Origin of the sequence: Desulfosporosinus sp. SYSU MS00001 (assembly GCF_049943955.1) — a bacterium.
Classification (GTDB): Bacteria; Bacillota; Desulfitobacteriia; order Desulfitobacteriales; family Desulfitobacteriaceae; genus Desulfosporosinus.
Map to the genome: position 1 here is coordinate 1 of NZ_JBNFTW010000005.1, position 57,671 is coordinate 57,671.

Below are 57,671 nucleotides of genomic sequence, written 5' to 3' on the forward strand. Positions count from 1 at the left end.
GGTGAGGTAACCCGTAAGGGAGCTAGCCGTCGAAGGTGGGGCCGATAATTGGGGTGAAGTCGTAACAAGGTAGCCGTATCGGAAGGTGCGGCTGGATCACCTCCTTTCTAAGGAGAACGGTTTAAAGCTTCGGCTTTAAACGACCATCCTATGGGTCGATGCTCTTGTCAAGCGATTGACGAATCACGTTGGACGAGAGATCAAAACGAGTCGAAAGACTCAGCCGAGGGATCGGCAGCTCATTGGCAGAACTGTTGTTTAGTTTTGAGAGACCAAAGTAAAATATCATTTAATAAATGTAAAATTGTTCATCTTTAAAAGCAGAGGGGATTAGCCCCTCTGCTTAAATATTAATACCATCCGTAGGAATATGGGGAGTAAGCATAGGGGTACGCCGATGGGTAATAGCGAGGTCTAGCCATTGTTGCTCCTAAACCTAATCCCAGAGCAAAGGGAAGAAATCCGAAACCAAACATAAGATCAACTCCTTTTTATGGTTAATAAGGCTAACATCTTAGTCGATGATAGCCTTTTAATAGTATTTCTAGAAGATTACACCTAAAGCGATTAGAATCAGAATTGCAATTGCTATTATTCCTACACCCACGCCTGCGCTAAAACTATAAGCAGCGACAGGGGGATGACAACATGCTCCACTCATTCCGCCATAACCCATTCCGTACATTTTAACCCCTCCAATAAATTAGAATACGATTCCGAGTGCGATAAGAAGTAGTATAATTACAACAATGATAGCAATCCCAGCACCAAAACCTGTGCCATAAGCACCGGCAACACCTGTACCTAATGCCATTGATATTTCCTCCTCTACCATATCTGTTACATAATATGTAATAAATGGATACTTTGAAATTTGTCTTGCGAAGGAAAATTTAGTCGATAAAGTTACAGAGCATGGCTCCCTTATTGTCAGGAATTAAATTGCAATTGGTGATTTGAGGAATAGTTATTAAAGGGGCAGTTGCATGATGGATATTTATACGTTTTTATAAATAAAACCCTGCATATCAGTGATGATTTAACCACCATTTATGCAGGGTTATATTTAATAAGGAGCGCTTAAGTATTTTGCCAAGTTCGCATCATCTAAAGAGTTTGGTCGACAGATTCGATAGTTATTTCCAATACTGCCCTAACCCAGGGGAATTTAGTTTTCATCATCTCAAATTCCGAACCTTCTTTTACAAAACCGGCGGTTCCCTTAATTAAAAAGCCTGTTCCTTTATACATTTTGCCTTGCACTTCGCGATTAGCGATAGTAAGTTTAACCTTATTATTTCTGGCTATATTTTTCTCGGTTTCGTTCATTCCGCCAACCGGGATAAGAAATTTACTATCGGGTGTTATGTTAATGTAGCTGTTCCATGTGTTGACCACGTGGGGCTCATTTATCCCTTGAGTTACGATAGCGACTGCTCCATCGGAAGGGTGAGTTAGCACTTCTTTAAGCTTTTCAATAGGCATTTAGAGAACCTCCTTAAAATTAAGTATTAATCTAAGAAATATTGATGTTACAATTTTCTGTTATACTTTTAGACAGGGGCCGTGTCCGGTTGCCACAAAATTGGGATTTAATTGTTTTAATGTTTGTTGTAATTTCATACAGCGTTCCTGGTCAGGTACTTGTTCCTTACTGATATCGTCGATTTCCGTCTTCCAGTTGGATTCTAGAACAGCATCGCTTGCTTCCCCGAAGCGAAACATCAGGTCGCTGCTGAAAAAGATACCGCGTCTTTTTTCCAAGACCAACAGGCCCTCCCAAAGATGAATTTCAGAAGGGTAACAAAAGAACTCTAATTCGTAATTTTCCGTTGTCAGTTTCTCGCCAGGTTTTTTGGTAATACACTCTTTAGTAAGTCCGAATCCGGTTAGCTGACGGGCTGTCACTTCAGAGCATATTGCTATAGCTTTGGGAAAATGTTCGAGTAGATATGACAATCCGCCGCATTCATCTGCTTCAAAATGAGAAACAAAGATATAGTTTAGGTTATTATCCCCGAGAATGGTTTTCAGCTTAGGCACCAGTTGAGTTGCTTGTTGAACGTTGCCCGTATGAAACAAAATTGGCTCACTTGTAAATAGAAGATATTGGTGAAAAGTAAGGTTAATTGGCGGAATGTACGTGCTAAATTGGAGTAAATCTTGATAAATCATAGACACACTTATGACTCCTTTCTCTGTTATGGCTTAGTTTGAAGATAGTAATTCCCTAAAACCTCAAATTAATTAGGAAATTTACAAAACCGATATTCTTCAGTCAATCTCAATGTGTATGGTATCGAGACACTTTGTGTCTTAGCCTTGGTTGATAACATAATTTACAGCATTACAGGAACTTATGTTTTGAATTTATATTAATATGCGCTATTGCATTTCATAAGTGAAGAAATATATGAAATAACTCGACAAATCTTATGTTATAATAATGAACAAAGCAAAAGGGGGTGTGTTTTTTGACAAAAGATTTATATAATATTGATGCTTATTTAGAAAGAATTAAGTACGAGGGGAAAGTTGATGTATCCTATGAGACTCTCTATGCACTACACACGTCCCACACATTAAATGTGCCTTTCGAAAATCTTGATGTTTATAATAGGACGCCAATCTTGCTTGATCCGGGATCTCTGTATGAGAAAATTGTAAAGAATAAGAGAGGGGGCTATTGCTTTGAAATGAATGGCTTGTTCTCTTTTATTCTTAAAGAACTGGGCTTTAAGGTGACTGACCTATTGGCAAGAGGAACAACAGACGGGAAGACTTATTTTGCTAAATTACACCAAATGATGATGGTGGAAATCGATAATAAGAGATGGTTGGTGGATGTTGGTTATGGGAAAAATGGAATTACTGCACCTCTTTTATTGCAAGAAGGAGTAGACCAGCGGCAGTTTACCCACACTTACCGATTGCTTAAGGACCCAAAATTCGGTTTCGTATTGCAATACAAGGTTGAGGATAGATATCAATATTTATATGCTTTTACATTAGATGAATGTTACCCTATGGATTTTCAAATGTCTAACCATTTTACTGCAACTTATCCAGATTCATTGTTTTTAAAAATGAAATTTTGTACAATGCCTACAAAGGAAGGTAGAATTACATTAACCGATGACCATTTTAAGGTTATTGCAAACGGGAAGGTTTTCGAGCGACATATAGAAAATGATAGTGAGTTTAATGAACTGTTAAATAAACATTTCAAGCTTAATTTGAATTTGATTAAATAGAACAGGTACAATGTGAATTATTATAGTTACTGTCTACCTATGAGAGGATTTATTAGTAGATAAGGAAAAAGTGAAAGTTCAGCTGACAACAGGTCCAGTTGCACTTTCATCTACAATAAAATGTCGATAGGGAAATCCGTATATTAGGTTGTCACAGAAGCAAGTAAACACGAGTTAATTGAGTCTAGGAACTATCTGGCTGAGTTGGTCGTTGAGATTGGTGATGTAAAGGTTGATGACAATGTTTGAATTTTACGATGTAAAATACAAGGAGGTACTAGATCTTCCTAAGCTTGAAATAGAGCAGGAGGAAATTACTACTCTTGTAGGTGCAAGCGGCAGTGGAAAAACGACAATTTTAAGGATGCTAAATAAGTTAATTTCTCCCACTCAGGGCAGGATTATTTTTAATGGAACCGATTTGAGCCAGATAAATTCTGTTGCCCATCGTAGAACTGTTAGTATGCTTTCCCAAATCCCTGCTATATTTGAAGGGAGCATCAGAGATAACTTAAATGTAGGATTAAGATTTCAGGAAAGGGAATTACCAAGTGATAAAGAATTAAATCACATCTTAGAACAAGTGAAATTAAGCAAGTCTCTGGAAAGTTCTGCCGGCACCCTTTCAGGAGGAGAAAAACAAAGGCTTGCATTAGGTCGAATACTTCTCCTTAATTCGAAAGTGTATCTTCTTGACGAGCCATCATCAGCACTGGATGATGAAACTGAGGAAATGATTATTCAAATGCTGACTGAGCATGTAAAGAGAGAAAAGAAAACAATTGTAATGGTTACGCATTCGAAAGCAATTGCTGAGAAGTATTCCGACACTATCATCGAGATATCGAAAGGTAGATGCTTAACCCGGAGGTGCAACGATGAATGGCATAATTGATTTAACTGTTTTGCAGGTTGTGTTTGCATATCTTTTTGTAATTATTGTTCTTGTGATTATAAGAATACGAGGGATAAATAGAGAAAAAGAAATCGTAATTTCTTCATTTAGAATGACTTTACAGTTAATTTTGACCGGTTATGTTCTGGTGTATGTATTTCGCTATCCTAATCCGTTCATTACCGGAGGTATTATTATGTTGATGGAATCATTTTCGATCTACACTATTTTCAAAAAATTTAAAGGTAAATTATCCGCTTCGCTGAAGAAAGTTGTAGTAATCTCAATGAGTATAGGGACTTTATCTTGCCTTCTGTATTTTTTATTGGTAATAGTACGGATCACTCCTTGGTACAATCCGCAATATTTTGTGCCAATAGCTGGAATGCTCGTTGGCAATTCGATGACGGGAATATCTCTTGGGATTAGATCCCTAATTGAAGGGATGACAACACAAAAAGCATTGGTGGAAGAAGCATTAATACTTGGAGCAACACCTCAGGTTGCAACTAGAAACATAATTAACAGTACTTTTGATGCTGCTATTTTGCCAACAATTCAATCCATGGTAGGAATGGGAATAGTCTTCTTACCGGGGATGATGACAGGTCAAATCCTTTCCGGTACATCTCCGACAACTGCAATAGCTTACCAAATAGCGATAATGTTTGGAATCCTTGGTGCTGTGGCTCTTACTGTCATCATAATGTTACAGTTAGGTTACCGTACGTTCTTCAATAAGGAAGATCAATTATATGAAGTGTAGGTTATCATATCCTTCATCCAATTAAACACTGGATGAAGGATATTTTTTATATAATTTTTATATAAAGAGTAAGTAAAATAAAGGTGATAGTACCATAAAAAGAGAATATTATTTATGTAATAGAGTTTTGATAATGGAGTAAATCTCCAAAATCACCTTTGAAGTCGCCTAATATTGTAGGAGATTATCAGAGGGTATTTTGTTGATTCCAAAGTTCGCGAACAAAGCTCATTTGAAACTTGGATAGTTCTCAAAGAATTAGTGAAACAAATTTCACATGAGGTATTGGGGGTATCGAATTGGTACTAAATTTTACATTTGCTCTCTTGACAATTGGCTTAGCAACGATATTTAATACTAGAGGATTAGTGGATGGCCCACCGCCAACAGTCTTGAATTTCATCTTAACAATACTTTTCTTAGTACTATGGTTCTTGTTCGGTATTTTTAGAGGGCGGGAAAGGAAAAAGAGCTTTTTAATATTTGCAATCATATTTTGGGCTGTAGCATTAGGAACAACTTTTATTGTCATGCACATAGGGCCCAATCCTTTAGTGATGGTTAATTTTGCAATTATGGCTCCTGTAAACGGATTTATGTTTTTGAAATTTATGAGGAGCCAATTATTTTTTGCGACCATGTTTTTACCTTTAATAGTTACTTGCCTTGGTTATATAGTCGGGCTAAAGATAATCTCCCCCCAAAATAAGCTCTAGATTTTTACAGAAGAAGAAAAGAATAATGATTAGGAAATGTCATCGGCCATATCAATTTTAATCGGGTAGGAGGCTAACTATTATTTTGTAAGCATCCTACCCAATTATTTTGGTATGCACCTATAAATGGGACCCCATTGTATAGTACTTTCTTCCTGCTTTTAAGTTTTTCAAATTTAGATTCTTTAAAAAGTGTCTTGACAAAAGAAGTGGCATTGAAATTACTGCTAATTTATATTTCACTGTGCGGGCGGTTTTTGCAGTTCTAGGTAACGGTATATCTCTTGAAGGAGTTTGTTGAAAAGTTAGAGAATCTTGATAAGGACTTAATGATAAGCGCAGTAGTTTAAAGTTAGGCAGTTTTCCTTTAAATAAAATTTGAGTTATGATTGATTTACTAATTATAAAATTAAATGCTAGGGATACAAATAATCCGCATAATGTATAACCTATCCATCCAGCTGAGGGAAAAATTTTTAGTGTTAAGTTTCCTATAGGTCTATGCATATACATAATAACTAATGAGTTTACACCGCAATAATTCAAAAAACTTCTAAGACGTCCTTTAACTAAATTATTGCTTAAAGCTATTATAAAGATAGTAAAACATAGAGGAATTATTAAATCCCAAACAATTGATTTATAGTAAGAATCCTTCATATTCATGTAGAAATATATTCTACAGGCGAAGTTTATAAAAATTAACAATAGGCAAGCGGCTCCGCTAATAAACATAGCGGATTTTGTAACTAAATATCTTATTATAGTTTTAGCATAAAAACCTATAGCGTAATATGCTAAAGCCAAAGGAACAACATCTATATCCAATGGTAACCAATATTGCTTATTTATATCAACAATGGAATTAGGTATAACCATTATTGAATATATATGGACAGCAATATATCCTAGAGAGATGATTGATATTACATAAGGTGTTTTAAAGTTATTGCGCAATTTACTGAATAGAAATTTGCTTATTAACAATACGGGAATAAACCAAAATACGCCCCATACTGCCTTTCCACCATAAATATAGTAGATAAATGAAGATAAAAATTTTCCTATCGAAGCAGTTCCTGGATACATTAAAAAGTTAAATAATATATCTACTGCAGAGAAACTAAAATACGGTATATAAAACTTCAAGAATTGCTTGCGAAAATCAATTCTATCTCGATATAGTAATCCGCTGATTATAAAAAAGGCAGGCATGTGGAACCAATACATATACTGTGCATAAGGCCAAGGGCTATGGGTTAATATGACAGATATTATCAATAGACCTTTTGCAATATCTAAATATTCCATTCTCTTATCCATATATACCCCTTATTATTTGTATTTTCTTAATCAAATCGATTTTTATATTCGATTTGGTGCATGATGAAGTGAATAACCTTAAAAATCACTACTTGATCCTTGCTTAATATGCTGATTTCAAAGAATATTTCTAAATAATTTTAGCTAGTTTGGCATAACATGTTCCTCCTTCAGAATTTACTAAAAGAATAATACTTGTAACTGAAAATAAACTTAAAGAGAGCTGAAACTTTAATGAAAAAGTTAATTCCAGATTTAGACATGCTGCCCAATACTATAAAACAGAGAGCGATTTTTTTGAAAATACAAAAGATGAACATTATTCGTCAAAACTTGCAATAACAAAAAAGGATAACAAAAAGCGTCAGAACAATTCGTTCCGACGCTTCTGGATTCCATTCACTAAATTACTTGAATTTTCCTATGCCAATATTTATATGGCAAGATTCCACAACCGAAGAATTATCTTTCAAGAATATTTGAAAGATCTTATGATCGGTTGTTTTCATGAAGACGGTGACATATGCTATTATAGTTTTCCCAAGTATACTTCATCAATCAAAGCAGTCAGGGATGACTACCATAAAAGGTGTTGATCTGGATTTTCAACAACCTGTTTTAGTGCAGTAATTATATAGACAATAATGATAAAGACCGTAATCGAAAGTAAAGGAGAAAAATAAGCAAAAGGTTGGGCTCCCATAGTCGTACCATGAGCCCACAAATCCCATAGTGACATAAAAATCTCTCCTTCACAAAGGTTATTGAAATAATCTTAGGGTTATTGATTAAACTGGTTTTGGTTATCCCTTATAAGCTGCTCACATTTAGCTTGCTCAAATTTATAAATTGCACCATTCAAAAATAGTCCGAATGATAGAATCATAACAGCAATCTGTAATGGAAAAGGTGTATACAGGTCGAGAAATCGTATAAGACTGACGACATTATCATTGGGCTCCAGGGACTGCTTTATACTCAATTCTACATGGCGAAAGTCAATGGTAAGAAAACCTATAGATGTATGATGATCGTAAACAGGAAAGTAAATGGACATTCTTGGAGTAAGGCTAAAGGGGTTAAGTTGACCACGCTGAGAGCAACGAGATTCAGTGGCCAATTCTTCTCTAATGACCTTTTCTAACTCAATCGGTTCATACGAAAGATTGCTGGCGGCCATATCCATTTTCCTTTGCCTTTGCCCGTTTTGTCCGCCAATTACCTCAAAGACTCTAAAAGCAGCATCTATAATAACAAAAGCAAGGGAGGCATAGGTAGTCAATAGGGTAAGGGAATACGGCAGTCTCATTTCAATTATTTTAAAGAGCAAATATATTGTTTCGTTAGGCTCCATTTGTTGACGCCAAAAAATTTGTACGATTCGAAGATCGCGTATAGCTAATCCAATGGCGCAGTAAGGACGGACAAAAAACCAAAACATTACGGTATCAGTACAAAGTCTAAATGGATTTAATTTACCAGCAAACCATTTTCGTCCTTGGTCCAGCAATAATGAGTAATACTTTTGAAAAATTATTGGGTTTTTACACAATATCCCTCTAAAATATGGGCTAAATCTTCCCAAATATTGTTCGAGAATTAGATTGTTTTCTGGAGGCATAAATCTTCACTCCAACTAAAACTGCTCAATTATTCGTTCCCCTGCTTTTTCAATAGCTCCTTCGGAATAGCCAACAGTATTCAGAATGAGCCAAGTCCAAAAAAGCGAATTTATGATTGCAATAAAGGTAGGGACTGGTAACCATATGCCCCAGAATTTTGTGTTTCTTTGAGTGGAAGAAGTATTGTTCCAAGCATTCTCTATCCTATTTGAATTCATAAACATTTAAAATGTCCTCATAAAGGTGAGATACTATCGAATTGATTCATAGTTTCGGAAAATAACAGCGCCCAGGATCATTGAGACAATAAAGGAACCTACTAGCCATACTATCCAATAGCTTTGAATTAACCAAAATTCGCAATTATTCCATATCACAAGGGCCTCCCCCCAAACTACTATATTGTATTCCATAATATAGTATCTGTGTTTATTTAAGGAAACTGATCGCATGATTAAGGAGAACCGGGGGATTCGAAACATAGTGAACGCTATTTCCTAAGGAATAGTGACCATCAAACGAATTGAAAGTGAGGCCTCAAAGAGAAACCCCTAATATAGGGATGTAAAATGAGACAAAGTGAGGGATGCATTTATTCGGGTAGTTTTGTTTTACCGAATAGCGCTTCATTTTAGCAGGATATAACGGCTGCGTGCAGAATGCTAATTGACCGATAATTGTTGACTAGAGGAGATGTAGTATTTATTGAACTGGAAACGTACACTTATAATTTTATGGGTTACCAATTTTCTAGTAACGGCTGGTATGAGTTTAGTGATTCCGTTCCTTCCATTATATATTGAAAAGCTCGGAGTACATCAATTACAGGATATCGAGCGCTGGTCAGGGTTGGTCTTCTCAGCTCAGTTTGTAACCTCTGTAATTTGTCAACCTATTTGGGGAAGATTTGCCGATAAGCACGGACGTAAAATCATGCTATTACGTGCTGGCCTTGGTATGGGAGTCGTAACAGCATTAATGGGCGCAGTTGTGAATGTATGGCAATTGCTTTTCCTCCGATTATTCAATGGAATCTTTTCTGGATTCATCTCCATGTCTGTTTCATTGCAAGCCTCAATAACACCTAATGAGAATTCTGGTCAGGCACTTGGCATGCTCCAAACTGGAGCAATTGCAGGAAATCTTATCGGTCCTTTAATCGGCGGTGTACTAGCAGAAACTATTGGTTTTCGTTCTGTATTCTTTTTAACGGGTGGATTTCTTATAGCAGCCGGTATTATTGTTTTGATATTTGTACACGAAAACCATCAGCCAAGAATGCACACAAATACTAATCAAAAAAGTGCTTTAATACAATTAAAATCACTTTTACCGGTCTTTATAGCCTCGACATTCACGCAAGTTGGTATGATGAGTATCGAGCCAATCGTTTCTATCTATGCCGAAACATTATATTCAGGGGCGCATTTGGCCTTAATAGCTGGTTTAGTTGTAGCAATGAGCGGTATTGCAAATCTAATTGGTGCACCTACTTTAGGAAGATTGGGTGACAATATCGGTCAACGAAAGGTTTTAATCATTGCGTTATGTTCAGCAGCATGTATGTATTTTCCCCAAGCCTTGGCTACTAATATTGGTGTTTTGCTTATAGGTCGATTCCTATTAGGATTATTTATCGGAGGTATGATACCGTCGTTAAATGTACTGGTTAAAAAGAAAGCGCCTCAAGAACTTCAGGCAACTGCGTTCGGGTTCAATTCGGCTTCCACATTCTTAGGTAATCTAATAGGCCCACTTGTCGGAAGTACAGTAGCAGCCACTTATGGTATTAAAAATGTTTTTTATGTTACGATGGTGATTCTATTGGTAAATGCAGTGATGATCTATTTCAATCGAAATTTAGATGTTCAACCTAGAACAGTTACCGGATAAATTAACTGGAAACTTGTTCTTGATCCTTTCCTATTCGATCGAGTGAGTTGCGATTCTGTAAGTCGTTGAAATAGCCTTTTGGCGTTTTCAGTATGGATTTAGTTTGTAACTGGATACCTTACGATTTATGAGTGCGTCCCCAGTGGCGAGTTGTAGACTCTCTGCTGTGGGGCGTTGCTTTATACTTTCATTTGTTTAAATTGCTGTAATTAGAATAGCTTTTTACAAACACTTGGCTTCTGAAGGATCATTGATTATAAATCAAAAAATGCTTAGAGAGGTTAGTTAATTAATTAAGCAAAATGATACCTAAATTCAACATAATATTAATTAGAAAGCAATTCTATTGTGATATTCTTCGGTTAAAAACCAGTTTTGTAAGAAAGATTGAGCTAAAAATTATAGTCTATAGGAAATTATTAAATTTTAGGTGTGACTTATTTACCTAAACATAAAACCATATTAAATATTTATGACTCTAGTTATAAATATTTCACTAAAAACAAATTGTTATGAATAACATTGTATTTATTTCAAAAACAAATAACTTGAATCAAATTTTCATTTAAGAATATTTATAAAACTCTTAGATAATGGTATTTGACATTAATAAATGCGATTACGATAATATTGTCTTGTTATGGACATTATCGAAACTCAATGATAATCTTTAATTGTGAGAATAAGTACATAAAAGGAGGCTTAAATTCAAAAAAGTTACAATGTTTAGAAAGACCCTTAAAGGGATGCTAAGAAATTTGACTGGAAAATTTGGAAGGGAGGATTTTAGTAAAGATCGTCATCCACATTAATTGGAGTTTAGGCGAGCACAATTATTGTGTTTGTCAAATTTCGTTGATTTAAAGGTGGTATTCATATGTACCTTACAAAAATTAATTATTTCTCCTTTATTGAGAGTATCAAGAGTTATAATATTGAAAATCTTCGCAAGGATTTTATGGCAGCTTTGACTGGGGTAGTCGTAGCAATTCCTCAATGCATGGCCTACGCCTTGATTGCAGGGCTAAACCCGGTTTATGGTCTTTATACAGCGATTGTATCCGCAATTTTCGGTGCAACGTTTGGAAGTTCTAAACATCTAATAACTGGGCCAACTAATTCATCGGCCTTACTGGTAGCGAGTGTCATGAAAAACTATATGGGGCTCGACAATGCCTATCAAATGGTTTTCCTTTTGACATTTTTAGTGGGTACTTTAAAGATGCTTTTTGGGGTTTTAAAACTTGGCAGATTAATTAGTTATGTTTCCCACTCAGTAATTATTGGTTTTACAACAGGGGCAGGTTGTTTAATAGCTCTCGGACAACTTAGTACTCTTCTAAGTATTCCTGTTAAAAATTCAGCTCAAATGGCGACGACAGAAAAATTGTATTATGTATTAACCCATCTGCAACAAACAAATTTATATGCTCTTGGAATGGGTTTAATAACGATAATTGTTATAGTAGTTTGCAAAAAAATTAATAAGAATCTACCTGGTGCCCTCATTGGGATTATTATTCCAATTATTTTCATCGTTATTTTTTCGTTAGATAAACTTGGAGTCCAACTTACTGGAAATATACCTACTTCCTTACCTCCGTTTAAAATGGTTAACTTTGATCTCAGCTTTATTCAGAATAATATTAGCGGAGCTTTATCTATTGCCATCATTGGTTGTGTTGAAGCAATTTCTAGTGCTAAATCAATTGCCACATTATCACGCCAAAAGATCGATCCTAACCAAGAGTTTATAGGTCAAGGGATTGCAAACGTAGCTTCTTCATTTTTTCAAGGATTCCCGGGGTCTGGTTCTTTTACTAGAACAGCTCTCAATTATCATAGCGGTGCCGTTTCAAGACTTGCTGGTGTTCTCCAAGGCGGAATAATGGCTATTGTTCTCCTGTTTTTCGCTCCTTTTGCCAAATACATTCCTACAGCTTGTTTAGCCGGCGTTATGATGGTCACAGCTTATAATCTTGTAAATAAAGATGAGATTAAGAAGGTCGTAAGTCTTGGTAAATTAAAGTCAGATTCTTTAGCGATGTGGGTAACCTGTTTTGCAACCATCTTATTACCTAACCTTTCCTATGCAATCTATACTGGTATTGCACTTACAATTATGCTTCATTTAAAAGACACCAATAAAGCACCCATAAGAATTTTTATTCCTTTGGAAGCAGAAGACCCTAAAATTGTCGAAAAAGAAGTTGAGGTTGTAAGAGATAACGTTGAAATTCTAATTGTTGAATTAGAGGGTAACCTTTATTTTGGATTGGCGGATAACCTCGAACAAAAGCTTGTTAGTTTGATTAATAAATCAAAGGTATTTATTTTAAGGATGAAGCATGTATGTAACATTGACGTAACCGCACTAAATGCCCTCAAAGTTTTCACTCGATCGGTTAAAGAAGCTGGGGGGAGCGTCATTGTTTGTGGTTTAAATTCTGATCTTGATTCCATTCTCGTTAGTTCGAATTTTGATTTCGATATTGATTCTAACAATAAATTCCTGTCTGAAAATGAAACGTTTGCATTTTCGTCTAAGGATCTGGAAAGAGCCAGGGACGTTTTAAAATGTGATTCGGAAAATAAATCATCAAAATCCTGTGAATTATTGGCTAGCTCCTTTCAATTTTAGTCTTATGGTTCACAAATTTATATATAAAGTGATAAAGGAATTACTTAAGGCCTGTAGGTAGAAGCTATAGGTCTTTTTTTATTGCACCCAGTAATGAGTGAAAAATTGGCAATAAATGAAAATGTGTTCTACTGTCTATCTAGACCAATAGAATATTATAGAAATGATCTTTATTTTAATAAACGGTTATAAAAGTATTTTATGATCGCGTAAATGAAAGGAGGTAAGGAAAACCAAACGTATTTCCATCAAATACTTAAGTTTAAGTTTAGGAGGGAAAAAATGAACCAAGAAAACACTTTGACTAAGTCTTCGCTGTTGAAGACCGAGGACTGGTGGGCTGTGTGGCTGGGAGGATTGGTATTTTTCCTCGGCTTAGGTCAACTCTTTGGAGGCGATTTGTTAGGCTGGGCTGTTAAAACGAATGTCTGGCTCAGCATAACTAAATCAATGGCACCCCTATCCAAAACATATGCGTTTTTGCCTGGATGGGCTTCCTTGTTGCTGACATTTCTTTTCTTTCTGGTTACAACTTCTATCGGAGCCGCGTGTATGGGTTGGAACTTAAAACGATTTGTCGTGGGATTTACTATTATTTTCGCATTGGCCTACGGCTCTTTTATTCTTGGAAGTTATGGTTACCTTGCGGCGACCAAAGACCAATACGCAAAGCTAAATATTAATTGGTCAGTGGGACTTACCCCAGAAGGGGGGTTTATAATCGCACTTATAGTTGGTCTTTTAATCGGTAATTTTTGGACAGGATTAGCTAAATTTCTTGAAGAAGCAGCACGACCTGAGTTATATATCAAAACTGGAATTGTTATTTTAGGAGCAACCTTGGGAATTAAAGCTCTTGGTTCTGTCAATCTAGCCTCCACAGTGATTATTCGGGGGCTCTGCGCTATTGTTGAAGCATACCTCATCTACTGGCCTGTCGTTTATTTCATTTCTCGGAAATGGTTTAAAATGACACCAGAATGGGCTGCTCCCCTTGCGTCCGGTATTTCTATCTGCGGTGTTGCAGCAGCTATCGCTACTGGCGGGGCAATTAGATCCCGACCTCAGATCCCAATTATTCTCTCTTCAGTAATCATCGTTTTCGTGGCTGTTGAACTTTTGTTTTTACCTTGGCTTGCCCAAAGTATTTTGTATAATCAACCGATGGTTGCTGGATCTTGGATGGGCCTGGCTGTCAAAAGCGATGGTGGCGCAGTCGCCAGCGGTGCAATCACAGAAGGGTTAATCAGAGCTAAAGCACTGGCCGTAAACGGAGTAAAGTGGGAACCAGGCTGGATCCTGACGGTTACGACAGTTACCAAAGTTTTTATTGACATCTTTATAGGGATTTGGGCCTTTATCCTTGCCGTGGTCTGGTCAGTTTTTGGGATTAACAAAAAAGGTCAAGAAAAAGGTTCCAAGGTAACAAAAGGAGAAATATGGGAACGTTTCCCGAAATTTGTGCTTGGTTATGCTGCTACTTTTCTAATCCTTCTTTTGATAGGTTTGGCAGCTCCACACTTAACCAAAGCTGCTACAGCTGCAGCTGATCAGGCTAATGGTCTGAGAGGAATTTATTTTACACTTACCTTTTTCTCAATCGGTTTAATCACTAATGTACGCAAGCTATGGGCCGAAGGCATGGGCAGAATCGTGACGGTATATGCTGTTTGTCTATTTGGCTTTATCCTTTGGGTTGGACTCTTAATATCCTGGATTTTTTACCATGGAATCATGCCGCCAATTGTAACAGGCTAGAATTCATTATCCTAATAGGGAGGTGCAATATTAATGGCAGAAGTCGGCTCAAATATTGGACAACAGCCAAATGCGAAGACAGAAATGCAGGCGGAGGAATGGTTTGACTTGCTACCAATTGAAAAAAAGCTTATCGGATATTCACTAGGCCTGGGAATTTTTTTGCTGATTGTTTTCGTTTTAGGGTTTAAAGTACTTTAGAGTTTTTTTCAGCAAGAGATCGATCCAATTGGTAAGGGTCTAAATTGTGCCCGTCAATTAATTTCTCAAATTGAGAAGGAGAAAATCTCAAAAGAAGAATCTCAAGAGAAGAATGAAAGCATCTAATTCTGTTGTATGAATATAATACTATGAAAATTAAGGAAAAGGACTGAATTTGGAATTCGGTCCTTTCCTTATCGCCTTGATAGTTTTTTTAAAATAATTATACGTGTTTAATTAATACCAGCATAATAAATTATATTTCGATAGTTTAGACATTTGCCAGCTTGAAATAAATATTTAATTATTGTAAAGGATTGATCTTAGTTGCGTCGAATAAACAACAATATCGAACTAATAGATTCTTTATTTTAGGGATAAATGTAAGAAAATGTAATCATATTAATTAGCTGTTTGCCAGATAAGGCTAAATTAACAAATACTTAGAAACACTAATTTAAAAATAAATGATTTAGGACTTTTGTTACATTAATTAGCAGGAAGTAGTGAAAATATGTTTTTAAAAGGATCTCGAGTTCACTGGTCACATTGGGTTGTTATTTTTATTTGTTTCCTTATACCTGTAGTAACAGACTATATGCAACTCGTTCCCGGTGACTTGATGTGGATGCTCTACATAATACCCGCGATAATCTTGGCTTACTATTATGGCTTAAAAGGTGGGTTTATTACAGCTCTTTTTAGTGTAAGTATTCAGCTTACGTATAAATTGTCAGAGAGGTATTTCAATATTATGGGACTCAACGATGGTAATAACGGTATTGTTTTAGTAACGTTATCTCTGGGTTTATTCGCTACGGCGGTTGGAATGGGGATATTGGCGGATCGTCTAAAATTAAAACACAACGAATTGGAAATCGCATTAAACACCATGAAATCGATGGCATATCATGATGAATTGAGTAGTCTTCCGAATCGACGTAAGTTCATTGATAAATTATCAGAGTTAATTAACGATAATCCTTATCCAACGATGATTGCAATTATGTTTATAGATCTTGATCGCTTTAAGATGGTCAATGATACTTTCGGACATGCAGCTGGTGACTTATTGATCATAGAAGTAGCCAAACAGTTAGCAAAGTGTGTTAGAGATGAAAGTCTAGTGGCGAGAATGGGTGGCGATGAATTTACTATTTTGATCGATAAGGTGACGTCTGTAGACGAGGTAGAAGAGATTGCCCAAACTATTATTGAATGCTTTGAAAAGCCCCTTAATATCCAGGGAAGGGAAATCCAAGTCAATCTTAGTATTGGTATTGTCCTTTACCCACATAATGGCCTGAGTATGGAAGTTTTGCTGGAACATGCAGACGCAGCTATGTACTTAGCTAAGCAAAGAGAAGGAAGTCACTATCGATTTTACTCCAAAGAGATCGATACAAGGATTTTTCGTAAGCTGGAAATAAAAAATCAGTTAGAGTTTGCTCTCGGACGAGACGAATTTACGTTAAGTTATCAACCTCAGGTTATTGCAAAGACGCAGCAAATTGTTGGCGTCGAGGCATTAATTCGCTGGAAAAATAATAAGCTCGGTTTGATAACACCAACAGAGTTTATTCCTATAGCCGAAGAAGCGGGTATGATTATACCCATTGGCGAATGGGTGCTGGAAACGGCATGTCGAGATGCTAAGTCATGGTTTAACAAGGGGTTACCACAGCTGAGATTATCAGTTAATATTTCACCGATTCAATTAATTCACGATCAATTTGAAGAGATGGTAAATCGTGTCTTGAAGCAGACTGGCTTCCCCCAGGAGAATCTTGAATTAGAGATCACAGAAAATGTTGGTTTGTATGGACTTGATAAATCAGTAGCCACGTTACAACGACTTCGGGCCATGGGGATTGGCTTGGCTATTGATGATTTCGGTACAGGATATTCTTCTTTGAGCTATCTTGTCGATTTACCAATCGATACTATCAAAATTGATCGCGTGTTTGTCCAAAACCTTAATACAAATTCAAAATTAATGACGTTAGCAGAAGCGATTATTAAAATTTCTAAGGTTATGAATTTCCAAACTATTGGAGAAGGCGTGGAGACCTTGGAAGAATTAAAAGGACTGGATACTCTTGAGTGTGATCAAATTCAGGGTTACTTTTTTAGTAAGCCAGTTTCAACCGAGATCATGATGGAACTCCTTAAAAATGGTATTAGTGTCGAAACTGACCTGAAAAGTGAGGGTATTGGAGCTTAAAGTTTAAGATTAATTAAGCTCTGATGTTATTTCGGTTGCTTCAAATGCCTGATTAATTGTGTCAAGTATCTCTTGTTTTGCAAGCTCGAAAGAATCAAAATAGCCAAGAGGCTTTTCTAAAGATGTGTCAATCCAAGCTAAGAATCCATATTCTGTGAGTGTTACCAGCCAAGAGCTAGTGTCCTTAAACACCACTCGGCTTGATGTTTGCATTTCATGATAAGTACTGAAGCCATTTTTATGAGCAAATTGCTTTCTAGTCATTAGTCTTCCTCACTTTAGTATATTTTAGAATAGATATTAATGAAGAGGGATTCGACATATTTCGATAGATTCCTCTTCGTTAATATCGATATTTAGGTAATTTTGTGGTTCTATGCCTAATATTAAAGTTTTTTGTCTTCAAGTTCTTTAAAAATATAATGCTTATTAAAAGCTAACTAACATGATGTAGGTAACTATAATTCAATTGAACTACCACTCTATAGTTGCAATAATTGTCCAGTAAACAGCCTTAACTAAGTAGCAGAAGGAAAAAACGTTCGTAAATGTTAGCTTCTAGAGCGATGGATTTAATCGCTGTTTATAGATAAACGTAAAATTATTTCTCAAGTAAGGAAGGAGAACAGTACATGAGTTTGAAGGAAGAAATTAAAACAAGCGCCTTAAACCTAGGAGCTGATCTTGTAGGAGTGGCTTCTGTAGAACGTTTTGACGGAGCACCGTCGGGTTTTCATCCAACCGACATTATGCCGGAAACGAAATCAGTCGTGGTTATAGCTAAAAAGATCTCCGACCAACTTGTAAGCGGAAATCTTGGTACGGCATATACCAATACCTTCCAAGCGATACTCAGAAGGTTAGATTACATCGCAAGTGACGTAGCAGTTTTTGTGGAGAAATTGGGCGGTAAGGCGATACCTATACCGGCTGACGATCCTTATAATTATTGGGATGAAGAAAATCATCGGGGGATGGGGGATTTGTCCCATAAACATGCTGCTCAGGCGGCAGGCTTGGGTATCCTGGGGAAAAACTCTCTTCTTATTACTCCGCAATACGGAAACAGGGTCCATTTGGTTTCCGTGCTCACGGATTTGGATTTAGAGTCTGACCCACTCATCCAGAAGGAATTGTGTCCCCAAAGTTGTCGACTATGTCTTGATGCCTGTCCCGCTAGTGCTATAAAAGAAGAGCAAAAAGTTATTCAAAAGCTTTGTCGGAGTATTGTCGGAAAGACTCTGCCCAAAGGGTATTGGGTGTATGCCTGCTGGGAATGCAGGAGAGTTTGTCCAGTAGGGAAAAACAGACAGCAAACTATATAGAATAAGAACAGCCGCTATTTAGGCTTATGTTTTGATGAAAAGTGGTTAGACATGCCGAAAGAACATATTAAAGAATTAGACGTACTAAGAATGATTGGCTTTGTATTCGTCGTGGCCCAGCACGTTTTTGGAGCATATGCCTGGCGGGAAGGGGCAGCTTTTTCTGAATCACTAATTCTAAATTTATTTTATGTTATTGCTCAACCCGCTGTACCAATGTTTGTTTTGGTTACTGCGATCAGTCTATTCTATAATCATACTGAAAGAATAAATATACTAACGTTTTATAAAAAGCGCATACTTTATATTTTTTTGCCTTATGTAATCTGGTCAATCGTAAATATTATGGATGCTAAATTGTATGGGCAGGCTTCTTTTGACAATTTCATCGGGCAATTGGCTGCCGGAACCGGAAGGTATCATCTATGGTATATGTCGATGATTTTAAGAATTTATTTATTCTTTCCCTTAATATTGTGGTTGTCCAAGCATATACAAAAATTACCCAAATTTTATAAAGTGGCTTTCTTATTGATTTGTTTTGTGTTATATATAATTCTTCTAAAAAACAATAGGGTTACTTTATTAATTGGAAAAAGATTATTTGATACACCAACATATAATGAACAAATGTTTATAGATCGAACTCCCTTATTATGGTCAATTTATTTCGTAGTTGGAGCCTATATCATTTTTGGGTATTCTCATTTACTAGCATTGCTTCAACGTTATCGAAAACTTATATTACTCACTTATATTCCGTTGTTGCTCTATATTTATTACATTCAAATAAACCCTCATTTTTCCGGACATAAATATATAACGATCGGATATCTGTACTGTTTTCTTAAAGTTTCATATATGATTTTGTCAATTTTGATGTTGTACAGTTTAGCATCTTACGTCATTAGCCAAAAACCAAAGCTTTATCGTCTATTTAAAGAAACTTCTCCGTATTCTTATTCGGCTTATTTAGCTCATGTTATTGTACTTCAAGCTGTAGCAATGGAATTAGACAAGGTATATCCCATAAAAAGTTTCCTGGTATTAAGCCTACTAATTTATATATTAACTATTATTTTAACTGTAAAGTTGGTTCAACTATTAAGTCTGTTTCCATTTTCAAAATATTTTCTTGGTACAAGCTATAACTATTACCGGAGTATCTTTACGAAAGGGATGAAGTCTTCTTCGAGGAATACCCCCGGTACGTATTAAGGGGCCGATGCATAATGAATATCTATTCGTTTATATAAATAAAACCCTGCATATCAGTGGAGGATTTAAACCACTATTTATGCAGGATTTTGTTTAATGGGCGGCGTTTATGCATTTGCTACAGCCCTAATATTATTTTGCAGCAGCGTTCTGTTTGCCCTGCGTTTCGCTGGTTACAGCAGTTTCACTAATAGCTAGGACTGTCGAGGATATTTTACCGCTTCTGATATATTCAAGCATCATGGGAGTAATATACGGAACTAGTAGCGGCAACATGTTAGGCATTAAGGCATCCATCGTTTTTGGCAGCAGATCAGGCATTAATTCTTCCATATCATCAGGCAGTGGACCGATGCGGCGCGAAACTTCAGCCAGCATATCCGGCATGATCTTAGGCATGATTCCTGGAACCAGTTTAGGCATCAGCAAAGGCATCATTTTTCCCATTAAGGTTAAGCCGCCAGGGATAAACTTCATTATCTTCATCATCGGTACCATACCGCCAGGCATGTTGGCAAACATTTGCGGGAATAGAGCCCCCATGATTTTTGCCATGTTTTTGGGATCCATCAAAAGAATAAATTTCTCAAAGTAACTCCACATTTCCAGAGAGAATTCTGTTTTATCTTCTGTTTCAAATCCTAAACCTTGGGCAATAAAGCGTGCTAAATCTGTTATCGGAATATCGAAGTTATTGGCTTTAGCTGCTGTTCTCAATTGAACCTGACAGCAAGGGCAAAGGGCAAGCAAGGCATCTGCCTTAACATCAATGGCTTCCTGAATTCTCATACCCCCGAGTTTTGGAGCGACAGGTGTTTCGCCAATTAGAGTCAGTACAGAACCGCAACATAAACCGGTTTCGCGGTTATGCTCCATTTCGACTAATTCTACGCCCGGGATAGCGGCGATAAGTTCGCGAGGCGGTTCATAAATTCCTTGGGCACGCCCTGCATGACAAGAGTCATGGAAGGCAATTTTAGCGTTTATTTCGTGGTCAAACTTCAAATCTCCTTTGGCTAAGGCCTCAGCGGCAATTTCTGTATAGTGCTTGACTTTAAAAGGATAGTCAATTCCCTTTCTCCGAGCCAAGTCGGCGTAAAGTTCTTTCCAAACTAAGCCACATGCTGGGCAAGAGGTAACGATTGTTTTAGCACCGCGTTTTTTCGCTTCGTTAACGTTGTGCTCGAAAATCTCTTCAAAGACATCCCATTTACCGGCTACCTTCATAGGTATACCGCAGCAAGCCTCATCAGTGCCCAGATAGGTAAAATCGATACCGGCTTTATCCAGAATACGCACAGTCGATACCGCAACATCACTGTTGACTAAAGATGCCGTACAGCCGGCAAAGTACATAACCTCGGCTTTTTCCTTAATCTTTGGCTTAATGTCCTCTGGGAGCCAGTCAGCTCTTTTCTCCTGCTTGCCGGCCCATATATTTTTTTCTCCGCGCAGGGATGCAGCCATCATTTCAAAGGGCGGGAAGGTCATTCGCTTTTCTTCACGAACTAACTGCCCCCGCATGGTCATCCAGTTATGCTCTACGGGGATATTTAGTTGACAACGGGTATTACAGACTTCACAAGTGGTACAAAGGAGAAACTTATTGACCATTTCTTGGTCGAATTTCTCTCGGCCTGCAATAACCTCTCTTAAATAGGCATATTTGCCCCGAGGAGAATGGGACTCCCAGCCGCGGCCCATAAATTGTTCACAAGTTGAAACACAATAACCGCAACGGGCGCAAGCAGTGGCAAAGAAGGCTACACTTCCTGGAACGCCATTTTTTTCTTTGGTTCTTTCAGAGAGATCGCCCGTTGGAGCTGTAGCCGCATTAGCAATCGGCCGAATAAGTGGTTCAAATAACGAAGCCAAATTCATAATATAATTTATGAGGCCTGAGCCTATCACCTTATTGGGGTTCAACAAATTATGGGGATCGACTTTTGCCTTATAGGCAGTCAGTTTTTGATAACGCTCAGTACCTAAAACACTCTTAGCTTCACCTTTAAAATACAAACCGGTCGAATAGGCCGTACCCGCGTATTTCTTGGCAATATTAATAACAGAAATGGCCAGAGCATAAGCCGGGTTGAAGGCTAAGGAACGTTCATCATGAGGAATAAATCCTAAAATAGTAACTTTATCATCTTTGCCGACCATACCTTCGGCAACAAAAGGCTGTTTTATTTTCTTTTCAATATCGTTTAAAACGGCTGTTAAGTTTTTAGTGGGCACAATAACTTCAGTTGTAATAATGGAAGGACCAATCCGTTTTAAGCGCATGGGGGCAAAACGCAAATCCCATTCGTGTTCAGCAGCTTCTGACGCTAGTTCTTTCCCTTTATTAGCCTCAATAATTTTCATTAATGGAATATTGATGTCTGAACAGCGTGACTCAGGATAAGCAAGGACCATGACAAAAGCTTCCGGAAGCTGCGGCTTTACATGAGGATTAGCTTCTTCATAGGGATGACCATGTTTATGCGGAAGTTTTTTCTTCAAGCGCATGGATTCCGGGTTGAGGAAAGTGATGGACCAAATGGGTAATTTATTATAGGAGATGGCCTTTAAAGCAGCGCCTAAGGATTGAGAATCCTTGAACGCAAAAGCCCGGTGTATCTCTTTCTGCAATTCTCGGACTTTGAGGGTCACTTCACTAATAATTCCAGTAATTCCTTCGGCATCCGCAATATAATCCGCCAATTCCTGGCCGCTGAATTCCTTAATTTCACCGGAAGGCAGAACAACCCTGGCAGCCAAAACATTTTCTTTAAACTGTCCGTACTCATAGGATCCAAATCCAGAACCGCCTTGGGCCAGCCAGCCTCCAACGGTTGAAGCGGGGAGGGAGGTGGGATAAAGCCGCAAATCCAAATTACTTTTGTTAATTTGTTTTTGCAGTTGTTCCCAAATGATCCCCGGCTGAACGCGAACTATTTGTTGACTGAAATCTTCAGCGATAACCTTATTCATGCCGCTCAAGTCTACAACAACAGCTCCCTCCGCTGGTAAAGCACCCCCATAACCGGAGGTGGACGAACCTCTGGGAACAAGTTGAATATTCTCTTGCTGGGAAAGCTGAACCAACTGTACGATTTCCTCTTCACTCATTGGCCGCACGACTGCACCAGCAATGCCAACGGGGACAAAAGGCTTAATCAGAAAAGGAAGGGCCCCCACATCATACGAATAGAGTTTCCTTTCGATTCGATCAACCCGTACCCTTTCGCCAAAAATTTCTTGGAGTCGGGCAGTAACTTTTTCACTAACCACTGACATACTCTCACTCCTCGTTTGTTGTTCGGTGATTGTTGCTGGGATTGATGGCGGAATTGTGAACATTTTAACCCATACCCCCATATGGGTGGGGGGTATTAAAAGAATACTCGAAAACTATCCGCAGGTCAATAGAAATTTGTTGGAATTACAATTATTTTGTCGAAATTAGAACATATAATGAATCTGTTATTGTTTGTATCCTTAGCTCAGAAGAATACAAGCTTCATAAAGATGGCATCTTTTAAGAGGAATTATCATAAACATGTGGAATATTTAAACTCGAAAAAGGAAGATAGTATGTATAGCGTGTCCAAGAAGAAATTATCCTAAGGGAGAATCATAAAGTTTATGATAAATTTACGAAATAAGTCGAAGTTCACAACTACAAGTATAATATTAATTATGCTTGGCTTAGTATTATTGTCGATAATTTCCTATCGTCAATATAATCAAGTCAGTGAAAGTGAACTGATGCATACAATGTCAGATCACACAGCACAATCGGCCGGTTATATAAATACTTGGCTGGAAGGACGTTTAGGAGAAGTACGGGAAACTGCAGAAAGTCCGCTTCTTGGGCAGGTGTTAAAATTAAATCCGCAGCTAGACCTTACTCGAAACGACGAATCCATTCACTTGATTGATGAACTTAACCATTCTCGCTGGCACTATGTTTCTGGGGCGTACCCCAATGAATATGCCGCCCTACATATTGTTAACTTCTTACAGACTAATGAGTGGAAGGATCCCAAGAATTACAAAAAACTCCAGGCCAGATATTATAACGTTAAAGACGGAACGAATAAAACGGATCCCTGGGCAGAAGGAGCAGCGGTTGAAGCCGGAATGAGGTATTCACAAGCGGCAGGTGTTTATGACACGATATTTAAACCTGTTTATTCTCAGGCTTATAAGCGAAATATGGTGCTTATGGTAGCCTGGCGTAAAGATAACAGGGGAAACGTTTTAGCAGGGGATGCAGCAAGTTTAACTATTGAGACGATACAGCAAATCGCACAGCAGGCTGGTTACGGGAAAAAGGGATACGGCTTTTTATTAGCACAAGATGGCACATTTATTACCCATCCAAATCCTTCATGGGCTATGCAGAAAAAAACATCTACTGTTTCGGACAGAAACATGCAGCAACTTGGTAGACTTGTTTCAAGTACTTCTAAGTCCGGGATATTTCGATTCATAGACAACGGTGAGAAAAAAATTGCTTTTTATAATTCAATTCCAATTGCCGGATGGACATTAGTCACGGTTGCAGATGAAAATGAATTGTTCGCATCCGCTAATGAGTTACATGTTTTAATGCTTGTTATCATATCAAGTATCATATTAGTTACTTTTATGTTTGCTTACATTGTGTTCTTATTGTTGAATCTTAAGCAGAGTAATGCGGCTAGAGAAGCGTTGGAGGATCGTAATAAGGAATTAATTGCCACAAAGGAGACGGAACGAAAAATATTGCAAGCCGAAATCTCGGTACTTCAAGCCCAAATCCAACCTCACTTTTTGTATAATACCCTCAATTCAATTACGGCACTTTGTCGGACAGATTCCCTCAAAGCAGCAGAACTATTAGAGGAATTAAGCGATTATTTACAAGGAAAATTCCGGCTTAATAATATGGAACTCATTCCCTTAGATCAAGAACTGGAGTTGGTTAAATCGTATCTGGCTATAGAGCAGGTACGTTTTGGCAAACGGCTGGAAGTTGAATATCATGTCGAGCCTAATACTAATCCCCTTATTCCACCGCTTATTCTTCAGCCTTTAGTAGAAAATGCCGTTAAACATGGTGTTTATCCACAAAGGCAAGGCGGAATCGTTCGTATTTCCATTAAAAATGTCGATCAAATTACGGTGATTAGTGTAACCGATGATGGGGTTGGTATGGCCCCAGAAAAAGTTAAACGCCTATTAAATGATAAGGGCGCTCAAGAATTGGGAGTTGGTCTCCGGAATATACAGAAGAGGTTGCAAAAACATTATGGTTATGGCCTAGAGGTTGAAAGCATCATAAATGGAGGAACAACTATTAAAGTTAAAATACCTAACTCGGAGAGGTGACCATATTTGATTAATACCATTCTCATTGATGATGAGCAATTAGCAGTAGCTCAACTAGAGTACCTTTTGCAACAATATCCTGAAATTAACATTATGGCATCATTCACTGATCCAGTAACTGCTCTTGAAAAAATCCAAGATTATCTACCCGATTTGATATTTGTAGATATAAAGATGCCTGAAATCAGTGGATTTGATGTGGCAGAAGAGATTATGCAAAGTTCACCCGAGACCTATTTCGTGTTTGTTACGGCCTATGACCAATATGCGCTTAACGCTTTTGATTACAATGCCATTGATTATATTCTAAAACCCGTTTCCCTTAAAAGAATAGATCGGACCATTCAAAAAGTGCTGACCAATCTAAAAAGCGGTAAAGAAAGGACAGCACTGGATACTAAGCTGCCGAAAATCAGACAAATCTATGGCGATGGATTTAATAAAATAATTGCTGCTGAAGAAGCCGGAAGAATTTTTTTGTTAGCTCCCTCCGATGTGCTTATGTTTACGCCTCAAGGCCGTGGAGCTTTGATTCATACCCAACAAAAGACTTATCTTACGAAACAATCCATAAACTATTGGGAAGAGCGATTAGAATCCTCTAATTTCTTTCGCTGCCACAAAAGCTATTTAGTAAACTTTAACAAAATCGAGAAAATCCTACCTATGTTCAATCACACTTACTTACTAAAGCTTGTAGATTTTCAGGAGGAAATCCCTGTGAGCCGAAATAAAGCTAAAGAACTTAAAACGATCTTGGGCCTATGAAGAGCCCAAGATTTTTTTTGCACTTTCCTTCTTTACACAATGTGACTGATAAATTCGGAATATAACACATAATTGCAAATTGCTAGTAAAGAGTAGGTATTTAGCCCTATACTTTGATCGCGGGGTTTTGAGCGATTAGGTGCAGCCGCGTAATTCATCGAAAGGGGGCTTAGTATCACAACAAAAAATAACGAGAGAAGAGTAAGGAGAGAGGAGAAAGCAATGTCTAAGGTCATAAAATGCGGCAAACTGTTTTCAGCAATTGACGGAAGTATTCAAGAAAATGCAATTATTCTTATTCAAGATAACAGGATCATCGATGTTAAAAATATTGAAAATTTTGTTGCCGGTACGAATGATGAAATTATCGATCTCACGGATAAATTTGTTCTTCCCGGTTTGATTGATACACATGTCCACCTCGGATTCGGCGGCAATACAAGCCTTGTTGAGGTAAGTGAACCCCCGGAATTAGTAGCCATTAAAGCAATGAGAAATGCCGAACTGGATTTGCTAGCTGGCTTTACTACAGTTCGCGATGAAGGATACCCCACTATAAGCGGCTCCGAAATTGTACGTAACGCCATTGCAGCAGGACTCTACCCGGGTCCGCGCGTTTTCACCAGCGGTATGTATATTACCCAAACCGGCGGGCATCTTGAGTATCGTTATCCGGGAGAAACATTGGGTTACAGCACTTATAAGTTCGGCAATGTTGCTAACAGTCCTGACGAAGTACGTGCAGCTGCCCGTTTAATGCTAAAATACGGTGCCGATCAGATTAAGGTTGTAGTGACAGGCGGTGTTCTCAGCCCGGGCAACGAACCTGGAGAACAAAATATGAGTGTTGAGGAAATTAAAGCCGCTGTGTATGTTGCTCGCATGCATGGCAAGATCATTTCTGCCCATGCTCATGGTACAGCAGGCATTAAGGCAGCAGCTGCTGCAGAAGTTTCCGTCATTGAACATTGTACTTTAGTCGATGAGGAAACTATAAAACTAATGGCTGAAAAAGGTATTGCCATAGTTCCTACGTTTATCGTTTTAAAAGTTATTGCAGAAAAAGGTGCAGCTGCCGGGATTCCTGATTTTGCTGTTCGCAAGGCTACAGCTTTGGTAGGATCACATCTTTCCAACATTAAAAAAGCCTACGATGCAGGAGTACGTATTGTTTTTGGTACAGACTGCGGAACTCCGCTTACACCGCATGGTACTCAGGCAGGCGAATTTGAATTGATGCTTCAAGCAGGCATCTCACCAACGGATACGCTTCTCAGCGCTACGAGATACGCGGCCGAATTGCTGGGATGGAATGAGCGAATAGGAACGATTGAACCTGGGAAGTACGCTGATATCATAGCAGTTGATAAGAATCCTTTTGAGGACATATCTGTTCTACAGAATGTGGCTTGGGTGATGAAAGATGGAAAGATATATAAAGGCTAGCAATGAAACGGCATAATTAGTATGGAGGATGATCAAATGACCAAGACAAAAATATTCTACGGTTGGTGGATTGTAGCCGCCGGAGTTTTAATCATGTCGATTCTGCACCCGCTTATTACTACAAACTGGGGACTGTACGTAAAACCTGTGACTAAAAGTATGGGTTTTAGTCGAAGTGAATTCGGGATCATAAGCACTATAGTTTACGGTGTAACCGTATTTTTATCTCCATACCTTGGAAAATGGCTCGCCCAGAAAAATACACAATTAATTCAAGCTCTTAGTATTGTTGGTTTGGCGGCATCTTACGCCAGTTTTTCTTTAGGACAAAACATTATCCATTTTTATATTTGCGCCGTTTTTATGGGCGTATTTTCTATAGGAGCAATTGCTCTGCCTATTAGCATAGTCTTAACCAATTGGTTTGTGAAAAAGAGAGGTTTAGCAATAAGTATAGCCTTAGCTGGAAGCGGTGTGGGTGGAGCCATTATCAGCCCAATCATGACACGTGTTATTCAGAACTATGGCTGGAGAATATCCTATCTAATATTCGGCGCTGCTATGCTCATTATCGCTTTACCAATGGTTCTTGTTATGAAAAAGTCCCCGGAAACAATGGGCTTGAAAGCCTATGGCGCTGATGAAGCAGTTGCTGTTGTTGAAAAAGCAACCTTGCCTAAGATTGAATATAACCTGACTCTAAAGGAAGCGAGAAAAAATAATTTCTTTTGGATTTATTTATTTGGTATATTCGCCCTTTCTTTTGTAGGTTTTGGATCTCTTAGCCAGTTTGCAGCTTTCGTTGCTGACCATCATGGAGCTGTCTTTGCTGCAAGCATCCTTTCCATATTCTTAATCATAGTTACTCTTGGAAAAATTTCATTGGGTTGGATTTACGATAAGTTTGGCTCGAAAGTTGGAACCCTTTATATCTGTATTGTCTTCGCCCTTTCCTTCGTTTGTATGCTATATCCGAACTCCAAACCCCTAATGTATATCACTGCAATCTTGTATGGCCTTGGCATTTGTACCGGTACCGTCTGCCCACCGATTATTACTTCTTCAATGTTTGGCACAAAATACTATGGTGAGATTTATGGCTATGTAAATCTGTCCGTATATTTAGGGGCTGCTATTTCTGTACCTGCATTGGCGGCAATCTATGATAAAACGGGTTCGTATCAATCAGCATGGCTTCTCTGTATCGTTTTAACTCTTTTGTCACTTATCTCTTTACTTTACAGCGATATAAAATGTATGCGTTTAAAACGAAACTGATTCATTTGCCAAAGACAAATCAGAATATAACGATATAGATCAAGATAATTTTAGGTTTTAGAGCACTTGCTTGTAAGGGGCAGGTGCTTTATTCTTGTTCTATTCAAAAATACTTTCACTATACATAACTAGCCTAGCGGTTAATTACCGCTAGGCTTAATTATTTTCGGAGCACCCTAATGAACTTCATTTTTTCGTGGGGAGACTCTCACTTCCACAAGTGGGGGTGGTTCCAATACCTTGCTTCGAGTTCACTTATTTGAAACTCCTCAATAATCCCTATATAGATCTTAAACTAAACCACCGTTATCCTTTACAAATTGGATGGCTCTATCAAAATGCGATTCATCAACAATAGCCGCCACAAGTACGTCACGACCGGATACGGAATCTTGACCTCCGTCACTCATACCACTCGCGCTGACATCCGCAGAAGCTAATACTCCGGTATTCCGATCTGAGCTTGCCCCTAAAATTAATGCCGCTTGGCTAGGTTTATCACCGGTTGTAGGATCATTAACAAAATCGGCACTGCCGTTTGGATATTTACTAAAACGGTCAACTTGGATATCGGTTACTCCTAAACCTTTAATCTGTTCGGAAGCTTTTTTAGCCTCTTCCGAAGTCTTAAAAAAGGCCAAAATGTTCTTTTCGGTCATAATTGTTCCTCCTTTAACATTTATCTTACAGTTTCCAAAATGTTTTATTTTATTCTGTATTCCTAATTTGTTCGTGGCTGGACATACTAAGTACTAATCTAACAGGGAGGGATGCTTGTGTCTGAATTGGACAATATAGTAGGCCAAATTGGAAAATTGCGCTCAAGTACCATTAAAGTACAAAAGGATAATAATTCTTATGCTGATCCGGAAACTGTAGCAGCATGCCACGAATTACATACTGCCTTAGATAGATACCAAGGAATACTTATGAGGATCAAAGAGGGCAAAGATTAATTTAATAATCAACAGTATCCCATAGTATAAAAATCTATATTAGAGAAATTATAAACTAGTGAGAGAGATAAAAAGGTAGGGTTGAAAATGGTAGATATTATGGATAAAGTTCAAAAGGTAGCTGAAATCGGTAAATCAGCCAGAGAAAAGCAAAAAGTAATAAATGTAGTAGAGGTTTTTTATATATGGGACGTTTTAGTCACCAAGTTGGACGCCTTAGAAAGCATCCAAATTTTTGAACATATGATTGAAGATAATGATTTGATGATAATAAGAAATAAGGTTAAGAATGGCCTTTTATTGGGGATTGACGATATGGAAGCTTTAATGCGCGAATACGATTTACCTTTTCCTATACGGCCGCCGGCAGACGTAAGTTCAACAGTTCATATCGAAGCTGTCAGCGACAGGGACATTTTTCTCATGTTTTATGAAGTAATTGCTGCGTTCTTTCCTATTCTTGGTATTGGTTTTATGCAAAGTACCACTCCTAATGTCCGAAAAGGACTAAAAAGTCACTTGCTCTTGACTATAGAATTACAAGAAATGCTCGTCGAATATGGTAAATTGAAAGGCTATTTAAATCAACCGCCTGTTTATCGTCCATAGAAGTAAAAAACAAATTGAGGTTATAAATTATGAAGATATTAAAATATATTAAAGATATCTCCGAAATGAATGAGTTTCTCAGGGATAAACAAACTACCATAAATGTTAGCGAGGTTTATCATCTCTGGAATCATTTAATGCAGAGATATAATGTCATTTATATTACCAATCTTTTAGACAGCTTTGTCAAAGATGATGATTTGAAATTAGTCCTAAATTTAGGCAACAGAACTCTTGCTAAGCATACTGAGTTGTTAGAAAAAGAGCTTTTGAATTATGGAATTACTTTACCACTTCGGCCGCCCAAACAAACCCAAGAGACGGTAAATACTGAGCTGATATCGGACAGGCATATTTACAGGCGGATATTAAGGGGTATCCAGGCCTTTTTACCTGTTCATACCATGGCCTTTATTCATAGTACTTCGCCAAAAATCAGAGATTTGTTTATTTCTTTTATGGAAGAAGAAATGAAAATCTATGATAAATATCTTGAATACGGCAAAATGAAGGATTACTTAGCTAAACCACCGGTCTACAGGCCATAGTTGAATATTGAGAAAGATTAGTACTACACTGAAGTCAAAAATATTTATGTCTATTTCTACATTAGGCTCCTGGGAGGAGGACAAAAAAATGGCCTAGCTTTCGGAAAATTTACACCTTAAAGCGAGGCCACTGTATTTTCCAGGAGACATTAACGTTCCTATTGAAGTTCAAGAGTTCAAAAATTACGCGGCAAATGAAAATAAATAATTAGAGGAATTATAAAAATTATATCGAAACAATACATAAAATTTAGGAAATTAAAACGACTAGTAAATAATGATAAATTAAAATATTCCCTAAGTTTGTTGAGGCAATCAGACGAGTTTTATAAATAGTATAAAAGATGGTGAAATTTTGAGCGGTAAAATAAGACAGATAATTGATGAGATTATTTTTCAAAGATCAGGAAGTAATCCCGCAATTGCAGAAATGACAAAAGCTAAATTGATTTTAAAAGGGATTAATCCTAATAAATATGACAATTCATCTCTAGATGACCCTTTAATCATTGACAGATTGCTTAATATTGCTAAAGAGTTGAATATGAATAATATGGGAGAAGAGTTAAATAATATTAAGCCAGCCTATTCTACTAAAACGACCGCAAGCATAGCTGTATCCGAAATTAAACAACAATTATCATATTTCAAAGTAAAACTTTTGATATTTTTTGGCTCTTCCAGTTTTGATCAGTATGAATTAAGCGCTTGTATGCAAGAAGCTTTCAACGATTGTATCGTGATCGGATGCTCTACTGCCGGTGAAATAGCAAATGGTGAATTTTTGAAAAACTCTATTGTTGCGATGGCTTTCAATTCAAAGATTATTTCGGATGGAAAAGTAGAAGTGATTGAACATCTTCAAAACAAATTATGCGTAGAAGGTGCATTCAAATCTTTTGAAAAATACTATAATTTAAGTTCATCTGCAATGGACCCTAAAAAGTATGTTGGAATTGTCTTAATCGACGGGCTAAGTATGAAACAAGAAAAAATTATGGATAAAATTGGCGACAGAACAAATGTTTATTTTATTGGCGGTTCTGCTGGTGATGACCTCAAATATGTTAAAACACATGTTTATGCAAACGGTAAGGCTTATAACGATTCAGCAGTACTTCTTCTTCTTAAAATCAATGCAAATGCTGAATTCGAAATTATTAAAACACAAAGCTTTAAGGCATTAGATCATGTCCTTATTGCCGATAAAGTTAATGAAGAAACAAGAGAAGTGATAGAATTTAATCACAAACCTGCGATTTTGGCTTATGCAGATGCAATTGGAGTAGAATCTATTGAAGAAGCAACTAAGTATTTTTTGACTAATCCCGTTGGGTTAGTTATTGGAGAAAAGGAAATTTTAGTAAGAAGCCCTCGTGAAACGAGAGGGACAAATATTAAATTTGATTGCAGCATACTTGAAGGAATGGAAGTTAGATTACTCGAATCAACAAATATTATTGATGATACAAAGACTTCCCTGGATAAAATTCAAGCAAAGAAGATTGAAGGAATCATAAATTTTCAATGCATTAAGCGAACAATTGAATTAGAAAAGACAGGTTTACTTACGGAGTATGGGGAAATCTTTAATGAAATACCCAACGTCGGCTTTTCTTCTTATGGAGAGTTATTTATTGGACACATGAACCAAACTGCTGCCATGTTAGTCTTTAAAAGCAAGGACTACAATTATAATGGAGACTTTAATTCAGGTGAGGTCAAAGAACTAATTGATGAAAATAGAAACTTGCATGCAAGAGTTATGGAACTAAATCAACAACTAGAGGAAACAACAGCAGATCTGAAACAGTTTAATCTTATGCTGGAAGAGGAAATTAACAATAGGGTAAAAAAGGAAGATGAAATTAGATATTTAAGCTATCATGACAAATTGACTGGCCTATATAATAGGAGATTTTACGAGGAAGAGATAAGACGATTAGATTCAGAAAGGAATCTTCCTCTCTCGATAATTATGGGGGATGTCAATGGCCTGAAGCTCGTTAATGATACTTTTGGCCATGAAAAAGGGGATGAACTTTTACGTAAAGCCGCCGGTGTCATTCGAAAAGCATGTAGGGCGGATGATATAGTAGCACGTTGGGGAGGGGATGAGTTTATCCTTCTTCTTCCACAAACTAACCCGGACGAAGCGGCGGCGATTGTCAAAAGAATTAAGAATCAATGTTCAGATGAACAAGTAAATACTATATGCCTTAGCATTTCGTTTGGATGGGCGACAAAGAAAGAAACAAGTGAAGATATTCTTAAAACTCTAAAAGTCGCCGAAGATTATATGTATAAAAATAAAATTTTGGAGAACCAAGATAATATTAAAGATACAATAACTACAATTATTAATACCTTGCACGAAAAGAGCCCAAGAGAAGAACAACATTCCAAAAGAGTAAGTGAACTATGTCAAAGCATTGGGATTGCCATGGGGTTATCAGAACGTGAAATTAACAAAATTAAAGTGGTGGGCTTACTTCATGATATCGGAAAAATTGCCATTGAAGAAGGTATACTTAATAAACCAGGAAGACTCACAGAACAGGAACGAAGTGAAATAGAACGTCATCCCGATATTGGATATAGGATACTAAATTCGTCGAATTATATGTTGGATATTGCAGATTGTATACTCGCACATCATGAACGATGGGATGGCACAGGTTATCCCAAAGGCTTAAAAGGTGAGTATATTCCGAAATTTGCCAGAATCATTTCTCTTGCTGATGCTTATGATGCAATGACCAGTGAACGAAGCTACCGGAGTGCTCTTCCCGAAACAATGGTAATAGAAGAGCTCAGAAGAAACGCTGGATTACAGTTTGACCCTGAGTTAACAAGAATATTTATCGAAAAAGTTTTAAATAAATCATGAAAGATGGTCTGGAAACGTAAAAAAGTATTTGACATTGCCGTTGCGTAAAGGTTTACAGTTATCTCATCAGGAGGTGAGAACATGGAATATACAGTACAAAAATTAGGGCAGATATCGGGTATCAGTCCAAGAACCATAAGATATTACGATGAGATTGGAATTTTAAAGCCGTCAAGAATAAACTCATCGGGGTATCGTATATATGGTCAAGCAGAGGTGGATCGTTTACAACAAATTCTCTTTTATCGAGAACTGGATCTTAGTTTGGAAATAATTAAGGAAATAGTCTCTTCCCCCGACTTTGACGAAATGAGAGCTCTGATAGAACACCGTGGTAAACTTCTTGAGAAACGTAAGCAATTAGATTTACTAATTATAAATGTTGATAAATCTATTGCAGTAAAAGAGGGGAGAAGTACAATGTCTGATAAAGAAAAGTTTGATGGCTTCAAACAGAAGTTAATAGATGATAATGAAGAGAAGTATGGCAAGGAAATCCGTGCAAATTACGGTAATGACGCAGTTAATAATTCCAATCAAAAGATGCTCAATATGACGCAGAAACAATATGACGAGGTCACTCGGCTGGAAAAAGAAGTTCTTGAGACTCTTTATGCTGCATTAGAAACTGGTGATCCCGCAGGCGAATTAGCCCAAAAAGCAGCGGATTTGCACCGTCAGTGGCTGAGCTATTTTTGGAGTAGTTATAGTAAAGAGGCGCATCTAGGAGTAACTCAAATGTATGTCGACGACGAAAGATTCAAAGCTTATTACGACAAGAATAGACCTGGTGCAGCAGCATTTCTTAGAGAGGCAGTCCGAATCTATACGGCAACTATTAAGTGATAAATATTCATAACAAAAGGACCCGCAGGGTGGGCAGTTCAATGTCAACCTTGACTGGGGACCTGCGAAATCGTACAGGATTTGATGATTCCTTCAAAGATACGGTGTTGCTGTACTTTAACCATGGTTTTGAGTTTCGGTACCTTAAGGTATCCATTTTGGATAAACACTGTACCGTCTTGATTATTGGTTATATAGCTACGATAGTTCGTTTTTTTCTTGAAATCAGGAAATCTAACGCTCGTATCGCGAAAGAAGTTCTTATAAGCCTTCTCAAGATTAAGCTGAGCGTTGGCTAACGCCAAACTATCGACCTCTTTGAGCCAAGGAAACGTAGTTTTGTATTGTGCAGGGGTATTTTTCAACATCGTTTGAGTGGTTTGGTAATGTTCTATTTTGTCATAAAGCATTGTATTATAGATAAATCGAACACAACCAAAAGTTACTGCGAAGTGGATTTGTTGCTCTTGGTTCGGGTAGAGTCGATATTTATAGGCTTTAAGCAATGACTTGTTCACCTCCCTTATAAGCTTATTATACTGCAATGAAGAGACAATAATTTGTTGAGATAACGCAATTCATCCCCTCCCTAATCGTTGCGACGATTTGAGGGAGGGGACTTCTTGCTAACGTGGTTAAATGCAGAGCTTGTATCAGAGCTTATTTCGGACTTAATATTCATGACGCCTTTATCTTGGGGGATAACTAAGGACCGCATAGAAAAATTGTTAGAATTGAATTCGCTGGAGGTAACAATTGATTTAAAGATTATATTGGGTCAGAATCGATAATTATAATAGGGAAGAGAAGTGAACTCGTTCAGCTAAAGCTAAACGTCGGGGCTTCGTGACGAAAGTGTCCTATGGACACTTTCGCCAAAAGCGCCAGGCCCATAACAAATGCTATCGCGCTGAAGTATGGATCGGACAAAATGATGAAGAGTATCTCGGGCTTGTGGCGGATGATATTTAAAAACCGCTTATCTATTGGATGAAAACTAGAGGTTAATGATTTTTGCAAGGGAAGTAAATATATGAACGATATATTGATTGTTTATTATTCGCTTTTCCAACACACCAAGAATTTAGCAGTAGAAATAGCAAAACAATCCGGCGGCACTATAAGAGAATTAATTCCGGAAAGGAATTATTCCTTTGACTATAATACAGCCGCTAAAGAAGTAAGAAATGAAATTTCCCGAGGATTTTGTCCTAAGCTTATATCTGGAAATGAATCAATAGATGGTTACCAAACGATATTTATAGGTACACCTAATTGGTTTAAAACGTTAGCCCCACCAGTTATGTCTTTCCTCAGACAAAATGATTTTACAGGTAAAACGGTAATTCCTTTTTGTACTCATGGTGGGGGTGGATTTTGCCAAATTGAAAATGATATAGCTAAGGAGTGTTTGAAATCCGCAATTCTGCCTGGTATGGCTGTAAATGGTACTTTCACATCGGAAGAGGTCACAAATTGGCTTAAAATGATAGGATACTAATCGTTGGGGAAGGTTTATGAGAAAACCAAAAATATAGTAAACCAGTGCAAATAATGCTCTGGTTTTACTTTTAATCGAATAAAAATTTGTAAATAGCTTCTATCCCATTTTTAATAATTCGTTCTTTAGCAATATTGTTTTGGCCAAAAACCACCCGGTCCACTATTACTGTGGCAAAATCAAATGCCAGAGTAGTGGCTGCCTCGATATCTTCAACTTGAACATCGTCTTTATGTAAAGAAATATAATCAAGGATAGCTAATCGTGATTCTTCTCGTTGTTTATCCAGTATGGCTGCAACCTGCGGGTTGACATAATACAAAACATTTAATTCCCTGATTAATTCTTTTGAAGCTTCGTGAGCTTTTATAAAAGCGTCAATCATGAGGCGAAACCATGCTTTCTTATCTACCTCAAAAATTTGTGCTTGAGCCAATACTTCTTCTTTAGCTGTGATAAATTCTTGGTTGTAAAGCTCTAGTATCTCCAGCAAAATGGAGTCTTTGTCCTTGAAATAGGAATAAAGACTCCCAATAGATACATCGGCTTGCTTGGCAATTTCATTGGTTGTTGTATTGTAATAGCCTTTCTTACAAAATAAAGTAAAAGCAACTTCGAGGATTTTTTCTTTGGTATTTATGCTTCTTGATTGCTTAGGTTTGCGTACTTGTTTATTGATCCTACTAACTTCATCCATTTTCATTAACACCTTCCATGATAATTTTATTATCCTTGAACCATCGAGTCAACAATAATATGAGTAATAGCTCATATTATTGTTGACGGATCACGTTATTGCGAATATAATGTGAGCAATTGCTCGTATTATTTTTGGAGAGGGTGATGCTTATGGCACGCGTTCTTATAATCAATGCAGGTGCAGAGGGACATATCAACCCAACACTCGGTATAGTACAAGAACTTATTAGTCGTCATGAAGACGTGGTATACGTGGCGACAGAGCAATTTCGCGATCGTATCGAACAGATAGGCGCAAAGGTGATCACCTATGATGCTGATAAATTTTTGAAACTATTCCTCGGCGGAGGACACAATCCTTGGACTCGCGCAAGTGGACTATTGCGTACCGCCGACGTGGTCATTCCCAGCGTTTTGCGGCAAACCAAAGGAGAACGATTTGATTATATCATTCATGACTCTATGTTCGGCTCTGGATATCTGCTTGCTCAAATACTGGGCCTGCCTGCCATCAACTCGTGTGCGAGTTTTGCAATCAAAAAAAATAGCTTTGACAATAGACAAGACCAACGCTTACTCCAATTTCCCGCAGAACTGAATGGATTTGCAAAACAGGAGTTTCAACAGTTGGTTAGCAGGATGCAAGAGAAATACAATGTGCAAATTGGCTCTGCCTATGAGGTTTTCTGCAATCCGGCACCATTGACAATCACCTATACATCGAGGCTCTTTCAACCAGGCGGAGAAAGCTTCGATGAATCGTACAAATTTGTAGGACCGTCCGTAGTTCCGCCTTCAAACGACGAATTTAATTGGTCTCAAATAGATATCGATAACTTGATTTACATCTCGCTTGGTACCGTGTTCAATCAAGCATCTGATTTTTATAAGCTATGCTTTAAGGCGTTTGCAAACACGGAGTACACGGTCATGTTATCTGTCGGACGGCAAACCAGGATTGCGGAACTGGGAGACATACCCGAGAATTTTATAGTTCGGAATCACGTGCCTCAGTTGGAAGTACTGCAGCACGCTAGATTATTTATCACTCATGGTGGTATGAATAGTACCAGTGAAGGGCTTTATTATGGCGTTCCACTGATTGTACTTCCGCAAAGTGCAGATCAGCCCATTGTTGCAAGACGTGTGGCAGAGATTGGCGCCGGCATTCAACTGAAGCAAGAAGGACTAACGGCGGAAGATCTTATGGAGACAGCGGAACGCGTGCTCAAGAATGCGTCATTCCGAAAGTTGTGTGAAGAAATCGGAGATTCCTTTCGAGTCGCAGGAGGATATCATCGGGCCGTCGAGGAAATCTTCGCGTATAAACGAAATCTCGGCATCAAGGGATAGAGCAGATCCTGAACTGACATTCCATCCGCAAGAAAGATGATGGGCAGTTTTAATACTTTCATGTAGATAAACTCAAAGAATTTCCTCTTGAGGTTCTTCGTTTTACTCAATAAAAAAGGGCCTTTTTATTGGCCCTGATCACAAAAAATTATCTAAATTACTATCCTTTGTAAGGATTATCATAGCGGGGATCAAATGGCTGTGGGATACCCATTTGACGTTCCAAACGCTGAAGCCAAGCTGGTTCAAATTGTTCTTCAAAAAGTTCCCACCAAATAGGTTCTCTGCCTGGCATAAACCCCATACGTTTTTCCATTTCTTTAATCCAGCGTGGTTCAAACTGTTCTTCGTAACGTTCCCACCAAGCTGGTTCGTAGCCGCCTGTATAGTTCACCGGATACCAGCGTACCTGATGCGGATAATGACCGTATATAGGAACCACATTTGTTCGGGGATGAACCAATTTTCTCACCTCTATTAATTATTTAGTGGATGATTCTTTCCTGCAATTCCATATTATTCAATTTGTGTTGTCTTCGAAAGTTGACCGATGATTTTGAACCAGAAATTGGCTGCCAAAATATTTTTCTTCTGCTTAAGTAGAAATGGCTACCATCTCGAAGGATGGTAGCCGTTTAATTTAGAAAATAACGCCTAAAGCGATAAGAATTAAAATGGCAATAGCAATAATTCCTACGCCAACGCATCCTGTAACGGGAGGGCAGAATGGGCGACAGGTTGTGATCGGTCCGATGTGTGGAGGAGCGCCAACGGGCGAAATGTTAGGGAAATGTCCAAATCCGTACATATAATTTCTCCTTTCAAATGAAATTTAGAATACAATACCCATTGCAATAAGCAAAAGAATAATTACGACAACGATTGCGATACCGGGCATAAAATTAGGGGTACAAACTCCATCAACAGCGCCAAATGCCATTTCCATTTCCTCCTTTGTTAAAAGTTACTATATAATATGCAACGCTTCATTAATTGGTACGATATGGAAATGTCGTTATAGGAATATTTAGTCTCTCTTCGTTACTCAATTTTTCCAATACAGACAACTATAAAGAATGGCGGCTTAAGCCGCCACCCTTTTATTATCATAATTTCTTGGCATACTGTTTCTGTGAAAATATCGGATGTGCTTCCGGGAAAAGAGTGAATAGCTATGAATTACAAATGTCCAAAGTGCAATACTGAGTACAGCAGTATCAAATGGGATACAGAGACATTGAAAACCAAAGGGGTAAATAAGATAAATGATTTTAGTGAAGAAGAGTTGAATCAATTGAACTTCAAATTCCAAATTATACTTATATTTGTCCCGGTTGTGGTGCAGAGTCAGTTCTTAGAAACGGCTGCTTAACTTAATAACGCAAGGCTATTGTTAAGGGAATGTATATCTAATAATTCGGATTCAACCAAAATCTAATGAACTCGATAAGTTTCTTCCCCTCGGTTGTAAGTATTTTTCCCTTGCCATGACATTCTTTACAGACAAAGAACATGGGTTCCGTTGGTTCTGCCGAGGTTATCATTTTTAGAGTACTTAGTTGGTCTATTGAGGTTCGAAATGGCTCCATTTTTGTCCAAAATTGTAGCCATTGAGGATTTTCTATCCTGCCAAGTCCAGAACATTTGGGGCAAGGTTTATCAAGAGCATAGAAGTCTATCATGTCCATCCTCCATTCATGGATAATTACATACTATTCTATTCTGGAAGTCGCAAAATGGAGTTTAATTAAATTATTGTGCCAATCTCATAAAATAACCACAAGCATAGTTGATGTCATCGCCGGTGGTTATTGTTTGTTTGATATTTCATAGCCTAATTTAAACGGATATTTTAATGTTTTAGAGTACAAAATATATTCAGCTTATACCCGATTTTAGGGAGGAACTATTATGAGTAAAAGAACAAAAGACTATTTTACTAAGCCGCCTCAACCTTTTTGGATGGCTTCAACAACTAATATTGAGTATTCTGCCTTAGATAAGGATATGAAAGTCGATGTGGCAATTGTCGGAGGCGGAATTACCGGGATATTATGTGCATATTGGCTAAGTAAAGCGGGTGTAAAAACGGCAATTATCGAAGCGGATCGAATTTTACAAGGAACTACCGGGCATACCACTGCAAAAATAACTTCACAACATGGACTTATTTATTATAAGGTACAAAAAATAAGTGAAGAATTGGCCAACCAATATGTCGATGCTAACCAAACCGCTCTAAAAATGTATGAATCGATTGTCAAGGAAAATAACATTGACTGCGATTTTGTCCCTGAATCCGCATATGTGTATACTCTAGATGATAAATATGTTGATGAGATTGTTAATGAAGCGAATGTTGCCTCTTCCCTTGGCATCAATACAAAATACTTAGATAAAATTCCATTGCCATTAAATATAAAGGCTGCTGTGCGTTTTGACAATCAGGCGCAATTTCATCCGCGCAAATTCTTATTGGCTCTTGCCAACAAGATCACCTCAAATGGTGTTCAGGTATTCGATCAGAGTAGAATTGTAGACATCGAAGAAAATGGGGATAATAGAAACTATATCTTAATTACCGATAGGGGAATAAAGGTAACAGCCGAAAGAGTGATTATTGCCTCTCATTATCCTTTCTACAACAAGCATGGATTGTACTTTACGAGACTATATACCGATCGATCCTATGTAATTGCGATCAGGATGAATGAGAAATATCCAGGTGGAATGTATATTACAGCAGAGGAACCCGCTCGGTCACTCCGCAGCCAAACTTCAGATCGTGGTGAGTTAGTATTTGTCGGTGGAGAACATCATAAAACCGGACAGGGAAAAGATACAATTAAACATTATGAAGCATTAGTTGATTTCGCAGAGGAAACCTTTACCGTTAAAGACATCCCATATCGATGGTCTACACAGGACTGTATGACTTTGGATGGCTTACCCTATGTGGGACAGTTCACGTCAAATACTCCCAATTTATATATCGCGACAGGCTATGGTAAATGGGGAATGACGAATAGTATGGCCTCTTCAATGATATTAAGGGACCTGATTATTGCTGGAAAAAGTCCTTGGCAGGATGTTTATAATCCATCAAGAGAGACTATAGGGGCCTCCGCTAAAAATTTTGTCGTACAAAATCTTAATGTCGCGGAGAATCTCATTGAGGGAAAACTTTCTCCTCTTCCGCTGAATGTTGATATTAAGCCGAATGAGGGAAAAATATTTGAAGCTAACGGTCAAAGAGTCGGTGCCTATAGAGATAGACAGGAAACACTTCATATAGTAAACACTACTTGTACGCATATGGGCTGTGAATTAAACTGGAATTCCGCCGAGTTATCATGGGATTGCCCTTGTCATGGTTCAAGATTTACTTATGAAGGCGATGTGATAGAAGGGCCTGCACTTAACCCCTTGGAAATTAATCATGAAGTAAATACTATCGAGAAACTTATTAAAGAGGATTATTAAGAATCATCCTACTCTCGAATAATAAACTTAGCCTTAATCGATTTAGGTTACAAGCCCGTAATCATCGAGCGAAAATCAGCCTAATCTAAAATTCACGAAGGCCAAGTAATTGATATAGCGCGTGTAAAGTTCCTTCAGACAGTTGCTCGGAAGGGATTTTTTTTCTGCTTGGTTATTTCTCATATTCTCTTAATCAAGCAAAGTGGAAGATCTTTAACGTTAAGAAATTCTTAATAAATTTAGTTATTTTGCTGTAAGATTTATCTGATATCATAGCCTTGAAAGCAAAAGAAAAGGGTGTGATATAATTGGGTTTATTTAAAAAAGGGGGGATACGTCATTAAAATACTAGTTTGCGATGACGATCAAGAAATATTAGAAGCTATTAAAATCTATTTAACAAATGAAGGTTATGTCGTATTTAAAGCCTCCAATGGGTTAGAGGCATTGCAAGTACTCGATGAAAATAATATCCAGCTTATTATTATGGATATTATGATGCCGCAAATGGATGGCTTAAAAGCCACTATCAAGATAAGAGAAGATAAAAATATACCGATTATCATGTTGTCAGCCAAATCAGAGGATACTGATAAAATAATGGGATTAACTTTAGGTGCTGACGACTACATTACCAAGCCTTTTAATCCTTTGGAATTGGTTGCCAGAGTAAAGTCTCAGCTGAGAAGATATACAAGTCTTGGAAGTTTAGAAACAAAAAGTGATGTCTATAAAAGCGGTGGACTTGTTATAGATGATGAAAGGAAGCAGGTTATTGTTGATGGCGAGGAAGTAAAACTTACTCCAGTACAATATAAAATCTTAAAGTTGCTGACCGCTAACGCGGGTAGGGTTTTTTCGATAGATGAAATATATGAACGGGTATGGAATGAAACTGCTTTTAGTCAGGAAAATACTGTTGCAGTCCATATCAGAAGAATACGAGAGAAGATTGAAATAAACCCGAAGGACCCAAGATATTTAAAGGTGGTGTGGGGGATTGGATATAAAGTGGAAAAGATATAGTTATTCGCTGACAGCAAAGATAGCTGCTTATGCTATAGCGATAGTATGTTTCACTAGTGTTATAACCCTATTTTTAAATATTGTGTGCAATGGTGATTTGTTAATTGCTGTCGAAGGCAGCTATTATCAAAGTCAAGATTACAGTACTATCAGCAGCGATGTGGTTCAGAGTTTAAAAGCGATAAGTGGCAAATATAAGAGCGAAGAAAATATCTTAAGTGGGGTATTAATCACTAGTGAAGATATGGAGTATAAAGAACAAGAATTATATAGTGAGTTTGAAAGTAATTCCAAAAGCTATAATCCTAATTTAACCCAGGCTGAGAATTATAAAGTGTATAAAGAAGTTTATGCGGATAAGATTTTAAAAGAAAAGAATCAATTAATTCAGGATGAGCTCCGTGATTATCGAGCATCTTTGCAAAGATTAGCAGAATATAACGGACTTGTCTATTATATTAAAAGTGGTACTAATGAATTTACTAATACTCCAAACCATGCTAAAGAATATTTTAAAACATTTCCAGCCTATATAATATCTGATAGCTCTGAACAAAATGTATTTCCAAAGGATGTTAAGGATAATTTTTATGCACCCGATCTTTATCTCGCAGGACCACAGGATGTTATGTATTTGGCTTTTTCGGAAGAGTTTTTGAACCCTAGAATTGTTGCCTGGAAGGACAACAAGCTAATGGCTAGAAATAATTTATATCAAATAGCGGGTTTTACCTTAGCGCTCGCAGCAGCATTGATATATCTATTATTGGTAATAGGCAGAAAACCAGAGGAGCAGCAAGGTGTCCTATTAAATTCTTTCGATAAGATCTATAACGATGTCAAAATCGTAATTTGCGTTATGCTTATCATAATATGGTTTGCGGTTATAGAGGAATTCTTCCATGCCAGGATCTATAAACCTATATTTCCTATTACCCTGTTGATAGCTGCCTTGGGATTAGCATTTGTTTTATCAATTGCAAAACACATAAAGAACAAGACCTTGATAAAACATACTTTAGTCTATAGCATTGGTTATAAACTTTTTGCTTTTGTCAAAGATGTCTATAATAGTGGCGGTATAGCTGTAAAAGTGGTTTTATTAACAATAGGTTATCCTTTAATAGTAGCTTTAACCTTTTTCATGTTCCCCGTAACTATAGGTGCAGCCGCATGGTTGGCGCTCAAAAAAGTCAAGGATTTGAATGCTATAAAAGCGGGAGTAAAGCATGTAAAAAATGGTGACGTCCACAATACCATAAATGTTTCTGGGGATGGAGAGTTTGCCAGGCTGGCTGCTGATATAAACTCTATAACCGAAGGCTTAAAAAAAGCAGTTGATAATGAGATTAAGAGTGAACGTTTAAAGAGTGAGTTAATTACGAATGTATCGCATGATATTAGAACTCCCCTGACTTCAATTATTACCTACATTGATTTATTAAAAAATGAACAGGACCCGATAAGGGCTGCAGAATATATAGAAATAATCGACCAGAAATCTCAGCGATTAAAAATACTTACCGATGATTTATTTGAAGCAACTAAAGCAGCCAGCGGTAATATACCTGTGAACTTTGAAAGAATTGATTTGGTTTCTTTAATAACACAAGGATTAGGAGAATTTGAAGATAAAATACAAGCTAGTGCTTTAGATATTAAGATTAGTTCTGATACGAAAGTATTTATCAAGGCAGATGGAAAATTATTATGGAGAGCTATTGAAAATCTGTTGTTAAACATCATTAAATATGCACTTGCTGGTTCAAGAGTATATATTAATATTATTGAATCAGATCATGTGGTAATTCTGACGATTAAAAACATATCTGCCTATGAGCTGAATATCTCTGCTGAAGAGCTCATGGAACGATTTAAAAGAGGGGATGAATCGCGTACCACTCAAGGAAGCGGGTTAGGTTTATCTATTACTAAGAGTCTCATAGAAGTTCAAAAAGGATACTTTAATATAGAAATAGATGGAGATTTATTTAAGGCCATAATCCAAATGAACAAAGTAGACTGAATTTGGAGAAATTAGGATAATCTGGATGCAAAGCAACCAAGAGGTGAGATGGAATCCGTTCTTGGTTGCTTTATGAATGTACGAAGCATAGTTGGTGATATCTGCGACAGAAGATCGAAGTCTGACATGCTGGTTCCGGCAAATCTACGTTCAAATCCGGCAACCTTGGAGAATGTCAACGCTTAAAGCTTGCCAAGGAATTAAGCAAAAAGGGCAATACAGTTATTGTTATAGAACATAACCTCGATGTAATTCGTAATGCCGACTGGATTATTGACGTAGTCCTGAGGGAGGCAGCAGAGGCGGACAGATTCGTTGAGACCGTGATAAGTCAATATAGGAACAAATGCCAGACAGTAAGATCTGGTATTTTATTTTAGAATCTCTCAGCAAATTCTCAGTTTCATTCCTTAGAATAAGCAATGTAAAAAAACGAACGAAATGTTGACAAGAAAGGAGGCGCATAGATGAATCGATTCCGTCTAAAAGCAATTTCTGTTTCGCTGATTATTTTTTCTTCATTATTAATAGTCACTGGATGTGGTACTCAGTCTTCTGCCAGTTCTGTTACTGGCTCTCCGAATGCGACGACTTCAACAGCTAATAATCATGATGCATCTGCCCCAAACCTAATGACGAGTCAACAACAGGTTAAAGCCATCGACATAAAAGCGGCAAAGGGACGGCAAGAGGTTAATGCTCAAATTAATGGGAATCTTAAAAATCTGGATAAATCTCTCAACGCTCTCGATAGAAGTCTAGGTAATTTGTAAAATTAGTAGTAAAGGGTACGAACAAAGAATCAATGAGACTAAATAATTAAAAGTATTCAATAAAAAGGAGAATCGACATACTATGCGAAAATCAAGTAAATTGTTAGCTTGTTCTTTGATAGCATCTTCAATTTTTAGCTTTTCTCTTCCTGTCCTTGCTGATACTTCCCAATCCTCTCTGCCTACAACTTCTCAAAGTCAAAATTCCTCAACGGGAACTTCAATGACCTCCGCTGACAAAGCGGCTGCCAGAAAGCAGAAGCTTCAAAATGAAATTTTGCATCTGCAAAATGCAGAGCAATTTCAGCAGAATTTGGCTCCTATTCACCAACTTCAGGCTCAAGATAAACAAATACTCGATCAAATTAAAACGTTGAGACAGACAATCCATTCGCAAGTCAAAACAGATCGTCAAGGTAAGAACTATAGTGCTTTATTAGCTGCTCTTAATGACATGATTCCTATGCAGGATGATATAGCCAATGCACAGGATGCCGCTCAAACTGCTAAAGCGGATTGGACACAACTTAGCACCGATAACAAAGCTAATAACTCCTCGGCAGTTACTTCAGACTTAAGCAAGATTCAAACAGATATTCAAAATAGAATCAATGTTTATCAAAAGATTTTAGCAGATCTTCAGAAAATAAATGGAGATTTGAACACTACAACTTCAACGACAACTCCTGCTTCAAATTCATCTTCAACATCATCCTCAACCTAATGTTTTAAAGAACCGTACATTTGAGTACGGTTCTCCTTTGTTCTAAACGATATCTAGCTTCAGCTCAAATAAGATTGTATTTTTAAAAACTAAAAGTTTTTTAAGACTCTTTGGGGAAATGAATTATAAAGGTCGTACCTTTCCCCAGCGTACTTTCAACATCGATTTTCCCGCCTCGTAAATTTATGAATTCATGAACGATAGCCAATCCTAATCCTGCACCACTACCAGACCTCCTTTCCCTTGATCTGCTGCTCCGATAAAAGCGCTCAAATATATAGGGAAGATCCTGAGGGGCAATTCCTTCTCCGTTATCTGAGACATAAAGATAGCTTACCTTGCTATTCGTTTCAGTTTTTATCGTAATCTTTCCATTGACAGAAGTGTGTTGAATAGCATTATGAACTAGGTTATAGAGAATTTGCTTAAGTTCTCCTGGTTCAACCGGAAGGGATGTTTCGTCACATTGGATATCTAAGGTCCGGTATCCTAATAATGAATTCAATAGGGGCAAAACCTCTGGAAGAACATCTTGAACAATTGTTTCCGGGTTAACTTGCGGATCATTAGCGATTTGTTTTGCTAAACGGTTGAGGGTCAATAAATCCTCGGTGAGGTGGATTAATCTCTCAGTTTCAGTGAGCATTGATTTATGGGCTGCAGCTAAAGTTTCCGAGTCTGTTTCCGGGTCGAGCAACAAGATTTCCAGGAATCCCCGAATAGACGTCAAAGGTGTCCTTAATTCATGGGAAGCATCTCCAATAAACCTTGCCATTTGTTCTTTGGCTTCTGTTTCTGTCGCTAAAGATCGATTAAGGGTGTCGAGCATTTGATTTAAAACAAATCTTAAATGTACAATCTCCGATGCTGCTGGTTCTTCGGGTATTCTTAAGGCGTAATTGCCGGCAGCTATCTTTCCTGAAATTTCGGACATGCGTGATAAGGGTAAGAGAGGTTTTTTCAGAATATACAACGTTAGAAGTCCGCCAAATATGAGTATAAACATTGTGCTGATCAGGAAAACCTGAAGTTGGTGGTAGAGTATATTGTTGATCTGTGTTAGCGGGGCAGATAGAGTTGCATAACCAATTAATGTATTGTTTGATGCTGGTTTTGACATTTGTCCTGTTACACTAGCTCCAGTTTCTTGATTTAGGTAGATCGGCCCGGAAATAACCCTGTAGCGGATGCCCTTTGGAGACGTTAAAATAACATTTGTTCGAAGCTTATCTTTTGTTATTTGTCTTTGGAAAAATGATTTTTCTAAAACGTAAGGATTTTTTGCCTTAACCTCCTGGCGGCTGAGTATACCTTCAAGCTTTTTATCGGGCGAAAAGAAACCGACGACAACACCAGGGCTGAGACTCTGCCAAGCCTTGGGAAATCGCTGTTCATGATCCAGCCATAACTTTAGTTGATTAACCTCAAATGAACCTATCTGAGTCTGTAGATCCTGGGTTTCTCCTTTCATCAAAAACGAATTTAATGCCTGATACTGAATTACTCCCATAGTCATTGATACCAGTAAAAGGCTCAACCAAAATCTCACTAATAGTTTAGTAGTCAGGGAATTTTTCCAATCTTCTTTATTATCTCCATCCAGCACTCTAACACCTTCCCTCTTTGAGAATCTTATCTTACAAATTTCAATTTTTCAGCAGAGGAACCAGGCGATAGCCAACACCACGCACAGTTTGAATTAATTTGTGTTCCTTGTCGCCAAGTTTTTCACGAAGGTAACGGATATATACTTCGACAATATTATCTTCACCGTCGAAGTCGTATCCCCAAACATGGCTTAGAATGGAGCTTTTGCCAAGTATTTGACCTGGGTTCCAAAGCAAATAGGATAAAAGTTTATATTCAGTAGGGGAAAGGGAGAGCTGGCAATTATTAAATGTAATGGAATGGTGTGCTTCATCCAAGCAAAAAGCACCTATACTATGTTTTCCAGTCAACTCTGGGTAGCGGTTTCGTAACTGAACCTCAATTCTAGCTAATAGTTCCTCAAAATGAAAAGGTTTGGTCAGATAATCATTGGCTCCTTGCCTTAAACCAACAACAATATCCGTAGCAGAATTTTTGGCTGTCAGCATAATCATTGGAGCTTGACTAATTTCCGGAAGGGCCTGACAAAAATCATTTCCATCCATGACAGGCATCATCAGATCCAAAATAATTAGATGTGGGTCATATGCAGGAATTAGTTCTAAAGCAATTTGCCCATTAGCAGCAGTTTTTACAAGATAACCCGCTTTTCGTAAACCTAAATCTAACATTTGTCGAATAGAAGGCTCATCATCGACTACTAAAATGCGAAATGAAAAGGAATCCATTTATTCACATCCTTATAGGAATTGTAGCTGGTATCTATCATACCAATCGTACAGAGAAAATAAGCGATCCAAAACAAGAAAAAATCATCGTTATCTTACCCCATCTGATTATAATAACCTTTGCTTAAAATTAGCTGAGAAGAAAGACACTAAGTTTGAATAGACTATACGTCCAAGTACCTTGAAAAAGGCAAAAAAAGTTAGGAGATAATCATTGGTAATAGGAAAAGAGCCAACCACATGCTAATGTTTGGAACTTTAATCTAAATAGTAGATTTATACAAAATAATTTTCTGCTATTTCGGTATAAGAAAATCCCTCACCGTTCAGACGATGAGAGATTGATCAAATCTTTTCGATGACTAAAGGAACGTCATTTATTGATCTTTAAATTGATCCAATTGGTCAACGATTTTGATCTCATAATCTAAATCTTTTAGCTGACATAATTCAGTAACTACCTTGACATCGTCTTCGATTTGGTAAATATCTTTTTTTTCCAAAAGAATCACCCCCTAAAAATTTTTAGAAACTATTTTCTTTTCATAAATCCATTTAATACATAGACAAGAGGGCGAGGGGATTATCCATTTTGTTTATTAATCCCTTCAGTTTATAAGGTTACCAATTTATAATTTCATAGTAATAATTATAATCCCAAAGATGACAAGATATGTAATGTTATTGTTAGGCATACTACCTTGAAGATCTTGATCTTACTGGAATAGCCACTGGAGCATTTCAATGCGAATGTATTATAAGCATGGTTGTATAGCATTAAATATATGTAGTGAGAATCAATAAAAGATTAGCTTACGGGAAAAGTCTTTGAAATAATGCAAGAGACATACCTCCATAAATTCGCTCGCGCTTCAATGTCAATATGTTATCACCCAAATGCACTTTACCGGGTTTCGTAGTAAAACCGAGCTTATATCCAACCTTTGGCATCAAAGCTAGGGTGGTTTTATTATATTTTCCTGAAGGAAAACATAGTGATTGTACATTGATTCCAAGATGGCTTTCAAGTTCCTGCTTTGAAATATTTAGTTCAAGTTCTTGTTCGTTTTCACCAAGTGTAGAGAGGTCAAGATGATGTACAGTATGACTTTCTATTGTATTTCCCTGTTTAATGAGATCGTTAAGTTGGTCCCATTTCATCATGCCAGAACCGATAGAATCTGTAATTATAAAGAAAGTAGCTTTGAAACCAATTTGACGAAGTATTGGCCAAGCTGAGATATAATTATCGCTATAGCCGTCGTCAAATGTTATTAAAATCGGTTTTTCGGGAACAGGTTTTTGGTTTATCAAGGCTTCGTATAAATCTTTTGGGGATATTGTATTATAGCCTTGTTCGTGAAGCCATGACATTTCCTCAGTAAATTGTTTTACTGGAACGCCAAGTGAGTTGCCCGGAAGTGTTTTAATGGAATGATACATAAGCACAGGTATACCTTCTTTGGGGAAGGCAACCAGTTTCGATTTGTTTTGGTGTGGGATGAGAGACTCAGGAGCTGCAGTTGGTGATGGCGCTTCAGACTTAGTTAATTTGGGTAATTTGTCGGGTTTAGTTATGTTGGTATAATTGCCGGATTTAAAATCAGATGGTATAGACAATCTTACAGTTAAACGACCTAAAATCAATACTAGGAGGACTAGAATGATTGCCCCACTAAAAATAAGTTTGCAGTTTAGTTTCATTAGATGGGTACCTTTCAGCTTAATGTTTATAGAATAACGACTTTTTAAAACTTTATGTAACTGTGGAAAAATCATATCATCAAGATCCTAAAGCAAAAGCAAAACTCATGGACATCTAATAATAAAGCGCGAAATGGCAGAACTATAATTTTAAGCAAAAAAGAGAAAATACCCTTAGACTATGCAAGGGTATTTCAAGTTTTAAATAGGGAATAAGGGTTCGTTTTCTTTCTGTTTTGTATTTTCGTGTAAAAAATTTACTTTTTTAACGATGCAACGAAATCCCCAATTGCCTTTACTTGTGTGTCGTTGAGTTTTCCAGAGAAAGAAGGCATGGTGCCCTGTCCTTTTTTTATAACACCTTGAACCTTTGCAGAATTATTCTTCCACTCATCCGTATTAATAGCGGGGCCACTCGTACCGGCCCCAGTAGCACCGTGACATCCTGCACAATTTGTTGTGTATAAAGCTGCGCCACTTACTTGGGTCGCAGCGTTTGATGCCCCGGAAGAGACGTTAGTCGTTGGTGAATTTGTTGATTGCCCGGTTTGAGGAGAGGATGGATTTGAAGGTGCAGGTTGTTTACTGCATCCCACTAAGAGTAGGACAAAAAGAAAAGAAATTATTAAAATTGATTTTCGCTGATGCATATGTAATTTTCCTCCTTATCGAATTCTGTTTTTAAAGTGTACATATTGGTTACTTAATATTCTCTGGAGTTATGACTAATCAGAGGGAAATATGCTTGTTTATAATCTAAGGCAGGCGTGGATGTAAGAGCTTTATGAGAAATCGATTTAAATAAAAAGGGCCGCTGATTTGCAGCCCTATATTCCTCTATTTTATAAATCAATAACTATTACTCTTTTTATCATAAGCAATTAATATTTTAGAACTATCTGTTCCTTGGCTTATCTCTTGTTCTGCTTTTTGTACTTTTTCAAGGTCTTCTTGCGATAGATTAGCAACTGGATAATCTTTGTTATTCATCGTTAACTCTCCTTGACAATCGTATTATCTTTTATGTTAATAATTTGGCCAAAATTAAGCGAAATAATTCAATTGAATTTCTGGTTAATTCAACTGCAACGATAATAGAAAAACAAAGGCTGTAAAAATAAATCCATATGAGTTCATTTGCAAACGCCTTCCGTAATACATACTGGAAAATAATGAATTATTTAAGACAGTCTTGATAATTATAATGACAATGAACAAAATAGAAAGAGGGATTTAATGTGAATCAGGATTTGCCAAGCAGCATTAATGACAAACCGGGTCTGATACCCCGTCAGGTAATGCCGGAAAATTTAGAGTCGCCAATTAGCAATGTTTTAACTTGGGTTACGCCTAATGAATTGTTTTATACGCGAAGCCACTTAACTTATCCTACAATTGATATGCAATCTTGGAGGTTATCTATTGGCGGAGAAGTATCCAGACCACTTTATTTTAATTATGAACAACTTAAGCAAATGCCCCAGGTCGATAAATTTGTAACCATTGAATGCTCCGGCAATAAAAGGGCTATGTTTGAACCTCCTGTACCAGGAGAACAATGGAAAATTGGTGCCGTTGGGAACGCAAAATGGACGGGAGTTCCGCTAACATTTCTCCTTGACCAGATAAAGCCCAAGGACACCGCTGTCGAGATTGTTTTTACAGGAGCAGATTCAGGAATTCGACCGGATATGGATACTTCCGTAAATTTTGAACGCAGCCTGCCTTTGGACAAAACTTTATTAGGGGAATGTCTTTTAGCCTTAAAAATGAATGATGAACCAATACCGTACAAACATGGTTTTCCCCTTCGTTTAATTGTACCAGGTTGGTATGGAATGGCACATGTTAAATGGGTTACACAGATAGGCTTTGTATCGAATCCTTTTAAAGGTCCTTTCCAGACAATTGATTATGTCTATCTAACAAATGAAGGTGATTATTCGAACGCTGTACCTGTAACGGAAATGAAAGTCAATTCTATTATCACTTGGCCTTCAAAGGGAGAAATTATCCATCCAGGTCAACATTCCGTCAGGGGATTAGCGTGGACTGGTAAAGGCACTATTAGTAAAGTTGAAATAAGCGTAGACAACGGGATGACCTGGAATGCCGCCAAATTAACCAGTCCTGAGCATAAACAATATACATGGACTTTCTGGGAATATGCCTGGAATATTACAAATCCAGGTCATTATTTTGTGCTTGCTCGAGCACATGATAGTAACGGAAATGTACAACCAAAAGCAGCGTCTTGGAATGCAAAAGGGTATGGGAACAATTCTATCCACACTGTTGCCATAACTATCCCCCAAATTCTTCATTGAATAACCCTTATAAATTTGCCGACAAACCAGTGAATGAACTGGGGTGAAGGGAAAAATAATATTAAATGCTGAATCCAGTGAATAGGATTCAGCATTTAATATTATTTCGCAGATAAGGCTTCAATTTTGGCTGGCATACTTTCTATTATGTCTATTAGCGGCTCCGATTTTTCGAAGAAGATAATGACAACATCTTCAGGCTCCGCTCGTTTTAAAGCCGCTTCAAAGGCTTCTGTTTCCTCCAAAATTTTCAGCACATTCTGTTTAGAGAACTTGGTTGCTAGAACTCCCTTTTCCAGAAGATCAGCAACTTCGCCCCTTATCCTTCCACGTTTTTCTATATCTTCTTTAATAATAATATAATCAAAGTTTTCTCCAGCACACTTACCGACGTCAATTATGTCTTTATCGATTCTATCTCCCGGTACTCCGATTACTCCAAGGAGATGTTTATATTCCATATGTTTAAGTCCCTCTAATACGGAAGAATATCCGTCTTTATTATGGCCATAATCTAAGATTACTCGTGTGTTATTAACATAATACATATTAAATCGGCCAGGATTTTGCTCATGGTTAAATGAGGATAGCCCCAGTTTAATTGTAGTTAAATCAATGCCAAGTCCTATTGCGGCTGCACAGGAAGCCATGGCATTTTGAACATTATAGATTAGAATACCTTTCATACTTATGCCAATATCTTTGATGTCCATGAGAACCTCGGAAGAAGATCCCTTTTGGACTATAAGTTTATCTTGATCTCTATATATACCATAGCCACCATTTTTCAAATTTGCCTGAAGTGCTTTGTTATCCTTATGAAGAGAAAAAATGATTAGTTGACTCTTGAATCTCGTCTTAATAGTCAAACTCATCTTGTCATCCCCATTAATCACAGTAAAGCCATCTTCCTTCACGGCTTCACCCACCAAAGCTTTAACCTTTGCCAAATCGTCTAACGTGTGAACTTCATCAATCCCAAGATGATCCTCGGTAATATTTGTAATAACTCCAACGTCAGCGAGGTCATATGCCAAGCCCTCCCGAATAATTCCTCCGCGAGCCGTTTCTAAAACCGCTGCGTCAATATCTTTATTCTTCAGAATCGCAAGTGCACTTTGGGGGCCAGTTGTATCACCTTTAAATATGCACCTTTTATTAATATATATTCCATCGGTAGTTGTCATCCCGACCGTATAACCAGCAATTGAGAGTATATGTGCGATAAGTCTTGTGGTGGTCGTTTTACCATTGGTACCAGTTATGGCAACTAAGGGAATAGAGGTCGGTCCGTCATCAAATACTTGGTCGACCATATGTGCAGCCACGTTCCGTTTGGTTCCGCGATATGTTGCGGAGATTTCCCTTATATCAGGATTTAACGTTTCTCGAATTTGTTTTGCGTACTTTCCATAACCTAATTGCAAAATACGATCTTCGCTTAATCTTAAGGTGGGAATACCACGCTTTTTTGCTTCCTCGCAAATGGCTAATGTACTTACCCCTAACTGTTCCGTTTTCAAGAGTTGTTTTAATTGATTAAACCTTATATCGATGTCAAAGGATTCTCTGGCAATTAAGGAATTTATAAGGTCAATGGCCAATCTTCCAGCTTCTAAACCTGTTTGGGCGTATTCATATTGATAAATAACATAATATAAATCTCCCGATAGTTCCCGAGCTTTTCCATAGTTTACATCTAAACCAAGCATATTATGAAGGGCTATGATTATATGTTCCGAAACGTGGGCTAAGTACGTCCCTTCTTCAAGCCGCTTATAAAAACCTTGATCTTCATCAATTCCACATCGGTGTTTCGAAAGCTCCGGAAGCATATGTTTTAATGTCTCGTTAAAATCTTTAATATCTTTCGTAGGGATTTCACTGTATCCTTCCAAATCCAAGTTTAAGCGGATACATTTTTTATGAGAATAAATATTTTTACCCTGAAAAACTTGAGAGCCAGTGATTTTCAAATTGTTTTCCTCCCATTTTGAGATTAGCACACAAAAAATTTGCTGGAAGATAAAAAAATAAAATTTTTTTTGTATGGAAGTTAATATATCCAAGAACAAAAGATGTACACTGGTATGTTCTGCTTATTATTTTATGTACAGACCAAATGATAGTATTAGTTTCAGGTATTAAGCTGGATTAATATTACAAAGAGGCATAACTAAAGAAAAGAAGGTTGATTGATCCTTTGATTAAAAAATTAACACTTGATGCTGAGTTAAAAGGGTTAGGCATTTTAGCCTTGTAGTGTATTGATATTTTATTGTATAGTTTGATAGTGAGGTTGAGGCATGATTCATAGAAGGCCTTAAATTTGGAGACAACCATTAGTTGGATTATCTTGTAAAAGGATGTTTTTTTATGATAAAAGGATTAGTGATAAGTAATCTTACACAAGCTGAGATAAGAGGGGCATCACTTGTATTTGAGACAACAATTCCGGATGCGTTTAACAATGAGGGACTCGGGCACCGTAAAGAGGATATTCTCAGAGAAATTACCTATAAGAAACAATTGCTTGAATCTTCTCTAGATAAATCTAGTTTATCGATATATTTCATGATCGCTAAACTAAATGAAACTGTTATTGGTACGATTTCCTTTAGTTCATGTGGTGAGGATATCAAAAAGTGTACAGAAAACCAACTCAACAATATCGGTGAATTAGGAAGTTTATTCATTTTGCCGCCTTACCAAGGTCAAGGCGTAGGCTCAGAATTAATTAATACTATGCTAAAACATCTATCTGAACAAGGTATTGATTGGTTTTGTTTAGATAGTGGCTATAAAATTGCTCAGAAACGATGGTTAAGGAAATTTGGAGAACCCTATAAAGTAGTAAAAGATTATTGGGGACCAAATTACGATCACATGATCTGGCTTTGTAGAGTGAAACCTTAATAACTCTCCGTTACGATCCAGTTATGATAACCTTGACTCTTACCTTGGAGGAGGGCTTACGATTATTCGCGAGGTGAAAAATTTTGCTGTATACGGTTAAAGAAGTAGCGGAAATTGCAGGAGTAACGATAAAAACACTCCACCACTATCATAAAATTGGTTTATTAAAACCCTGTAAAATAACTGAAGCCGGCTACCGTCTTTATGGGGCAACAGAACTTGAACAATTACAGCAAATCTTGTTTTACCGTGAGCTTGATTTTTCACTCGAAGATATCAAAAAAGCACTTAAGGATGAGCCGAGTCGTTTAGAATGCTTGACTTACCAACACGAACTGCTTATGGTGCGAAAGCAGAGATTGGAACGTTTAGTAAAGACAATTAAAGACTCGATCGTCCACGCCAAGAAAGGAGAAGTCATGGATAAATCAGAAATGTTTAACGGTCTTAACAAAGAGGAATGGGAAAATGCGCTTTCGGAGCAAGGGAAATACCTTAGAGAAAAATATGGGTATACAATGCCAAAAGTAAAGGAAGGCCAAGTGGATAACTTAAACGAACAAGCAGCGGAAGCTAAACAATTTATTTGCGATATTTCCAATGCACTAAAGAACGGCTGGAAAGCAGATGATAAGAGGATACAACAGACGTTGGAGAGTCATATTCTATGTTTGAAAAATCATGGCCATAATATCAATGCGAAGTCCTTTGAGGCTCAAGCAAAGTTCTTTGTGGAAGATGATTTTCATAGAAATATGCTTGAAAATGAGCAAATTGGGCTTTCCTATTACCTTTGTATAGCTGCCGAACTATATGCGGCTTCTAATTAATAAAGGACGCATCTAAATCGTTATCAAAAGGTAAGAGCATGACTCCATGTGCTCTTATCTTTTTTATCTAATAGACTTTTCCAGTATTCAATTATTCTATTGGTTTGGGATTACATTGAGCTATTGTATTGCCTACTTTTCAATAAGCACAAAGAAAATTAACTGAGAAGCAAATGAAAGTGCGGAGCGATTTGATAGAGTGGAAGGCATCTCAATTAATAAAGTTCAGGTCGCATTACAGCTATTCACGTGTTAAACTATATCAGTCCTGTATCACTAAAATGAGAGGTGCTAGTAATGTTACGATCAGACGGTGAACAATTATTAAGGGAATTTTCAGAAACCTCCTATCCATGCCAAGTCACAGAAATAATACCCGGCGTTGTCTATCATGTTATGGGTTATGGCATCAGCAATGCCAGTTTTATTATAGGAAAAAACACAGTCATTCTAATTGATACTCTTGACTGCGACTATCGCGCTGAAGCCCTTAAAGCCATTATTGCCGAGTATACAGAAAAGCCGGTTAAGACGATCATCTATACTCATGGCCATCCGGATCATCTTGGAGGTGCCGATGTTTTTAGAGACTCCAACCCGGAGATTATTGCCTTTGCACCTTCTAAGCCGGTTCTTGGGCGAATGGATGCCCTGCAGGACGTGCTCAATCAGCGCGGCATCAGACAATTTGGCTATGAACTCAGCGATGAAGAAGCCATTTCTGAAGGAATCGGCGTTCGTGAAGGTATAGTTCAAGGTAAGGGCCGAAGGGCTTTCTTGCCACCAACTACTGTTTATAGTGAGGAAAGGATCGTACGGGATATTGATGGAATCACTCTTGAACTTGCTGCAGCCCCAGGGGAATCTGATGACCAGATACTCATCTGGCTGCCGGCACAAAAAATACTTTGCTGTGGTGACAATTACTATGGTTGCTGGCCCAATCTGTATCCCATTCGAGGCAGTCAGTATCGAGATATCAGTACCTGGGTAGACACTTTGGATAGGCTGATTGCTTATCAGGCTAATTATCTTTTGCCTGGTCACACACGCCCAATCATCGGCGCAAGCGCTGTTACAGAAACTTTAACTAACTTTCGTGATGCTATTGATTATGTTCTTACAGAAACTCTTAAAGGAATGAATCAAGGTATGACTATGGATGAGGTAGCGGAGGCCGTTAAACTGCCTGAAAAGTGGGCAAACCTTCCTTACCTTGGTGAATTTTATGGCACTGTTGCTTGGTCTGTGCGAGGAATATATGCCGGTTATGTAGGTTGGTTTGATGGTAATCCAACCAAGCTCAATCCTCTGCCAATTCGGACTCGTGCCGAAAAGACCATAGCTCTCATGGGGGGCATAGAGTCTGTCTTATCTGCTATTAGTCAAGCCTTGGACAACGAAGAGGCTCAATGGGCCACTGAACTTGCTGATA

53 protein-coding genes, 1 rRNA gene and 2 pseudogenes (1 of these 56 running past the window's edge) are annotated in these 57,671 nt (G+C 37.6%); 33 read left to right on the forward strand and 23 right to left on the reverse strand.

The window, feature by feature from the left end:
- A 16S ribosomal RNA gene (locus tag ACPUYX_RS10515) occupies positions 1 to 107 on the forward strand; the annotation flags it as partial.
- A 243-nt stretch (positions 108 to 350) separates the two neighbouring features.
- Here the strand turns inward: ACPUYX_RS10515 and ACPUYX_RS10520 are convergent.
- From ACPUYX_RS10520 to ACPUYX_RS10535, 4 genes are all read right to left on the reverse strand, one after another.
- Complete coding sequence (locus ACPUYX_RS10520; protein WP_426379621.1) at positions 351 to 476, reverse strand: hypothetical protein; 126 nt, start codon at positions 474 to 476, stop codon at positions 351 to 353.
- A gap of 68 nt (positions 477 to 544) precedes the next feature.
- Positions 545 to 685 (reverse strand): hypothetical protein, encoded by a 141-nt coding sequence (locus ACPUYX_RS10525; protein ID WP_426379622.1) that lies wholly within the window; start codon positions 683 to 685, stop codon positions 545 to 547.
- Between the two features lie 422 nt (positions 686 to 1,107).
- Positions 1,108 to 1,485, reverse strand: a complete 378-nt coding sequence (locus ACPUYX_RS10530; protein ID WP_426379623.1) for a pyridoxamine 5'-phosphate oxidase family protein — start codon at positions 1,483 to 1,485, stop codon at positions 1,108 to 1,110.
- A gap of 60 nt (positions 1,486 to 1,545) precedes the next feature.
- Positions 1,546 to 2,181, reverse strand: a complete 636-nt coding sequence (locus tag ACPUYX_RS10535; RefSeq protein ID WP_426379624.1) for an MBL fold metallo-hydrolase — start codon at positions 2,179 to 2,181, stop codon at positions 1,546 to 1,548.
- Positions 2,182 to 2,474: 293 nt separating this feature from the next.
- Between ACPUYX_RS10535 and ACPUYX_RS10540 the strand changes: the two genes are divergently transcribed.
- The 3 genes from ACPUYX_RS10540 (at position 2,475) to ACPUYX_RS10550 (ending at position 4,915) form a co-directional block, all read left to right on the forward strand.
- Complete coding sequence (locus ACPUYX_RS10540) at positions 2,475 to 3,254, forward strand: arylamine N-acetyltransferase family protein (protein ID WP_426379625.1); 780 nt, start codon at positions 2,475 to 2,477, stop codon at positions 3,252 to 3,254.
- A 235-nt stretch (positions 3,255 to 3,489) separates the two neighbouring features.
- A complete protein-coding gene (locus tag ACPUYX_RS10545) occupies positions 3,490 to 4,149 on the forward strand; it encodes an ABC transporter ATP-binding protein (RefSeq protein ID WP_426379626.1) in 660 nt (219 codons plus the stop codon).
- Positions 4,133 to 4,915: an ABC transporter permease gene (locus ACPUYX_RS10550; RefSeq protein WP_426379627.1), complete on the forward strand. Its 783-nt coding sequence runs from the start codon at positions 4,133 to 4,135 to the stop codon at positions 4,913 to 4,915. Before ACPUYX_RS10545 ends, ACPUYX_RS10550 begins: the two co-directional genes overlap by 17 nt.
- 250 nt (positions 4,916 to 5,165) lie before the next feature.
- Here the strand turns inward: ACPUYX_RS10550 and ACPUYX_RS10555 are convergent, their stop codons facing one another.
- From ACPUYX_RS10555 to ACPUYX_RS10570, 4 genes are all read right to left on the reverse strand, one after another.
- Positions 5,166 to 5,555 carry a hypothetical protein gene (locus ACPUYX_RS10555; RefSeq protein ID WP_426379628.1) on the reverse strand — a complete coding sequence of 130 codons (390 nt, stop codon included), beginning with the start codon at positions 5,553 to 5,555 and terminating at the stop codon, positions 5,166 to 5,168.
- A gap of 196 nt (positions 5,556 to 5,751) precedes the next feature.
- Complete coding sequence (locus ACPUYX_RS10560) at positions 5,752 to 6,954, reverse strand: acyltransferase family protein (protein WP_426379629.1); 1,203 nt, start codon at positions 6,952 to 6,954, stop codon at positions 5,752 to 5,754.
- 577 nt (positions 6,955 to 7,531) lie between these two features.
- A complete protein-coding gene (locus ACPUYX_RS10565; protein ID WP_426379630.1) occupies positions 7,532 to 7,693 on the reverse strand; it encodes a hypothetical protein in 162 nt (53 codons plus the stop codon).
- Positions 7,694 to 7,735: 42 nt separating this feature from the next.
- Positions 7,736 to 8,575, reverse strand: coding sequence for a hypothetical protein (locus tag ACPUYX_RS10570; protein WP_426379631.1), 840 nt, complete (start codon positions 8,573 to 8,575; stop codon positions 7,736 to 7,738).
- A gap of 706 nt (positions 8,576 to 9,281) precedes the next feature.
- Here ACPUYX_RS10570 and ACPUYX_RS10575 point away from each other — a divergent pair.
- The 5 genes from ACPUYX_RS10575 (at position 9,282) to ACPUYX_RS10595 (ending at position 17,293) form a co-directional block, all read left to right on the forward strand.
- Positions 9,282 to 10,469: an MFS transporter gene (locus tag ACPUYX_RS10575; RefSeq protein ID WP_426379632.1), complete on the forward strand. Its 1,188-nt coding sequence runs from the start codon at positions 9,282 to 9,284 to the stop codon at positions 10,467 to 10,469.
- A gap of 877 nt (positions 10,470 to 11,346) precedes the next feature.
- Positions 11,347 to 13,110: a SulP family inorganic anion transporter gene (locus ACPUYX_RS10580; protein WP_426379633.1), complete on the forward strand. Its 1,764-nt coding sequence runs from the start codon at positions 11,347 to 11,349 to the stop codon at positions 13,108 to 13,110.
- Positions 13,111 to 13,392: 282 nt separating this feature from the next.
- Positions 13,393 to 14,868 carry a putative sulfate exporter family transporter gene (locus ACPUYX_RS10585; RefSeq protein ID WP_426379634.1) on the forward strand — a complete coding sequence of 492 codons (1,476 nt, stop codon included), beginning with the start codon at positions 13,393 to 13,395 and terminating at the stop codon, positions 14,866 to 14,868.
- A gap of 33 nt (positions 14,869 to 14,901) precedes the next feature.
- On the forward strand, positions 14,902 to 15,069 hold the full coding sequence (locus ACPUYX_RS10590; RefSeq protein WP_426379635.1) for a hypothetical protein: 168 nt from the start codon (positions 14,902 to 14,904) through the stop codon (positions 15,067 to 15,069).
- A gap of 514 nt (positions 15,070 to 15,583) precedes the next feature.
- Positions 15,584 to 17,293 carry a putative bifunctional diguanylate cyclase/phosphodiesterase gene (locus tag ACPUYX_RS10595; protein WP_426379636.1) on the forward strand — a complete coding sequence of 570 codons (1,710 nt, stop codon included), beginning with the start codon at positions 15,584 to 15,586 and terminating at the stop codon, positions 17,291 to 17,293.
- 9 nt (positions 17,294 to 17,302) lie between these two features.
- Here ACPUYX_RS10595 and ACPUYX_RS10600 read toward each other — a convergent pair whose 3' ends face one another.
- Positions 17,303 to 17,557: a hypothetical protein gene (locus tag ACPUYX_RS10600; protein ID WP_426379637.1), complete on the reverse strand. Its 255-nt coding sequence runs from the start codon at positions 17,555 to 17,557 to the stop codon at positions 17,303 to 17,305.
- A gap of 368 nt (positions 17,558 to 17,925) precedes the next feature.
- On the opposite strand from ACPUYX_RS10600, the gene ACPUYX_RS10605 reads away from it, so the two are divergent.
- Both ACPUYX_RS10605 and ACPUYX_RS10610 read left to right on the forward strand, forming a co-directional pair.
- Positions 17,926 to 18,618, forward strand: a complete 693-nt coding sequence (locus ACPUYX_RS10605; RefSeq protein ID WP_426379638.1) for an epoxyqueuosine reductase — start codon at positions 17,926 to 17,928, stop codon at positions 18,616 to 18,618.
- A 51-nt stretch (positions 18,619 to 18,669) separates the two neighbouring features.
- Positions 18,670 to 19,836 carry an acyltransferase gene (locus tag ACPUYX_RS10610; protein WP_426379639.1) on the forward strand — a complete coding sequence of 389 codons (1,167 nt, stop codon included), beginning with the start codon at positions 18,670 to 18,672 and terminating at the stop codon, positions 19,834 to 19,836.
- A 132-nt stretch (positions 19,837 to 19,968) separates the two neighbouring features.
- Here the strand turns inward: ACPUYX_RS10610 and ACPUYX_RS10615 are convergent, their stop codons facing one another.
- Positions 19,969 to 23,118, reverse strand: coding sequence for an FAD-binding and (Fe-S)-binding domain-containing protein (locus ACPUYX_RS10615; protein ID WP_426379640.1), 3,150 nt, complete (start codon positions 23,116 to 23,118; stop codon positions 19,969 to 19,971).
- A gap of 348 nt (positions 23,119 to 23,466) precedes the next feature.
- Here ACPUYX_RS10615 and ACPUYX_RS10620 point away from each other — a divergent pair, with 348 nt between their 5' ends.
- The 4 genes from ACPUYX_RS10620 (at position 23,467) to ACPUYX_RS10635 (ending at position 28,689) form a co-directional block, all read left to right on the forward strand.
- The gene (locus ACPUYX_RS10620) at positions 23,467 to 25,197 is read left to right on the forward strand and encodes a histidine kinase (protein WP_426379641.1); all 1,731 of its coding nucleotides are present in this window, start codon (positions 23,467 to 23,469) and stop codon (positions 25,195 to 25,197) included.
- 6 nt (positions 25,198 to 25,203) lie between these two features.
- Positions 25,204 to 25,965 carry a LytR/AlgR family response regulator transcription factor gene (locus tag ACPUYX_RS10625; protein WP_426379642.1) on the forward strand — a complete coding sequence of 254 codons (762 nt, stop codon included), beginning with the start codon at positions 25,204 to 25,206 and terminating at the stop codon, positions 25,963 to 25,965.
- 222 nt (positions 25,966 to 26,187) lie between these two features.
- On the forward strand, positions 26,188 to 27,411 hold the full coding sequence (locus tag ACPUYX_RS10630; protein WP_426379643.1) for an amidohydrolase family protein: 1,224 nt from the start codon (positions 26,188 to 26,190) through the stop codon (positions 27,409 to 27,411).
- Positions 27,412 to 27,447: 36 nt separating this feature from the next.
- Entirely contained in the window at positions 27,448 to 28,689 is a 1,242-nt protein-coding gene (locus ACPUYX_RS10635) for an MFS transporter (RefSeq protein ID WP_426379644.1), read from the forward strand.
- 290 nt (positions 28,690 to 28,979) lie between these two features.
- Here the strand turns inward: ACPUYX_RS10635 and ACPUYX_RS10640 are convergent, their stop codons facing one another.
- The gene (locus ACPUYX_RS10640; protein ID WP_426379645.1) at positions 28,980 to 29,348 is read right to left on the reverse strand and encodes a hypothetical protein; all 369 of its coding nucleotides are present in this window, start codon (positions 29,346 to 29,348) and stop codon (positions 28,980 to 28,982) included.
- A 117-nt stretch (positions 29,349 to 29,465) separates the two neighbouring features.
- Here ACPUYX_RS10640 and ACPUYX_RS10645 point away from each other — a divergent pair, with 117 nt between their 5' ends.
- From ACPUYX_RS10645 to ACPUYX_RS10665, 5 genes are all read left to right on the forward strand, one after another.
- Complete coding sequence (locus ACPUYX_RS10645; protein ID WP_426379646.1) at positions 29,466 to 29,645, forward strand: aspartyl-phosphate phosphatase Spo0E family protein; 180 nt, start codon at positions 29,466 to 29,468, stop codon at positions 29,643 to 29,645.
- An 87-nt stretch (positions 29,646 to 29,732) separates the two neighbouring features.
- Positions 29,733 to 30,254, forward strand: coding sequence for a hypothetical protein (locus ACPUYX_RS10650; protein WP_426379647.1), 522 nt, complete (start codon positions 29,733 to 29,735; stop codon positions 30,252 to 30,254).
- Positions 30,255 to 30,283: 29 nt separating this feature from the next.
- Entirely contained in the window at positions 30,284 to 30,802 is a 519-nt protein-coding gene (locus ACPUYX_RS10655) for a DUF3231 family protein (RefSeq protein ID WP_426379648.1), read from the forward strand.
- A gap of 355 nt (positions 30,803 to 31,157) precedes the next feature.
- Positions 31,158 to 33,692, forward strand: a complete 2,535-nt coding sequence (locus ACPUYX_RS10660) for an FIST N-terminal domain-containing protein (RefSeq protein WP_426379649.1) — start codon at positions 31,158 to 31,160, stop codon at positions 33,690 to 33,692.
- Between the two features lie 81 nt (positions 33,693 to 33,773).
- Complete coding sequence (locus tag ACPUYX_RS10665; protein ID WP_426379650.1) at positions 33,774 to 34,538, forward strand: MerR family transcriptional regulator; 765 nt, start codon at positions 33,774 to 33,776, stop codon at positions 34,536 to 34,538.
- 53 nt (positions 34,539 to 34,591) lie between these two features.
- On the opposite strand, the pseudogene ACPUYX_RS10670 reads toward ACPUYX_RS10665, so the two are convergent.
- A pseudogene (locus tag ACPUYX_RS10670) lies at positions 34,592 to 35,044 on the reverse strand (helix-turn-helix domain-containing protein); the annotation flags it as partial.
- 117 nt (positions 35,045 to 35,161) lie between these two features.
- On the opposite strand from ACPUYX_RS10670, the gene ACPUYX_RS10675 reads away from it, so the two are divergent.
- Together ACPUYX_RS10675 and ACPUYX_RS10680 are read left to right on the forward strand one after the other, a co-directional pair.
- Positions 35,162 to 35,329 carry a hypothetical protein gene (locus tag ACPUYX_RS10675; RefSeq protein ID WP_426379651.1) on the forward strand — a complete coding sequence of 56 codons (168 nt, stop codon included), beginning with the start codon at positions 35,162 to 35,164 and terminating at the stop codon, positions 35,327 to 35,329.
- A gap of 242 nt (positions 35,330 to 35,571) precedes the next feature.
- Entirely contained in the window at positions 35,572 to 36,039 is a 468-nt protein-coding gene (locus ACPUYX_RS10680; protein WP_426379652.1) for a flavodoxin, read from the forward strand.
- 70 nt (positions 36,040 to 36,109) lie between these two features.
- Here ACPUYX_RS10680 and ACPUYX_RS10685 read toward each other — a convergent pair whose 3' ends face one another.
- The gene (locus ACPUYX_RS10685; RefSeq protein WP_426379653.1) at positions 36,110 to 36,742 is read right to left on the reverse strand and encodes a TetR/AcrR family transcriptional regulator; all 633 of its coding nucleotides are present in this window, start codon (positions 36,740 to 36,742) and stop codon (positions 36,110 to 36,112) included.
- A gap of 146 nt (positions 36,743 to 36,888) precedes the next feature.
- Between ACPUYX_RS10685 and ACPUYX_RS10690 the strand changes: the two genes are divergently transcribed.
- The gene (locus ACPUYX_RS10690; protein WP_426379654.1) at positions 36,889 to 38,091 is read left to right on the forward strand and encodes a macrolide family glycosyltransferase; all 1,203 of its coding nucleotides are present in this window, start codon (positions 36,889 to 36,891) and stop codon (positions 38,089 to 38,091) included.
- A 160-nt stretch (positions 38,092 to 38,251) separates the two neighbouring features.
- Here the strand turns inward: ACPUYX_RS10690 and ACPUYX_RS10695 are convergent, their stop codons facing one another.
- The 3 genes from ACPUYX_RS10695 to ACPUYX_RS10705 all read right to left on the reverse strand — a co-directional run bounded on the left by ACPUYX_RS10695 (position 38,252) and on the right by ACPUYX_RS10705 (position 39,773).
- Complete coding sequence (locus ACPUYX_RS10695) at positions 38,252 to 38,554, reverse strand: hypothetical protein (protein WP_426379655.1); 303 nt, start codon at positions 38,552 to 38,554, stop codon at positions 38,252 to 38,254.
- A 177-nt stretch (positions 38,555 to 38,731) separates the two neighbouring features.
- Entirely contained in the window at positions 38,732 to 38,899 is a 168-nt protein-coding gene (locus ACPUYX_RS10700) for a hypothetical protein (RefSeq protein WP_170932592.1), read from the reverse strand.
- 601 nt (positions 38,900 to 39,500) lie between these two features.
- On the reverse strand, positions 39,501 to 39,773 hold the full coding sequence (locus tag ACPUYX_RS10705) for a hypothetical protein (protein WP_426379656.1): 273 nt from the start codon (positions 39,771 to 39,773) through the stop codon (positions 39,501 to 39,503).
- A 229-nt stretch (positions 39,774 to 40,002) separates the two neighbouring features.
- Between ACPUYX_RS10705 and ACPUYX_RS10710 the strand changes: the two genes are divergently transcribed.
- The 6 genes and pseudogenes from ACPUYX_RS10710 (at position 40,003) to ACPUYX_RS10735 (ending at position 46,123) form a co-directional block, all read left to right on the forward strand.
- A complete protein-coding gene (locus ACPUYX_RS10710) occupies positions 40,003 to 41,574 on the forward strand; it encodes an FAD-dependent oxidoreductase (RefSeq protein ID WP_426379657.1) in 1,572 nt (523 codons plus the stop codon).
- Between the two features lie 339 nt (positions 41,575 to 41,913).
- Positions 41,914 to 42,600 (forward strand): response regulator transcription factor, encoded by a 687-nt coding sequence (locus tag ACPUYX_RS10715; RefSeq protein WP_426379883.1) that lies wholly within the window; start codon positions 41,914 to 41,916, stop codon positions 42,598 to 42,600.
- Complete coding sequence (locus tag ACPUYX_RS10720) at positions 42,575 to 44,626, forward strand: histidine kinase dimerization/phospho-acceptor domain-containing protein (protein ID WP_426379658.1); 2,052 nt, start codon at positions 42,575 to 42,577, stop codon at positions 44,624 to 44,626. The genes ACPUYX_RS10715 and ACPUYX_RS10720 overlap by 26 nt, the downstream gene beginning before the upstream one ends.
- A 167-nt stretch (positions 44,627 to 44,793) precedes the next feature.
- Positions 44,794 to 44,939, forward strand: a pseudogene (locus ACPUYX_RS10725) (ATP-binding cassette domain-containing protein); the annotation flags it as partial.
- A gap of 154 nt (positions 44,940 to 45,093) precedes the next feature.
- Positions 45,094 to 45,399, forward strand: coding sequence for a hypothetical protein (locus ACPUYX_RS10730; RefSeq protein WP_426379659.1), 306 nt, complete (start codon positions 45,094 to 45,096; stop codon positions 45,397 to 45,399).
- Between the two features lie 82 nt (positions 45,400 to 45,481).
- Positions 45,482 to 46,123, forward strand: a complete 642-nt coding sequence (locus ACPUYX_RS10735; RefSeq protein ID WP_426379660.1) for a hypothetical protein — start codon at positions 45,482 to 45,484, stop codon at positions 46,121 to 46,123.
- Positions 46,124 to 46,223: 100 nt separating this feature from the next.
- Here the strand turns inward: ACPUYX_RS10735 and ACPUYX_RS10740 are convergent, their stop codons facing one another.
- The 6 genes from ACPUYX_RS10740 to ACPUYX_RS10765 all read right to left on the reverse strand — a co-directional run bounded on the left by ACPUYX_RS10740 (position 46,224) and on the right by ACPUYX_RS10765 (position 51,153).
- Positions 46,224 to 47,729: a sensor histidine kinase gene (locus ACPUYX_RS10740; protein WP_426379661.1), complete on the reverse strand. Its 1,506-nt coding sequence runs from the start codon at positions 47,727 to 47,729 to the stop codon at positions 46,224 to 46,226.
- Positions 47,730 to 47,769: 40 nt separating this feature from the next.
- Complete coding sequence (locus tag ACPUYX_RS10745; RefSeq protein ID WP_426379662.1) at positions 47,770 to 48,459, reverse strand: response regulator transcription factor; 690 nt, start codon at positions 48,457 to 48,459, stop codon at positions 47,770 to 47,772.
- A gap of 377 nt (positions 48,460 to 48,836) precedes the next feature.
- Complete coding sequence (locus ACPUYX_RS10750) at positions 48,837 to 48,962, reverse strand: hypothetical protein (RefSeq protein ID WP_426379663.1); 126 nt, start codon at positions 48,960 to 48,962, stop codon at positions 48,837 to 48,839.
- 310 nt (positions 48,963 to 49,272) lie between these two features.
- Entirely contained in the window at positions 49,273 to 50,238 is a 966-nt protein-coding gene (locus ACPUYX_RS10755) for a polysaccharide deacetylase family protein (protein WP_426379664.1), read from the reverse strand.
- Between the two features lie 182 nt (positions 50,239 to 50,420).
- Positions 50,421 to 50,813, reverse strand: a complete 393-nt coding sequence (locus tag ACPUYX_RS10760; RefSeq protein WP_426379665.1) for a c-type cytochrome — start codon at positions 50,811 to 50,813, stop codon at positions 50,421 to 50,423.
- A gap of 199 nt (positions 50,814 to 51,012) precedes the next feature.
- Entirely contained in the window at positions 51,013 to 51,153 is a 141-nt protein-coding gene (locus ACPUYX_RS10765; RefSeq protein ID WP_426379666.1) for a hypothetical protein, read from the reverse strand.
- A gap of 248 nt (positions 51,154 to 51,401) precedes the next feature.
- Between ACPUYX_RS10765 and ACPUYX_RS10770 the strand changes: the two genes are divergently transcribed.
- The gene (locus tag ACPUYX_RS10770) at positions 51,402 to 52,490 is read left to right on the forward strand and encodes a sulfite oxidase (protein WP_426379667.1); all 1,089 of its coding nucleotides are present in this window, start codon (positions 51,402 to 51,404) and stop codon (positions 52,488 to 52,490) included.
- 101 nt (positions 52,491 to 52,591) lie between these two features.
- Here ACPUYX_RS10770 and ACPUYX_RS10775 read toward each other — a convergent pair whose 3' ends face one another.
- A complete protein-coding gene (locus tag ACPUYX_RS10775) occupies positions 52,592 to 54,466 on the reverse strand; it encodes a cyanophycin synthetase family protein (RefSeq protein WP_426379668.1) in 1,875 nt (624 codons plus the stop codon).
- A gap of 400 nt (positions 54,467 to 54,866) precedes the next feature.
- Here ACPUYX_RS10775 and ACPUYX_RS10780 point away from each other — a divergent pair, with 400 nt between their 5' ends.
- The 3 genes from ACPUYX_RS10780 to ACPUYX_RS10790 form a co-directional block, all read left to right on the forward strand.
- Positions 54,867 to 55,406, forward strand: a complete 540-nt coding sequence (locus ACPUYX_RS10780; RefSeq protein WP_426379669.1) for a GNAT family N-acetyltransferase — start codon at positions 54,867 to 54,869, stop codon at positions 55,404 to 55,406.
- Between the two features lie 83 nt (positions 55,407 to 55,489).
- A complete protein-coding gene (locus tag ACPUYX_RS10785) occupies positions 55,490 to 56,236 on the forward strand; it encodes a MerR family transcriptional regulator (RefSeq protein WP_426379670.1) in 747 nt (248 codons plus the stop codon).
- A 297-nt stretch (positions 56,237 to 56,533) separates the two neighbouring features.
- On the forward strand, positions 56,534 to 57,671 hold the 5' portion of the coding sequence (locus tag ACPUYX_RS10790; RefSeq protein WP_426379671.1) for an alkyl sulfatase dimerization domain-containing protein. 143 nt of this gene lie beyond the right edge of the window; only the first 1,138 of its 1,281 coding nucleotides appear in the window; it begins with the start codon at positions 56,534 to 56,536; the stop codon falls past the right edge of the window.

Excerpts from the sequence above, each read along its gene's own strand:
- ACPUYX_RS10520 (WP_426379621.1), bottom strand. The coding sequence starts at position 476 with ATGTTTGGTTTCGGATTTCTTCCCTTTGCTCTGGGATTAGGTTTAGGA.
- ACPUYX_RS10525 (WP_426379622.1), bottom strand. The coding sequence starts at position 685 with ATGTACGGAATGGGTTATGGCGGAATGAGTGGAGCATGTTGTCATCCC.
- ACPUYX_RS10530 (WP_426379623.1), bottom strand. The coding sequence starts at position 1,485 with ATGCCTATTGAAAAGCTTAAAGAAGTGCTAACTCACCCTTCCGATGGA.
- ACPUYX_RS10545 (WP_426379626.1), top strand. The coding sequence starts at position 3,490 with ATGACAATGTTTGAATTTTACGATGTAAAATACAAGGAGGTACTAGAT.
- ACPUYX_RS10550 (WP_426379627.1), top strand. The coding sequence starts at position 4,133 with ATGAATGGCATAATTGATTTAACTGTTTTGCAGGTTGTGTTTGCATAT.
- ACPUYX_RS10555 (WP_426379628.1), bottom strand. The coding sequence starts at position 5,555 with ATGGTCGCAAAAAATAATTGGCTCCTCATAAATTTCAAAAACATAAAT.
- ACPUYX_RS10560 (WP_426379629.1), bottom strand. The coding sequence starts at position 6,954 with ATGGATAAGAGAATGGAATATTTAGATATTGCAAAAGGTCTATTGATA.
- ACPUYX_RS10565 (WP_426379630.1), bottom strand. The coding sequence starts at position 7,693 with ATGTCACTATGGGATTTGTGGGCTCATGGTACGACTATGGGAGCCCAA.
- ACPUYX_RS10570 (WP_426379631.1), bottom strand. The coding sequence starts at position 8,575 with ATGCCTCCAGAAAACAATCTAATTCTCGAACAATATTTGGGAAGATTT.
- ACPUYX_RS10580 (WP_426379633.1), top strand. The coding sequence starts at position 11,347 with ATGTACCTTACAAAAATTAATTATTTCTCCTTTATTGAGAGTATCAAG.
- ACPUYX_RS10585 (WP_426379634.1), top strand. The coding sequence starts at position 13,393 with ATGAACCAAGAAAACACTTTGACTAAGTCTTCGCTGTTGAAGACCGAG.
- ACPUYX_RS10590 (WP_426379635.1), top strand. The coding sequence starts at position 14,902 with ATGGCAGAAGTCGGCTCAAATATTGGACAACAGCCAAATGCGAAGACA.
- ACPUYX_RS10595 (WP_426379636.1), top strand. The coding sequence starts at position 15,584 with ATGTTTTTAAAAGGATCTCGAGTTCACTGGTCACATTGGGTTGTTATT.
- ACPUYX_RS10600 (WP_426379637.1), bottom strand. The coding sequence starts at position 17,557 with ATGACTAGAAAGCAATTTGCTCATAAAAATGGCTTCAGTACTTATCAT.
- ACPUYX_RS10605 (WP_426379638.1), top strand. The coding sequence starts at position 17,926 with ATGAGTTTGAAGGAAGAAATTAAAACAAGCGCCTTAAACCTAGGAGCT.
- ACPUYX_RS10610 (WP_426379639.1), top strand. The coding sequence starts at position 18,670 with ATGCCGAAAGAACATATTAAAGAATTAGACGTACTAAGAATGATTGGC.
- ACPUYX_RS10615 (WP_426379640.1), bottom strand. The coding sequence starts at position 23,118 with ATGTCAGTGGTTAGTGAAAAAGTTACTGCCCGACTCCAAGAAATTTTT.
- ACPUYX_RS10620 (WP_426379641.1), top strand. The coding sequence starts at position 23,467 with ATGATAAATTTACGAAATAAGTCGAAGTTCACAACTACAAGTATAATA.
- ACPUYX_RS10630 (WP_426379643.1), top strand. The coding sequence starts at position 26,188 with ATGTCTAAGGTCATAAAATGCGGCAAACTGTTTTCAGCAATTGACGGA.
- ACPUYX_RS10635 (WP_426379644.1), top strand. The coding sequence starts at position 27,448 with ATGACCAAGACAAAAATATTCTACGGTTGGTGGATTGTAGCCGCCGGA.
- ACPUYX_RS10640 (WP_426379645.1), bottom strand. The coding sequence starts at position 29,348 with ATGACCGAAAAGAACATTTTGGCCTTTTTTAAGACTTCGGAAGAGGCT.
- ACPUYX_RS10650 (WP_426379647.1), top strand. The coding sequence starts at position 29,733 with ATGGTAGATATTATGGATAAAGTTCAAAAGGTAGCTGAAATCGGTAAA.
- ACPUYX_RS10655 (WP_426379648.1), top strand. The coding sequence starts at position 30,284 with ATGAAGATATTAAAATATATTAAAGATATCTCCGAAATGAATGAGTTT.
- ACPUYX_RS10665 (WP_426379650.1), top strand. The coding sequence starts at position 33,774 with ATGGAATATACAGTACAAAAATTAGGGCAGATATCGGGTATCAGTCCA.
- ACPUYX_RS10680 (WP_426379652.1), top strand. The coding sequence starts at position 35,572 with ATGAACGATATATTGATTGTTTATTATTCGCTTTTCCAACACACCAAG.
- ACPUYX_RS10685 (WP_426379653.1), bottom strand. The coding sequence starts at position 36,742 with ATGAAAATGGATGAAGTTAGTAGGATCAATAAACAAGTACGCAAACCT.
- ACPUYX_RS10690 (WP_426379654.1), top strand. The coding sequence starts at position 36,889 with ATGGCACGCGTTCTTATAATCAATGCAGGTGCAGAGGGACATATCAAC.
- ACPUYX_RS10700 (WP_170932592.1), bottom strand. The coding sequence starts at position 38,899 with ATGTACGGATTTGGACATTTCCCTAACATTTCGCCCGTTGGCGCTCCT.
- ACPUYX_RS10705 (WP_426379656.1), bottom strand. The coding sequence starts at position 39,773 with ATGATAGACTTCTATGCTCTTGATAAACCTTGCCCCAAATGTTCTGGA.
- ACPUYX_RS10710 (WP_426379657.1), top strand. The coding sequence starts at position 40,003 with ATGAGTAAAAGAACAAAAGACTATTTTACTAAGCCGCCTCAACCTTTT.
- ACPUYX_RS10730 (WP_426379659.1), top strand. The coding sequence starts at position 45,094 with ATGAATCGATTCCGTCTAAAAGCAATTTCTGTTTCGCTGATTATTTTT.
- ACPUYX_RS10735 (WP_426379660.1), top strand. The coding sequence starts at position 45,482 with ATGCGAAAATCAAGTAAATTGTTAGCTTGTTCTTTGATAGCATCTTCA.
- ACPUYX_RS10745 (WP_426379662.1), bottom strand. The coding sequence starts at position 48,459 with ATGGATTCCTTTTCATTTCGCATTTTAGTAGTCGATGATGAGCCTTCT.
- ACPUYX_RS10755 (WP_426379664.1), bottom strand. The coding sequence starts at position 50,238 with ATGATTTTTCCACAGTTACATAAAGTTTTAAAAAGTCGTTATTCTATA.
- ACPUYX_RS10760 (WP_426379665.1), bottom strand. The coding sequence starts at position 50,813 with ATGCATCAGCGAAAATCAATTTTAATAATTTCTTTTCTTTTTGTCCTA.
- ACPUYX_RS10765 (WP_426379666.1), bottom strand. The coding sequence starts at position 51,153 with ATGAATAACAAAGATTATCCAGTTGCTAATCTATCGCAAGAAGACCTT.
- ACPUYX_RS10780 (WP_426379669.1), top strand. The coding sequence starts at position 54,867 with ATGATAAAAGGATTAGTGATAAGTAATCTTACACAAGCTGAGATAAGA.